The sequence below is a fragment of the Paraburkholderia fungorum genome, assembly GCF_046027605.1.
Lineage (GTDB): Bacteria > Pseudomonadota > Gammaproteobacteria > Burkholderiales > Burkholderiaceae > Paraburkholderia > Paraburkholderia fungorum_F.
Window position 1 is genome coordinate 112,914 of sequence record NZ_JAQQEF010000010.1, and the last position, 56,474, is coordinate 169,387.

A 56,474-nucleotide genomic window follows, 5' to 3' on the forward strand; every position below is an offset into this window, starting at 1 on the left:
GCCGTGTGCCCTGCGTGTCGATCACCAGTCCCAGGCTGCCGAACGCGCGCCCGAGCGACGCGTTCGGGTCGAGAAAGCCCAGATGCAGGCGCGCGGGCGCCTCGATTGTCACGGCCGTGTGAGGCGGGAGGCGGCGAATCTGAAGCGGCATCGCAAGTGTCCTTGTGGGTGCGCTGAACAGGGTCTGGCCGGAGGGCGCCAATGAATCCGGCGCACGCCACAACAGCAGGCCATAACCGCAGTGCGCCGGGCGACTTCAAGCAGAAGCCGTACCAGGCGCGGACCATGGCCGCCGTGGCTGTTCCAGGCCGCCGCGCGACCCGCTGAGTGCCGTGCTCTCTCGCGGGCGCGTGGACGCTGTGTGACGCCGAAGGTGCACTGTGTCACCTGCTGTTGCAGCGGGCGACCGGCGGCAGGCGTCCGCTCGCCGGAACGCGCGCCACGGGCGGCGCTTCAGTTGCCTCTCAACCGCCTTGCGCGGTTTTCGGCGCGTCGTACTTGATATAGCGGAAGCGCTGATCGTCGGACGGCGTGCCCTCGAGCGGCCCCTCTTCCAGGCCGGGCTGCCACTGGATCACCGATTCCATTTTTGTGGCGAGCGCGAAGTCTTTGTCCGTGATGCCTTTGGCGCTATGTGTCTTGAGCTTCACGGTGACGAATGCGTAGGAGACCGTCAAATCCGGATGATGCCAGGCGGCCTCGGCGAGATGCCCCACCGTATTGACCACCATCAGCGTTCCCTTCCAGCCCTCGGTGCGGTACTTGCGCCGCAGCCAGCCGTCCTCGAGATACCAGTGCTGGAGCGGACCGACGAGGCGTTGCTGGACCTCGTCGTCGGAATAGACCTGCTCTGCGTTTGCCATGACCGCTGCTCCTCGGATGCGGGAACCGCCCGCCGAACTACAGGTTGATGCAAGTGACGGGCCAATTGCGCGAGTCGCGACGCGCAAAGGACACGTTTCGTATCACGGAAGTGACACAGTATGTGTCGCCCTCCCTGGCGCAACCGGTCAAGGTCGTCAATCCGTGAGGCCGATCTCGAAGGACGCAATGGCTGCGGCGCGAAGCGCGACCGGAGTCGAGGGGCGCGCGTACGGGATGCAGGCAACCGTCGTTACTTTCCGGCATGGAATATGCGTTGGCCCTTCATGCGCCGCGAAGCCCGACATCGAATCGGGATAGGGCGTTGATCGTTACCTGCACTCGAGAAGGCGCGCACGATGCGATGAGGTAGCGTGGGTCATTCGTGAGTTGAACAGCAGGACAATTCTGGAGGAGACATGAACTTACGCACTGTGGTTCTTGGGCTCGCGATCCTCGCATCGGCAGGTTTTGGCGCTATCGCCGCTCAAGCCGATTCGCAGCTCGACGGCCTGATGAAAAATCCATCCAACTGGGCGGCCCAGGCGGGTGATTATGCGAATCACCGCTACAGCCCGCTCAAGCAGATCAACGAGAACAATGTCGGCAAGCTGCAGGTCGCATGGACCATGTCGACCGGCGTGCTGCGCGGCCATGAAGGCGCGCCGCTCGTGATTGGCGACACGATGTACATCCATTCGCCGTTCCCCAACAAGGTCATCGCCCTCAACCTGAAGGATCAGACATTCATCTGGCAGTATCAACCGAAACAGGACGAGCAGGTCGTCTCCGTCATGTGTTGCGACACCGTCAACCGTGGTCTCGCGTACGGCGACGGCAAGATCTTCCTGCAACAGGCCGATACCAAACTCGTGGCCCTGAACGCGAAAACAGGCGATGTGGTCTGGACCGCGCAGAACGGCAATCCGAAAGCGGGTGAAACCAACACCAACGCGCCGCACGTATTCGGCGACAAGGTGCTGACCGGTATCTCGGGCGGCGAATTCGGCGTGCGCGGGCGTCTCATTGCTTATGACATCAAGACCGGCAAGCCGGCCTGGACGGCTTATAGCACGGGCCCCGACAGCGAGATGCTGATCAACCCGCAGAAGACGATGACCTACGCCGACGGGAAGATGGTGCCGGTAGGCGCGGATTCATCGCTCAAGTCGTGGAAGGGCGATCAGTGGAAACTGGGCGGCGGAACCACGTGGGGCTGGTATGCGTGGGACCCTAAACTCAACCTTGTCTATTACGGCACTGGCAATCCGGGTACATGGAACCCGTCGCAACGTCCGGGCGACAACAAGTGGTCGATGTCGATCTTCGCGCGCGACCTGAATACCGGCGAGGCCAGATGGGTCTACCAGATGACGCCGCACGACGAATGGGATTATGACGGCGTCAACGAAATGATCCTGTCCGACCTGAACATCAACGGCAAGAAGGTGCCCGCGATCGTTCACTTCGACCGGAACGGTTTCGGCTACACGCTCAATCGTGAAAACGGACAGTTGCTCGTCGCGCAAAAGTTCGATCCGGCGGTGAACTGGGCTGACCGCGTCGACATGAAGAGCGGCCTGCCGATTCGCAACGCGGCGTACTCGACTCAGGCAGCAGGCTCCGATCACAACGTGAAGGGCATTTGCCCGGCAGCGCTCGGCACCAAAGACCAGCAACCCGCGGCATTCGATCCGGGGACGAGCCTGTTCCTCGTGCCGACCAACCACGTCTGCATGGACTACGAGCCGTTCGATGTCGACTACGTGTCGGGACAGCCGTATGTCGGCGCCACGCTGTCGATGTATCCGGGCCCGAACGACAACAATTCGATGGGTAACTTCATCGCGTGGGATGCGAGCAAGGGCAAGATAGTCTGGTCGAAGCCGGAGAAATTCTCGGTCTGGTCGGGTGTGCTCGCCACCGCTGGCGGCGTTGCGTTCTACGGCACGCTCGAAGGCTACATCAAGGCGGTCCGGATCAAGGACGGCGAGGAACTGTGGCGCTTCAAGACGCCGTCGGGGATTATCGGCAACGTCTTTACCTACGAGTATCAGGGCAAGCAGTTCATCGGCGTGTACTCGGGCATCGGCGGCTGGGCCGGTATCGGCATGGCGGCCGGGCTGGAAAAGTCAACCGAAGGTCTGGGTGCGGTCGGTGGCTATCGTGAACTGGCGAAGTACACCGCGCTCGGCGGCACGCTCTTCGTGTTCGCGATTCCCGGTGAAAAAGGCTGAATGACCGGGGCGCACTGATACGCACGGCCGGCGCGTCTGTTGCAGCAGGGCGCACCGGCCGACCGTTGCGTGCGGCGGTCGAATCATTCCCGCGCGCGCCCGTTTCGCCGATGCGTTCATGAAGCGCATCAGGGCGCCGCTCATATCGAAGGAGGCACATGCATGAAAGGCCGATCAATCTTGTTGCTCGCGGCATTGCCTGCGGCACTCGTCCTGCTACCTGTCGGATACGCGCAGAACAATCCCTCGGTGGCTCAGGTCGCATACAAGGTGGTCGACGGTAGCAAGGTCGACAGTAATACGCTGCAGGGCTGGAAAACATGGCGCGCGCTCGCTTGCGAACGCTGCCACGGAGCGCAGCAACAAGGCATGGTCGGACCGTCGCTCATCGACGCTTTCAAGACTCTGGACAAGGACGAGTTTCATCGAACGGTGTTCGGCGGCCGGGTGGACAAAGGCATGCCTGATTTCAGCACGAGCCAGATGATGCAGAAGAACTGGGAAAACCTCTATGCCTATCTGAAAGGGCGCTCGGATGGACAGATCAAGCCGGGCGATCTCCAGGCCATCGATGCCAAATAAGGCCGGCGCCGCTACTCTTTCGGAGGCTCACGATGCGTCATAAAAGAAGCATGTCCGTCCACGCCACGCTGATCGCCGCCGCGCTCTGCTGCGCGGCGCTCGCGAGCGCCGCGGTCAAGGCGGACGGTCCGATACTGCCTAATAACGACGGCGCGGACGGCGTGCTCAGAGTGTGCGCCGACCCGAACAACATGCCCCTGTCCAACAACAAGGGCGAGGGCTACGAGAACCGGATCGCCAGCCAGATGGCCAGCGACTTCGGCTACAAACTGGAGTACACCTACTTCCCGCAGCGCATGGGCTTCGTGCGTCACACGCTGCGCGAGAAGGCGGAAGGCAGCGAGCGCTTCAAGTGCGACCTGATCATCGGCGTGCCGAAGGGGTACGACATGACCTCGACGACGCAGCCGTATCTGCGCTCGACCTACGCGATGGTGTTCGCGAAGCGCCCCGAATTCGCCAGCATCAACACGCCGGACGACCTGCTCAAATTGCCGCCGGAGCAGTTGCGCAAACTTCGCTTCGGGATCTTTTCGCAGACCCCCGCGGTGGACTGGCTGCTCAGCCACGATCTGATCGATCAGGCGGTCTCGTACCAGGTGCAAAGCGGCGATCCACAGGAATATCCTGGCCAGATGATCGAGCAGGACCTGCGCGCGGGCAACGTCGACGTGGTGTTTCTGTGGGGGCCGATCGCGGGTTACTTCGCCAAACGTGCCGGCGACACGGTCAAGCTCGTGCCGTTTCCCGCCGGGCCCGGCATCCGCTTCGACTATACGATTTCGATGGGTGTCCGTTATGGCGAGAAGGCGTGGAAAGACAAGGTGGATCAGTGGATCGGCGCGAACCACGACAAGATCGACAGCATCCTGACCAGCTACCAGGTGCCGCTGCTCAAACCTGTCGACGTGCCGGCATCGAAGTCCGGCGATGCGTCGCCATGACGGCCACGGCGCCACGAAGCGGCTGGCTTCGCGCGATTGCGGCATGGATGATGTGGACGATGTGCGTCGTGCCGCTCGTCGCGCGCGCAGCGGGGACGCCGGGAAGCGACGACATCACGCCGGCGGAGCACCTCATCTTCACGACGGATCACCTGCACGGAGTCGCCGCACAGACCGAGCTCGACTACGCGGTGGTCAACTCCGAACAGCCGTCGCGCAGCGCCGACCTCGTCAAGGTGCTGGTGCTCAGCCCGGACAACGCGAAAGGCGACGCCCAGGTGTCCGACCATAGCGGCAACGTGCCGTTGCCGACGGGCGGGCTTCAGTGCAATCCGGTGATCATCTATTTTCTGGAGCGCGACATCTCCGAGATGCAGGGCCTGACGGGCGGCCAGCGCCGTTATTTTCAGCAGCGGCTGCGCCTCGCGCTCGCTGCCGGGCCGCGCATCGAGGCCGTGACGAGCGAGGCCGCCGGCAAGTCCGTCCGAGCGCGGCGCATCGTCGTGCAGCCGTACCTGAACGATCCGAATGGAGAGCGCTTCGCGCAATACACGGCCAAGCGTTACACCTTTTTGCTCGCCGACGACGTGCCGGGCCAGGTCCTGCTGATTCGCACCGACCTGCCTGGCGCGAACAACGACTTCGCGCATCCCGCGCACACGGAGACGCTGAGCTTCCAGGCTGCCCTGCGCACCTTGCCGCCGCCGGCCAAAGCGCCGCCGAAGCCGTCCAACGCGCCGAGAGCAAGCCGTTAGCGCACGCTGGCGGACGGGCGGGGGCATCTGAAGCGGCACCTGAAGCGGCACCTGAAGCGGCACGCTGGTGCATCCCGCGCCGTCTCGCAACTGTCTGACTTCCTTAGGGAGCTGATGCATGCAGACCGCGCGCTTCGCGACGAATCGGGTCAACCTGAATTTCATCCGCTCATTGACCCTGCGGCAGTTGCAGATCTTCGTCGTGGCAAGCCGCTATACGAGTTTCGCGCGCGCGGCGGAGGAACTGCATCTGACCCAGCCGGCCGTCTCGATGCAGATTCATCAACTGGAAGATGCGGTCGGCCTGCGGCTGTTCGAGCGCGTCGCGCGCAAGCTCGCGCTGACCGAAGCGGGCGAGATGCTGTCACATCACGCGAGCCGTATTCTTGGCGAAATCAAGGATGCCGAAGATGCGATGATGTCGCTCAAACAGGCCGATAGCGGCTCCATCAATGTGGGCATCGTCAGTTCCGCAACCTACTTCGCGCCGAAGCTGCTGGCGCTCTATTCGCATCTGTACCCGAAGGTCGACGTGCACTTTTCGGTCGGCAATCGCGATGCGCTGCTGCGGTTACTGCAGGACAACGCGATCGATCTTGCGATCATGGGACGTCCGCCGCCCGAACTCGACACGACCACCGAGCCTTTAGCCAGTCATCCTCAGGTGATGATCGCGCCGCTGAATCATCCGCTGTGCGGCGCGCGGCGCTTCGATCTGCAGGAGTTGCGCGGCGATACGTTCCTGTTGCGCGAGCCCGGGTCGGGTACTCGCATGGCCGCCGAGATGATGTTCCGGCAGCATCTGTTCAAACCCGCCAAGGTCGTCACGCTCGGCAGTAACGAGACCATCAAGCAGGCAGTGATGGCGGGCATGGGCGTGAGCCTCATCTCGTTGCATACGTTGCTGCTGGAACTGCGTACCGGTGAGATCGCATTGCTCGACGTCAACGGCACGCCGATCGAACGCACGTGGCAAATCGTGCATCTTCGCTCAAAGCAGCTTTCTCCGACCGGCGTGGTATTTCGCCAGTTCCTGCTCGATCATGCGGCGACTCATCTGGAGCACGAGTACGCGGCGTTTGCGAGCTTTCCAGCCGGCACGGAGGTGTGAAATGAACCGGCCGTTTGGGTGGCGCGCAGCATTCGTACGGGGTGCTCGCGTGTTCTGCACCGTCGCCGTTGTCGGGTTCGCCGCTGCGCCGGCGCGCGCCGGGCCGGTCGCGATTGCCGTGCTGAACTGCACGCTGATCGACGATAACGCCGCCTACAACGATGCCGATACCAATCGCCTCCAGCAGGCGCGCATCGGCATGGTCAGCGACGTGCTGCGTGCGCAACTGGCTGCCAGCCAGCGCTACCGTATCGCGGACAACAGCCGCGCTACCGACCTGATCGCCCGGCTCGGCGCGATGCAGGATCTGACCACGTGCGAGAACTGCGCGCGGCAGGTTGGACGTGAGCTGGGCGTCGAACAGGTGGGGACATGCTGGATTCAGAAAGTCAGCAATCTGATCCTCAATCTGAACTTGCGTGTGGAAGAGGTAGGCAGCGGTAAGACGGTGTTCCAGCGCTCGGTCGACATTCGCGGCAATACGGACCTGTCGTGGCGTCGCGGCGCGACGGCGCTTGCCGGGCTGCTCGTGGAGCAAACACCGGCGGATCGCGTCGCACCGTGGCGATGAGCCGCGTTGCGGCAGCGAGGAAGCGACGCACGCGCGGGTCGGGTGGCGGCTCATGCGCGTGGTGCGTTGAGCGTCGCGACCGATGGCACAGTGTGTACCCGAACGTCGTGACAGGATGACAACCATCCGGGCGCGGCGTGGCGCGATCCGGTGGTCCGCGTGATCGGCACAAACCGTGCTTGAACAGATGCTGGCGAGCGCAGGACCCGTCGACACTGAAAACCGCACGGGCAGAACGAGAAAAAGCATGCGGGTGTCGCTGGCTCAGGACAAAGCATCCGTAGCACCACAGGCAGCCTGCTATAAGAAGGGGATCGCATCGATGAGTTCTGGCGAACAGCTTCAGGACTGGCGTTTTCATGCACTGCAAATCGAAAACGAAGTCGCCAAGGTCGTCATAGGCCAGCAGCAAATCCTACGGCTCATCAACGTCGCACTGTTCGCCAGGGGCCACGTGCTGCTCGAAGGTGGCGTCGGCGTTGGCAAGACGACCGTATTGCGCGCGTTCGCGCGCGTGGTCGGCGGAGAGTTCGAGCGCGTGGAAGGCACCATCGATCTGATGCCGGGCGATCTCGTCTATCACACCTACGTCGATGCCGACGGCAAGCCCCGTATCGATCCGGGTCCGTTGCTGCGCCACGGCGAGCAGTTGACCACCTTCTTCTTCAACGAAATCAATCGGGCTCGTCCGCAGGTCCAGTCGCTGTTGCTACGCGCGATGGCCGAGCGGTCTGTCTGGGCTTTCGACCGCGAACATCGTTTCCCGCATATGACCGTGTTCGCCGACCGCAACAAGGTCGAGAAAGAGGAAACTTTCGAGCTGGCATCGGCGGCGCGCGACCGCTTCCTGTTCGAACTGAACATGCCTACGCCCGCCGCGCCGGACGTACGGCGCGCGCTGGTGTTCGACACGATGTTTCATGACGTCGATGTGCTGCTCGCGCAACTGACGCCCGCGATCGTGGCCTGGCAACAGTTGAACAGCATCGGTGCGGCGATTCAACAAGGCGTGCAGGCGAGCGAAACGATCGAGCGCTACGTGCTGGATATCTGGCGGGCCACGGAAACGCCCCTGCATTTCGGCATCACGCTCGACGGCGTCGACATGCAGCAGCTGATTCTGGCGGGCGCGAGCCCGCGCGGTATGAGTGCGCTGTTGCGGGCCGCGCGCGTGGTCGCATGGCTCGCGGGCCGCTCGCATCTGATTCCGGAGGACATCCATGAAGTGCTGATGCCGGCGCTCGGACATCGCGTGTTCTTCACCCCGATCTATGAACTGCGCCGCCAGGAACTGGCCGAAGCGTTGATCGCGCAGATCATGGCCAAGGTTGCCGTGCCCTGAGGCGCACCGGACGATGAACGGCATAGCCGAATTCCACTATCGTTTGCCGACCCGTGCCGGCGGCGCCCGGCCGGGTTCGCATCCTGGCTCGAGCTTCGGCTCCGGCCAGCAATTCGCGATGCACGGGCGGCTGTTCGACTACCCCGATCCGCGCCGTCTGGATCTGCGGGCGAGCCTGCGCGCGGCGCGCTCGGAATGGCTCGTGCGAGTTCACCTCCAGCGCGTCGCGGTGCCGGTGGTGATGATCGTCGACGTGTCGGCGTCCATGCATTTCGGCGCGCGTCAAACGAAGCTGCAGGTTGCCGCCGACTTCGTCGAGACGTTGGGCTACAGCGCGTTTCGTGTCGGCGATCGGCTGGGCATGCTGGCATTCGACGCCGACGAACGCGGCGATCTTTTCATGCCCCCGCGAAACGGCCGGGGCACCGGCAATCTGTTGGCGGCCATGCTGCGCGCGTGTCCCGGCGGCGCAGCCGCGAGCGGCGGTATCGAAGGACTGCGGCGCTGCGCGACGCGCCTGGCCGGGCGGCAGGCGCTCGTTTTCGTCGTGTCCGACTTCCACTGGCCGCTCGCGCAAATGCCGCGCGTACTCGACACCCTGGTTCACGCATGCGTCGTGCCGATCGTCGTTTGGGATGAGGCTGAAATCTCGCCGCCTCGGCGCGGCCCGCTGCTGGCGGTCCATGACGCCGAGTCCGGTGAAGATCGCAGGGTATGGCTGCGCGACGGCATCCGCAAGCGCTGGCTCGAAGGCGTCGCACGCCGTCGCGCGGAACTCGACGGGATCTTCGGCTCGCGTGGCATGCCGCCGTTTTATGTCGAAGGCGCGTTCGATCCGGAAGCCATGTCGCGTTACTTTCTGGAGACGACCGTATGAAACTGGGCGGACTCCGGGTCGGCTTCACGCGCGGTTTGCACAGACACGTGCTGCTGGCCGCGTTGCTGGCTGCCACCCACGCGGCCAGCAGCGCCGCTGCCACGGCTGTGCCCGCGATCGTTCAACAGCCGCGCGCATTCGGCTACGTGCTCGGCGATGTCCTCACGCAACGCGTGCTTCTGCAAGCCGGGGGCAACGACGTGAGCAATGTCACGCCACCTTCTGTCGGCCGCGCGGGTGTCTGGCTCGAACGCCGGCCAGCATCGTTCGAAACCGATGCGGATGGGCGCCGCTGGATCGTGATCGGCTATCAGGTCGTCAATGCGCCGCAAGCCCTCACGAAGATCACATTGCCCGCGTTGACATTGACGTCGCCAGGCGGCGTGCAATTGCAGGTGCCCGAATGGCCCGCGAGTGTCGGCCCGCTGACCCCGCCGGGCGGGTTCGCTGCCGGCGACCTGCAGCCGCTGCGGCCCGATCGAGAGGCGCCCTTGCCGGCGAACGCCGGATTGCGCCGTCAGATGACGTGGGCGCTCGGTCTGTTGCTCGCGACGTTGCTCGCGTGGGCGGCCTGGTGGTGGTGGCGTAACCTGCGCGAGTCGGCGCGCTTGCCCTTTGCGCGTGCATGGCGGCGCATGCAACGGCTGCGTGGCGCGCAAGCCGCTTCGTCCAAAGACGCCTGGTTCTGTCTGCATCATGCGTTGAACGAAACGGCGGGGCAGGTGGTGCACTCCGGGTCGCTGTCCGCTCTGTTCGCTCGCGCACCGTATCTGCAACCGCTGCGCGCGCAACTCGAGCACTTCTATCAAGTATCGGCCGAGCGCTTCTTCAAGCCTGCGCCGGGCGCGGCCGACTTTCCGTTGCAGACGCTGTGCCGTGCGCTGTATCGGGCTGAACGGCGCCACCAGCGATGACCATGGCTCTCGATTTCGCCGCGCCGTGGATGCTGGTCTTGCTGCCGCTAGCCGCGCTGCCATTGATGCGCCGGCGCAGCGATAGCCTGGTGTTTTCCAGCGTTGCGTGGTTGCCGGTCGATCGGGTCGGTCGGCTGGCCGGCTGGCTCGCGCGCTGCAGTGGCGTGCTGGCGATGGCGGGTATCGTCGTCGGGCTAGCCGGGCCCGGGCGCTCGCAACTGCAGGTGGTGCGCACCGGAAGCGGCGCGCAGATCCTGATCCTGATGGATCGCAGTGCGAGCATGGACGAGCCGATGGGCAGCGCGGGCGTCGAGGCGCCGCGTGGCGACGCCAAGAACAAGGTGGCGCGCGCGTCGTTGACGAGCTTCGTGAATCAGCGGCCCAACGACCGGCTCGCGTTCATGATGTTCGGCAGCAGTCCCGTGCTCGCGATACCGTTCACCTACAACCATCGCGCGATCGAGGCGGCAATCGCCGCCACCGCCATTGGCCGGGGCATGCCGGACACGCAGCTCGACCGGGGCATGCTGAACGCGATCGACCAGTTCGACGGCCGCCCGTCGTCGGGCCGCCGCGCGATCGTGCTCGTCTCCGATGGCGGAGCGCGGCTCGATGAGGCGGTGCGACGACGCATTCAGGCGGGTCTGCAGCGCAACCAGATCGCGCTGTACTTCATTTACTTGCGCAGCAGTCTCTATAGTCCCGATCTGAATGCCGCGATACCCGCCCGCGAGTCTTCGGCCGAAGCCGAATTGCATCGATTTTTTCTGACGCTGCAGACGCCTTACCGACTTTTCCAGGCGGGTGACGCGAAAGCCATGATGGCGGCCGTCGCCGAGATCAACCGGCAGCAAAACGCGCGGACGTCGTTTGTCGAGCATTTGCCCCGGCAGGATTTGAGTCCGTATTGCTTCGCGAGCGCTTTGTTCTTCTCTGCCGTGTTGATGGCGTTGCGTTTGCTTCAGGTAAGGAGTTGGGCATGACGCGTATGCTCGTCCACGCCGTGTTCGGAACCCTCGCGATCTGCTGCGCCGGCGTGGCCGCGTATGACTGGATGCGTCTTCAGCACGCCGCGCAGATGAATCAGGCGATTGCGGCAGCGAGCGCGGACCCGCGCAAAGACCGCGCCGATGACGACGCGCCGCAGGTCCAGCTCGCACGCGCGGTGGCGTTATCGAAAGCGGGCGCCTACGACGCGGCGGCCCGGCTCTACGATGGCCTGATCCACGAGGACCGTCTTGACGATCTCGGCCGCACGGCGCTGTTCGATCTCGGCAACATGTATCTGCGCGAAGGTGGCGGAGAGGGCGCAGGCGCTGTCAGGTCGCTCGCGATGATCGGCGAGGCCAAAGCGCGCTACCGGATGTTGCTACGCGCGGCGCCCGACGATTGGGACGCGCGTTATAACCTCGAGCGGGCGCTTTGGCTCGCGCCTGAAACACAGTCCGCGTCCGATGAGCCCGACGTGAAAGAGCAGCACAACGTGAAATTGCGTGACCCGCAAAGCCAGGACTTGCCGTGAGCATCGGGACCCGCGAGCGTGGCTTCTCCAGGCTGCGTCACTGGTTGATGCCGGTCGCGCTCGTCGCGCTGATCGCCGCGGTCGTCATGCCGAAGGTGAGACTGCCGCGCGATGCATTCGACTACATTGTCACGTTCGATATTACGCAAAGCATGGACGTCGACGACGTCAGTCTGAACGGCGTGCCGGTGAGCCGCTTGAAGTTCGCGCAGGCGGCGATGCGCGACGCGCTTGGGCACTTGCCTTGCGGCTCGAAAGTTGGCTGGAGCGTGTTTACAGGGCAGCGGACTTTGCTGTTGCTGCCGCCCATCGAGGTGTGCGACAACTACGACGCGCTGCTGGTGTCGCTCGACGGTATCGGCGCCCGCATGCGCTGGACCAACTGGAGCCGGATCGCCGAGGGCGGCGTTTATTCGGCGGTGCGGGTGGCGCAGGATGTGGGCCAGGGCGCGGCCGTGGTGTTTATTACTGATGGGCAGGAGGCGCCGCCTGTCTTGTCATCGCGCGCGCTGATGCGCGATATCAATTCCGCGGGCATCAAGGGTTGGCTGATCGGCGTGGGGGGCGACCAACCCGCGGCCATTCCGAAGACCGACGCCGACGGCAACCGGATCGGATACTGGCAGCCCGAGGACGTGATACAGGTGCCGACAACGCCGGGCTCCGATGCAGCGGTCGAGACACACGAGGAGCTTTCCGAGTTGCGAGGTCAGTATCTGGCGTTCGTGGCTGGGCAGACCGGTCTCGGTTATCGCCGGCTTTGGAACGCGGCGTCGTTGAACGACGCGATGCTGGACGCGCGCTTCGCTCACCGCGAGCCGATCCCGACGGATTTGCGCTGGTGTCCTGCGCTGCTCGCGTTGTTGCTGTTCGTGGGGCGGTTTGCGCCTGATGGGGTTTGGGCGTGGTGGGACTTCTGCTGGAAACATGGGCGACGGTTTGTTCGGGGGCTTGCTCCGGCGGTGGGTAGCCGTCCGCCACGGGCTGAGTAAGTCTACAAGCCGGCCATTCGTTTATCGTGGCGAGCAATAAGGCGACCGTCCCAGCGAGAACGAACCGAAGCGGCAAATGGCAACGCCTACGCCTACGCCAATCGCAGATCCCACAACACATCAAGGACGTGTTGCGTGGAACGCTCAACATACCCCGCACGATGTGCAATGCCGAGCCGGCGCCACAACGCCGGGCGCAGCGGACGCATGACAATGCGCATGTCGGGTAATGGCGTAGTGGCCTCATGGGGCAACAGCGCGGCGCCGTAACCTGCCGCTACCAGACTCTTGATCGCGTCGTTGTAGTTGAGCTGGATGCGCGGCGCAGGATGGTGCCCTCCGGTCGCAAACCACTCTGCAGTCAGACGCGAGAGGCGCGTGGTCGCGTCATTGAGAATGAGAGGTTGGGCGGCGAGCCATTCAGGCGTGATGCGAGCCGGACACCGCCAATGCGCCGGCACAAAAGCCATCACGGGGTCGCGGCGCCAAGGCTTTATCACGAGTCCAGCCACCGGAGGCTGAGGCAGTGCGACCAGCCCAACATCCAGCGTTCCATCCGCCAGTCGGGACAGCGTTTCATGCGAGGTGAGCACTGCAACCTGAATGTCGATAGCGGGATGGTGCTGGCGCAGCACCTCGAGCGCTTGCGGCAACAGGTGCGCGATCGCGCCAGTCGACGCACCGAGCCGCGCGCGCCCTTCGAGCCCCTGCACCTGGCGTTGAATATCGTCTAACGCCTGCTCCGCATCGGCCAGCAGTCGACGCGCGCGCTCCACCAGCACCTCTCCTATCGCCGACGGCCTTACATGTCCGCGCTTACGTGACAGGAGTGGAGCGCCAATGCGGTCTTCGAGTTCAGCGATGTGGAGGCTGACGGTTGGCGGCGCCAGGTTCAATGCACGCGCCGCATCGGCAAATGAGCCCCGGTCGGCAATGGCGACCAGGGTGCGCAAGCGGTCCAGGCTGATTTCTCGCATGTGGCGTCCAGATTCAGAAAAACTGAATATTCACGTTATGAAATTCAACTTTCTCTATTCTAGCGGTCCATGGAACATAGGGGCTCGTTCTACCTGTTACGACCTATAGTCAGCGGAGTATTCCACGTATGAGCTCTCCTGTTGTTTTCATCGACGGCGACCAAGGCACCACCGGGTTGCAAATTCACGAACGGCTGCGCAACCGGACCGACCTGAAACTGGTCACGCTTCCCGCGGCGGAACGCAAGGATTCCAGGCGTCGCGCCGAAGCCATCAACGCCTGCGACATCGCCATCCTCTGTTTGCCGGATGCCGCCGCGCGCGAGGCAGTGGACGCCATTGTTAATCCTGCCGTCAGAGTAATCGACGCAAGCTCCGCTCACCGCACGCAGCCGGACTGGACATACGGCTTTCCGGAAATGACGCGGGGACAGGCTGAGCGCATTGCGAACGCACGCCGGGTCACCAATCCCGGTTGCTATCCGACCGGTGCAATTGGCTTGCTGCGTCCTCTGCTGCAGGCCGGGCTCATACCAGGCAACTACCCTATCAGCATTCATGCGGTGTCCGGCTACTCCGGACGCGGGCGTGCCGGCGTGGAGGAACACGAAGGGCAGCGTGCCGTCAACGCGCCTTCATACCAGGTATATGGTCTGGAACTCGCGCACAAGCACACCCCGGAGATCCAGCAGCACGCCGGGCTCGCGCAGCGTCCCATTTTCGTCCCTGCGTATGGTGCGTTCCGCCAGGGCATTGTGCTGACGGTGCCTCTGGAGTTGCGGCTGCTGGCACCCGACGTGGACGGCGCCGCGCTACACGCGTGCCTCGCACGCCACTATGCCGAGGCGGCCCACGTACGTGTCTTGCCGCTGCACGAATCGTGCGTCTTAACGCACCTGGATCCGCAAGTGCTGAACGGTACGAACGACATGCGCTTAAGCGTATTTCCCAACACGGAACACGGGCACGTCCTGCTGTCCGCGGTTTTCGATAATCTTGGCAAAGGCGCATCCGGCGCTGCGGTTCAGAACCTGAACCTGATGCTCACGCAGCAATAGTGGCCGATGGCTCGAGCTAATGTTCGGCTGCACCCATATGCCCACGATTGCTGCCAATCCGGTCGTGGCCGTCGTTGACGGCGGCCAGAATGGAGCACACCCGCGATGGGGATCTGGCCGACCGATCAATACGTCAGGCCCAGGCTGACCGTCCAGCCTTTGACGTGAGAACCAAAGAGATAGGGCGCTCCCGCTCTTAGGCGTTTCGACTGTGCGTTGTCTCTCGAAAGAGGAAGTTCGCATGCATTTTCGTGCCAGTTGAACAGCGGCCATCAAGGACGGGTTTCAGGCTAGTGGCCGCGCCTGCATACGAGGCGTCATTGAGCAATCTGGCCACGCTAAGGTCCAGGCCCGGCTCGAATGTGAACCCATAGCCCAGCCTGCTTTTCAGGAACAGGCCGCCGTCGCGCTGAAGGCTGACCACTTGCTTGCGATACTGCCTGCCGCGCCGTTCGGCGCGTTGATCGTGAATTCGTCCTTTTCGCGAAGGTAGCCGCCGGAAACTCGCCAGCCAATACTGTTTCGATCCGAAAACGTGAGCAAACTACCTTCGTAAGGGATTCGGGTGACGGTGAACGATTGCGGGACGGCACCGTCCGACACGTCGAGATGTGCGGAGCTGATGTCCGGGGTCGCGGTCAAGTTGAGAATTTGCGAATAGCCTGAACCGAGACGCGCGGCGCCGATAATGTCCCGGCTGGACTGCGCAACAACAGATGCCGCGCTTGTGACGGCGAAAAGCACAAGGAACCGGGCCATATGGACCGGCGCAACGCTGCGGTGGTTTCCAGCCGAAGATCGCATGCGGGGTTCTCTCCGTTTGGCGGGTGGATCCGCGCAAGGATAGCCAGAATGCCCCCGGCCAGGCGCTTCATCTTGCTGCCGCACTACGGACACTTCTCGCCCGACTCGGGCAAATACCTTTGAACGTCGCGCGGTAGACGTCCCCGCAATGCCTTATGCGGCGCCCCTCGGTGCCACCAAACTCTCCTGCCTGCGTGCAAACACGGATCGATTCGCAAACGCGCATCGTCGCCAGCGCCTGCTTAGCGAAAACACCACCTTGCGCCTCATTTATGGTGCGAGTATATTGAATTACACCATCAACTATTTCTATGCGATATTAAATGACTAAAGATATCCTGTTGTCTAGTCATGGCCGCGTTGCGGTCATCACGCTTAACCGCCCCGAAAAGCTGAACGCGTGGACGACCCCCATGCGCAACGCGATCATTGAGGCACTGGATCGCTTCGACGCTGACGACGAAGTGGCGGCGATCATCATGACGGGCGCCGGCAATCGCGCCTTTTCGGCCGGGCAGGATCTGTCCGAGGCGCACGATTTCGATGGCGAGCGCGCGGTTGCCTGGGTCAAGGAATGGCAGCGTTACTACGCTGTGCTGCGCGGCCTGAAGAAGCCGCTGGTCATGGCACTGAATGGCACCGCGGCGGGCTCGGCGTTTCAGGTGGCGCTGCTTGGCGATATCCGGGTCGGTCACCCGGGTGTACGCATGGGCCAGCCGGAAATCAACGCGGGGATCGCGAGCACCACTGGCCCGTGGATCATGAACTCGATGCTCGGCATGTCGCGCACCATCGAACTGACGCTTACAGGCCGCCTGATGGACGCCGATGAATGCAAGAATATCGGTCTGATCCACCACGTCGTGGCGGAAGAAAAGGTCTTCGAAAAAGCGCTCGAAATCGCCACTGAACTCGCCAACAAGCCACCGGTCGCGATGCGTCTCGACAAACAACGTTTCCGTGAAATGACTGAAGCGGGTTTTCAGGACTGCATCGAAGCGGGCATCCGCATCCAGCGCGAAGCCTACGACTCGGGCGAGCCGGCTCGCATGATGGAAGCGTTTTTCCGCAAGCGCGCGAAGTGAGCTGATCGAAGTCCGTTTCATCCCGCCACTCATCGAGCAGGAGACCACAGCAATGACGCAAGACTTCAACGAAAAGCGGCGCCGCATGTTGCAGGGTGCGGGGGCACTCGCGCTCGCGGGCGCCATGCCGGTCCTGGTACGTGCCGACGATAAGCAGATCGTCGTATCGGATCCTGGTGGTCCTTACACGGCGGCCTACCGTCAGGCTTTCTACGATCCGTTCGAGAAGGCGACCGGCATCAAGGTGGTGAGCGTGGCGCGCGAATCGCAGCCGGTCGCGCAATTCGAAGCGATGGTGAAGACCCGGAATTATGTGTGGGACGTGACGACGCTCACACTCTCCGCCGACATCCCGTACCTCGAATCGAAGGGCCTGCTGGAGCCGATCGGGCTGAAGCCCTCGGACTTCCCGGACGTGATGCCGGAAGCGGTCACGAGCGACTGGCTCGGTGTCGACGTGTATTCGACGGTGCTTGCGTACCGCACCGACAAGTTTCAGAACAACGGTCCGAAATCGTGGGCGGACTTCTGGGACGTCAAGCGCTTTCCGGGCCGCCGCTGTCTGCGCCGCAGCCCGCTCGACACGCTCGAGCAGGCATTGCTGGCCGACGGCGTGACGCTCGACAAGCTCTATCCGCTCGACGTGGACCGCGCTTTCAGGAGTCTCGACAAGATCAAGCCGCATATCGCCATCTGGTGGACGTCGGGCGCGCAATCGATGCAGGCGATCCAGAGCGGCGATGTCGACATGATCTCGCTATGGAATGGGCGCGCGCAATCGGCGATCGACGCCGGTGCGCCGGTCAAGATCGTCTGGAATCAGGGCTTGTATTCGATCGAAGGCTGGGGCATTCCGAAGGGCACGCCGCACGCCGACATGGCCAAACAGTTCGTGCGTTTCTGCGCCGATGCCAAGCGCCAGGCCGTGCTTACCCAGACGCTCGCTTACGGTCCGACCAACCGCAAATCGTTCGACGCGATTCCGCCCCAGCGCGCGCCTTTGTTGCCGACCGCGCCGGACAACATCCGCAACATGAAGCTGCCGAGTCCGCAGTGGTGGCAGGACAATCGCCAGAAGGTCACGGAACGCTTCAATTCATGGATCATTTCGTAAAGGTGCCACGATGAGCGCAAAACTCGAAGCGATCGGCCTTTCCAAGCGCTATGGCAACACCGTCGCACTGGAGCCGACCAGTTTGACGGTGCAAGCCGGCGAGTTCCTGACGCTGCTGGGTCCTTCGGGGTCGGGCAAGACCACGCTGCTGCAGATGATCTCAGGCCTCGTCGCACCGAGTGCCGGACGCATCGAGATAGACGGGCGGGATGTCACGCACGTCGAACCGGGCAAGCGCGGCATCGGCATGGTGTTCCAGAGTTATGCGCTGTTTCCGCATATGAGTGTGTGGGACAACGTCGCGTACGGCTTGCGGATGCGCCGCAAGTCGCGCGACGAGGTGCGCGAGGCCGTGGACGGCGCGCTCGCGATGGTACGCATGAGCGAATACGGGACGCGTTTTCCGAAGGAACTCTCTGGCGGGCAGCAGCAGCGCATTGCACTCGCGCGCTGCTTCGCCTATCGCCCGTCGGTGATTCTGCTCGATGAGCCGCTCGGCGCACTCGACAAAAAATTGCGTGAGCACATGCAGGCGGAAATACGCCGCCTTCACAAGGAACTCGGCGCGACCTTCGTCTATGTGACGCACGATCAGGACGAAGCGCTCACTCTGTCGGATCGCATCTGCCTCATGAACGACGCGCGCATCGAACAGATCGGCACGCCCGCGGATCTGTACGATCGACCGGCGACGCGCTTCGCGGCGGGCTTTATTGGCCACTCGAATCTGCTCGAAGGCGCGCTGGCGGACGCACCCGATGCGAGCGGCGAGCCAATCCTGCTCGCGGCCGGCGGCCGCATTCCGCTGCCGCGTACCTCGAAGATCGGATCGGCGGCGCGCCATACGCTGCTGCTGCGGCCCGAGGCGCTGCAATTGGTCGAGCCGAAGCAAGGTTTCGTCGATGCCTGCATCGACGACGTGGTGTTCTTCGGCAGCGACACGCACGTGCAACTGTCGCTGCCCGACGGCAGCGAACTCATGGCGCGCTGCGCGCGCACGCTGAGCCCGCGTGTCGGCGATACGGTGGGCCTGATCTGGGATCCCTACCGCACCACGCTACTGCATGCTTGACGGTTCGCGCCGCAAAGGAATTCCCATGACCCTCGCTACACGCGTGCTAAGCCCGACCGATACGCCCCGGCGACCCAGCACGTGGCTCGCAGCTTCGTTGCGCATCGCGCCGGCGGCACCCACGCTGCTATTCCTGCTGGTTTTCTTCATCGTGCCGGTGGGGGAAATCCTGCAAGGCGGACTCGTCAACAGCGACGGCACGTTCGGCCTCACGCAGTTCGCCCGTATCGCGCACACGCCCGTGTATGCCAAGGTGCTATGGATAACCTTCGCGATCTCGCTGCTCACGGCGGCGTTCTCGGTGCTGCTCGGCTATCCGGTCGCCTATCTGCTGAGCCGCGTGTCGGAGCGCGTGCGCGAGCGCTGGCTGCTATGGATCATGCTGCCGTTCTGGACCAGCTATCTGGTCAAGACGTACGCGTGGATGTTGCTGCTGTCGAAGACCGGCGTTCTTTCCACGATCGCGCTCGCGCTTGGCCTCGTGCATGAGACGACCGGAACGATCCCGTCGCTGACGGGCGTGCTGATCGGCATGGTGCATTCGATGCTGCCGCTCGCCGTCATGACGATGCTGCCGGTGATGCGCGGCATCGACGAGCGTTTTTCGCAAGCGGCCGAGACGCTCGGCGCCGATCGCAGCACGAGCTTTTTCACGATGTTTCTGCCGCTCTCGTCGCCGGGTGTGGCGGCTGCGGGTCTGCTCGTGTTCGTTTCCAGTCTCGGCTTTTTCATCGTGCCTTCGCTGCTCGGTTCACCGCGCGAGACGATGATCGCGCAACTGGTGATTTCAGCGGTGCTCGAACTGTTCGACATGCATTTTGCCGGCGCACTCTCTACTGTGCTGCTGATCTGTTCGATTGCGATTTTCTTCCTGTACGACCGCGTCGTTGGCCTGACCTCGCTGACGGGAGAAGTGCGTGAGCGCGTACGGGCGTCGCGTGCGCAAGGATTCAAGCTCGCGATGCTGATCTGGGCCGGGCGGATCTGCGCGCCGCTGGTAAAGCGGCGCGGCACGGCCCAGCGCACCGGCGGCGTGCGTGTGTTCAGCCCGCTTGGCCTCTTCACGGTAGCGATCCTGATCGTGCTGGTCGTGCCGGTGTTGTCCGTGATTCCCTATGCCTTCACGAGCGGCGACTTCATCGCCTTTCCGCCGAAGCTCTTCAGTCTGCGCTGGTTCGGCACCTTCCTCGGTTCATCGGTCTGGCAGAGCGCGGTGATCCGGTCGTTCGAGGTGGGGTTCGGCACGGCGGTACTGTCGGTCGCGCTGGGTTTCGGCGCGACGCTGGCGATGACGCGCATGTCGCAGCGCGCCGTCAAGCCGCTGTTCGCGCTGATGGTCGCGCCGCTGATCGTGCCGCGCATCGTCGTCGCGGTTGGACTGCTGTATCTGCTGAGCCGCTTCGGGCTGACCGGCACCAACACCGGTCTGATCATCGGCCACACGGTGCTGGCCATTCCGTACGTCGTCGTGACGCTCGCGGCCGGCTTTCAGCGTTTCGACTGGCGCCTCGACGACGCCGCCCGCGTGATGGGCGCGTCGTCATCGCAGCGCATTCGCACGGTGGTGCTGCCGCTGCTGATGGCGAGCGTGAGCGCCGCGTTCCTGTTCGCTTTCCTCGTCTCGTTCGACGATCTGACGATCGCTATCTTCGTGAGCGGCGGCATCAATACCACGCTGCCCAAGCAGATGTGGGACGACATTCAACTGGCGATCACGCCGACATTGGCTGCGGTTTCGACGACGCTCGTCGTGCTGATCGCGCTGGTGATTTCGGTGTCCGCCTGGCTCAAGCGCCGCGTGCGTTGACCTTGCAAGCTCGATAAACGATAAGACATGCATTGCTATTCAGACTACTTTGCGAACCGTCATCCGCAAGACGAACTCGACTGCGTGCCGCTGCTGGCGGCCGGCCTGAGCGCTGATCCGGCGCATATTTTCCTGCATTACGAGGACCGTGCAATTCGCTGTGCGGAAGCGGCCGCACATATCGCCCAACTGCAGGCGTGGTTCGAGCGCTGCGAACTTGTACAGGGCGACCGCGTCGCAGTGATGCTCGGCAATAGCCCGGAGCATATTTATCTGATCTATGCGCTGATGCTGAGCGGGATTGTGTGGGTGCCGGTCAATACGAAGCTGCGTGCAGCGGGCCTCGAATACCTGCTTCAGCATGCCGAGCCGAAACTGCTCGTCATCGACGAGGAATTCGATGCGGTGACGGCGCAGATCGATTGCGGCACGACGCGGCTCACGCGTTTGCCGGCCTTCGATGCCGCCGCGGCGGCGCCCACGCTGCGCACGCCGGTCGTCGGCGTGCATAGCCCGCTGTGCATCATCTACACGTCCGGCACGACGGGCGCGCCCAAAGGTGTGCTGTTCACGCACCGGATGATGCGCATTGCCAGCGAAGCCGCTTTGCGGGTGGCCGACGTGCGTGAAGGCGACCGTCTTTTCATGTGGGAGCCGCTGTGCCATATCGGCGGCGCCCAGATGTTGCTGCTGCCGTTCCTCGTACCGGTCAGTCTCCACGTGGTGCCGCGCTTCTCGGCCTCGCAGTTCTGGTCACAGGTGACGCAAGCGGGCGCGACGCAGTTGCATTATCTGGGCGGCGTGCTCGACATCCTGATGCAGTTGCCGCCCGATGAGCAGCCGCGTGACCATGCGCTGCGCGTTGCATGGGGTGCGGGTGTAGGCGCGGCCGCGTGGCACGCCACCGAGGCGCGCCTGGGTGTACGGCTGCGCGAATGCTACGGCATGACCGAATGCTCGAGCTTCGCGACGCTCAACGCAACCGGCAAACCCGGCTCGATCGGCAAGGTCCTGCCATGGTTCGACCTCGAACTGCTGGACGAGCACGGCCGCCCGGTCGCGGACGGCGAGCCCGGCGAAATCGTGTTGACCAGCAAAGTGGATGGCGCGCTGCTGCCGGCCTATCTGAAGAACGAAGCGGCGACCCGGGCCGCGCTGCGCGACGGCAAGCTGCACACCGGCGACCATGCGCGACGTGACGCGGACGGCGATCTGTTCTTCATCGGACGGGGAACCGACAGCATGCGCGTACGCGGCGAGAACGTGTCGGCATGGGAGATCGAACGTGTTTTTGCGGGGCATCCGGCGATCAAGGCGAGCGCAGCGATCGGCGTCGCGTCGACGATAGGTGAACAGGACATCCTTCTGAACGTGCAGTTCAAGGGCGCGGCGGTGGAATGGGAGGCCTTGCATGCATGGGCCAGCGAGCGCCTCGCAAGCTTTCAGTTGCCGCGCTATTACCGGGCGGTCGGGCAGTTCGAATTGACGGCGAGCGAACGGATCCGAAAGCATCTGTTGTCGCGAGATGTGCGCGATGCGTGGGATCGCTTGCAGCGTTGACCTCGCCGCTCGGGCGAGAGCGGATTGCACTGACGTTTATCTCATTCCAGGAAAATCGATGTGGTATGCAATAATATCTATTCGCCGCAAAGCAATTCCGGGAATGAGAACGTGAAACCCGCCCAGCCGACAAACCGCCGCAAACGCACCGCACCACCCGCCGCTCCCGGCGAGGAAATGGCGATCGATCCAACGCAATCTTCGCTGTACGTACAATCGGTTGAAAAGGCGATGCGGGTACTGATCGCCTTCGACGGTACCAAGCGGCAATTATCGCTTTCGGAAATCTCGGTGCTAACCGGCTTCGACATGAGCGCGACGCAACGCTTCACGTTCACGCTGGCGGCGCTCGGCTATCTGTTCAAAGATCCGGATAGTCGCAAGTACGAATTGTCGCCCAAGCTGCTCGATTTCACTTACCACTATCTGACCTCCAACGAACTGGTGAGCCGGGCCACGCCTTATCTTCAGCAACTCGGATCCGAAACGGAAGAGGCCACCAACCTGACGGTGCTCGACGACATCGACATCGTATTCGTACTGCGCATCGTCAGTCGGAATGTCTTCAACGCGCATGTCATCACCGGCTCGCGTCTGCCGGCTTATTGCACGGCGCCCGGCCTCGCGATCCTGGCCACGCTATCCGATGGTGAGGTCGACGATATCCTGTCGCGTACCAATCTCGTCCAGTACACCGCTTCCACCGTGCATCAGCCGCGCAAGATCAAGGAGCGCCTCGTGCAGATCCGCAAGCAGGGCTATGCACATACCGAGGACGAGTATTTCGTAGCCGACATCTCCACTGCCGCGGCGATTACCAACGCGCACGGCCGTGGCATCGGCGCGGTGAACATCGCGATCACGCGTTCGCGCTGGCAAGCGGACCGCGATGAGAAGCGCTTCGCGGACCTGGTCGTTTCGACCGCTTCGGCTATTTCTGTACGTCGGCGCGTGGACTAGATAGTTGCTTTGGCGCTTCTCCGGGCAGTCAGAACGTCGAGGATCGTCAGAACTCGGTGACAGGGCGCCTTTCACGGAGTGCTTTCCGGTCGACCTTGCCCGATTGCGAACTCGGCAGTTCGTCGAGGAATTCGATCACTTTCGGGTAACCAAATTGCGAATGCGCGTCGCGCACAAATTGACGAATACTGTCGGCCGTCTCCGCGTTGGCATTGAATCCGCCGGCAAGAACGATGTACGCCTTTACGCGTGACCCGCGTTCTGCATCGACGACGCCGATTACGCCGGCGGCTTCGACCGCGGGATGCCGGCAGCACGCCTCCTCAACTTCGAATGGGCTGATGCGGTAGCCGGATGCCTTGATCACGTCGTCCTTGCGCCCGACTTATCGTCGCTACTCGCCGCAATGGGGGCTGACCGGTCACACGCATCCAGATAGCACATGCATTTCCCCGACTTGAGGTAAACATGACACATGTGTCACAAATAAAGTCCTGACATGAGCGTCAGAAAATGGCAAAAAAAAAACAAATCGAAACTTTCGTCGACCGAATGGCCCTATCAGCCGACGAATCCGGGCTGAAAAAAGGCGAACGTACCCGTGGCCAGCTCAAGCTCGCGGCAGCACGTTGCCTCGAGACCAGCACGGTCGCGCAACTCGGGATGGACCAGGTGGCTGCCGAAGCAGGCGTATCGCGGCCGACGATCTACCTCTACTTCCGGTCAGTGGATGATCTCGTGCGTGAAGTGCTCGGCGATTTCCGCAAGCTGATGCTCGATACGCTCGCGCAAGCGCGCAGCACGGGTAGCGTGGAAGAGAATATTTATCTGACCAATGTCGCGTATGTCGAGCACTACGCACATAACGCTGCGCTGATGGAACGTGTGCGTGAGCTGATGAGCAAGGAGCCGGACATGCTGCTCGAACGGCAGCGCGTCAATGCGCTTTGGACGCGGAGAATTCTGTCGCGCGTGTTGAGTGCCGGGGCCGCCGATATCGATGAACAGGCGCTCGAACTGCGCATTCACTGTCTTGGATCGATGGTGGACGATGTGTTGCGCGAAGCATTCGTGGTCCGCAATCCGGCCTTCAACCTGGCGAGAACCGATACTGAAGCATTTGCTCGCGAACTTACCGCAATCTGGCAGCGCGCATTGCTGGCGGGGTAAGCGGGGACGTCTATGACCGTGTTGTTATACAGCGATCGATCGTGCGCGGCCACGCAGAGAACATCACTGATCACAATCAAACATCTACGTACACGTAGGTCCCGCCAGGTTGATCCGGCGGGACGGCGTAATCAAACGTGTCCGTATTTCGCCAGGGCCTTGGCCAGGCTAAGGCCCTGTTGCAATTCCGTGCGGATAAGGCGTTCTTTCTCCGTCAGGCGTTCTGCTTCAACCAGGACGGTATCGACCACTTCGTGTGGAATGATCAGAACACCATCCTCATCGCCGAGCACGAAGTCGCCGGGGCGCACCGTTACCCACTGTGAAGTGGCGCCGCGAACGCTTACCGGCACTTGCCAGCCATTGACCTTCCAACGGGCAATGGATTGCACTGGAGTGCGATAGCGCGCGAACACCGGAAAGGCCTGGTCGGCAATCCAGCGGATATCCCGGATCCCGCCGTCGACTAACGACCCTACGCAGCCTCGCTCTTTCATGCCAATGGCGATAAGCTCGCCGAAGTAGCAGACTCCTTCCCCGTCGCCGCTCCAGACCGTGACTTCACCTGCGGACACCCCTGCGCAGGCTTGCATCTTGTCGGGGTCCCCGCCGAGTTCATATGGGGACATCTGGCCGCGAATGGTGTATGCCCAGCCTGCCAGCTTGCCACCCGAGGCGGGATAGGGGGCAAGGACCGACGAGAGCCCCTGGTGGAACAAGCCGAGGGTATCGAGCACATCCGCGACGTTGGATGTGTCAACTAACAGGAATCGTTGGCGAATGGCCTCGCGATCCTCGGCGCTTCGTGCTACTGAAATGGCGTCCATCATCTGTTCCTTGAAGAATGTTGTTTAAATGCTGAGGATCATGCCGCCGTCGACGCGTACGACGGAGCCCGTAATGAAAGCGGCGCGCTCGCTGGCGAGAAATGCCACCGCGTCGGCGTATTCTTCGGGCTTGCCGTAGCGTCTGGCAGGTATCGACGCCGTGCTCGCGGCTACGACCTCCTCATAGGTCTTGCCTTCGCGGCTTGCACGTGCCTCGTCCAGTGAGCGAATGCGATCGGTAGCGATTCGACCTGGCAGCACGACATTGACGCAGATGCCGTCGGCAGCGACTTCATTGGCCAGAGTCTTCGACCAGCCCACCAGGGCCAGACGTAACGCATTGGATATTCCGAGGTTGGGTATCGGTGCGACTACGCCGGAAGATGTACTGGTGATGATTCGGCCCCAGCCTTTCTGTTTCATCGCCGGTAACAGAAGATCTGTGAGATGCATCAATGACAGAACCATGGAGTCAAACTGGTTTCGCCACTGCTGCGGCGCCACGCCTGCGGCCAGCGTGGGGGGCGGTCCGCCGGAATTGTTGATCAGGATGTCCGGGTTGCCCACTGTGGTCCTGACATTTGCGACCATGGCCGAAATGCTCTCGAGGTCGGCCAGGTTGGCCTGGAAACCGTGGGCTGTTCCTCCTGCCGTACGAATGCGTGACACGGTGTCTTCCAGTGCTTGACCGTTCTGGTCCGATACGGCAACCGTCGCGCCTTCGCGAGCCAGCGCCAGGGCAATGGCCGAGCCCAGTCCACCACCAGCTGACATGACAAGCGCGACGCGGTTCTTGATACCTAGGTCCATGGAGAACTCACTAATGTTGGAAGGAAGTGGAAATGCCTGGCAATCAGGCAATCGGGCAAGCTCGCTTGTGCGGATTCCACTCAGGTGCAGATGGAAATCCGCCAGATTTTCAAATCAGTAGTTCGCAGGCTTGACGGATGCGATCACACCCCAACGCTAAACGCTCGTCTGACGTAGAAAACGAAATCCGGAAGTGACCGCTTGTGCCGAACGCGATCCCGGGCACTACTGCCACGCGCCCGTAGTCAAACAGGTAATCACACAGGTCAACATCGTTTTGCAGGACCTTTCCTTCTGGTGTGGCTCTGCCGACCAGACCTTCGCAAGACGGAAAAAGATAGAACGCGCCTTCCGGACGTCTGCAGCGAATGCCGTCGATCGCGTTTAACTTTTCCAATGCGGTGTCACGCCTTCGTTGAAAAGCGTCATTGCGTTCCTTGATGAAATCCATCGGGCTGTCCAATCCGGCTTGCGCGGCCGCTTGAGAGACAGAGCAGGGATTGCTGGTGCTTTGTGACTGGACGGTTGCCATCGCCTCGATTAGCGGCTTTGGGCCGCCGGCGAATCCGATACGCCATCCTGTCATCGAGTAAGCCTTCGACATGCCGTTGACGGTAAGAACTCGCTCCCGCAACTCTGGCGCGGCTGAGGCAATAGTCGAGAACTGCCAGCCGTCGTAACGAATGTGCTCGTAAATGTCATCCGTCATCACCATAACGTGCGGATGCCGGAGGAGCTCGGCTGCCAGGGCACTCAGTTCTGCGCGCGAATAGCCCGCTCCAGTGGGATTGCCTGGCGAGTTGAGAATCAACCACTTGGTGCGAGGCGTAATCGCTTCGCGAAGCTGCTCTGCGGTGATCTTGAAACCTTGTGCTTCGCCGCACTGGATATCGACCGGCACAGCGCCGATCAACCGGACCATGTCGGGGTACGAGACGTAATAGGGGGCGGGGAGAATGACCTCGTCGCCAGGGTTCAGCGAAGCGAATAGGGCGTTGAAAATAACCTGCTTGCCACCCGTGCCCACACTGATTTCGCTGACATCGTATGAAAGGCTGTTTTCACGCCAGAACTTTCGAACGATAGCCTCCTTCAACTCCGGAGTGCCATCAACATCGGTATAACGCGTGACGCCGGAGTCGATGGCGCGTTTCGCTGCATCGCAGATATGTTCGGGCGTGGGGAAGTCTGACTCTCCCTGAGAGAGGCTGACAACATCGACACCTCTGCGACGCATGTCGGCTGCACGCCTGGTAATGGAAAGTGTCGGTGAAGGTTTCACCGCGTCAAGAAGTTGAGATAATGTGGGAGAGAACATTCGTCTTCCTAAATTAACATGCTGCGGAACCACCATGGTAGAGGCAAGTTTCTCAGAGGAAAATCAATATATATCCTTGCCACTCACCAAATATTTTGATGGGTTAAACGATCGCCGGAAAATTGCGAATGTCATCAAATCACCGCGGCAGCGTGACATCTTCGTCGAAACCGGGTTAGTGATGGAGAATTCTCGAAAGGAACTGTTGTGCACGATCAGTTCGCTCCGCTACGTTGCCGAAGAATTCTTCCTTCGGGGTGTCTTCCAGTATCCTGCCCTGATCCATGAAGATCACGCGGTGGGCAACCTTCTTCGCGAAGCCCATTTCGTGCGTCACGCACATCATCGTCATCCCTTCGCGCGCAAGCTCCACCATCACATCGAGCACCTCGTTGATCATCTCGGGATCGAGCGCCGAGGTCGGCTCGTCAAACAGCATGGCAATCGGGTCCATCGAGAGCGCGCGAGCAATGGCTACGCGCTGCTGCTGGCCGCCCGATAGCTGGCCGGGGTACTTGTCCGCCTGCGTCTTGAGGCCGACGCGGTCGAGCAGCTTCAAGCCCTTACCGGTCGCCTCCTCCTTGCCGCGCCCCAGCACCTTGATCTGTCCGAGTGTCAGATTCTCGGTGATCGTCAGGTGTGGGAACAACTCGAAGTGCTGAAACACCATGCCTACCTTTGAACGAAGCCTGGAGAGATTTGTCTTCGGGCTGCATACGGGCGTTCCGTTCACAACGATGTCGCCTTTCTGTATCGGCTCGAGGCCATTGATGGTCTTGATCAGCGTGGATTTCCCTGATCCGGAAGGACCGCATACCACCACCACCTCACCCTTGGCGACATGGGTGGTGCAATCGGTTAGTACCTGGAAAGCGCCGTAGTGTTTGGATACGTTGTTTATCTCGATCATGTGGAAGCCTTTTTCTGGAGACGCTTTACCATCCGGGAAGCGAAGAAACAGATCACAAAATAGACGACACCGGCGAATAGCAGCATGTCGACCGTGCGTCCGTCGCGCTCACCGATGTCGTAGGCGCGGCCGAAGAAGTCCGCAAGCGCACTGACGTAGACGAGAGACGTATCTTGGAAGAGGATGATCCCCTGCATCAGAAGTAGCGGCACCATATTGCGAAAGGCCTGTGGCAGGATGACCAATAGCATGACCTGTCCATAGTGCATTCCCAGTGCCTGAGCGGCGAATAGCTGACCGCGTGGAACGCCCTGAATACCCGCGCGAATGATCTCGGAGCAGTACGCGGCCTCGAACAGCGAGAACGCGATCAGCGAGGACGTCATTCGTAGATCCGAGGCAGCCGACAGGCCTAAAACCTTCTGTAGAAACTGCGGGACGATCAAGAAGAACCACAACAGCACCATCACGAGCGGAATCGAGCGGCAGACGGTCACGTACCCTTCCGAAAACCAGCTTAACGGCCGAATTGAAGACAGACGCATCATCGCGAGAATCGATCCCCAGACAATGCCGACGATTGCGCCCGTCAAGGTAATCTCGAGAGATACCATCATGCCTTCGCCGAGCACTTTGAGGTTGGCGGGATTGATGAGACTGAAATCGAATGCGTAAGCCATATTGATCTCTTATTGGGTGCTGATGTAGCCGGGAACTCGAGTGCGACGTTCGATCCAGCGCATCAGCATCATGACGGCCACGTTCAGGAGGCAGTACAACAGCGTTATCGTGATGAACGACTCATAAGGACGGGCTGTGTAATCGACTAACTGCCGTCCCTGGCCGGCGAGGTCGAGAAGCCCGATGGTTGAGGCCACCGCGGAGTTCTGAAAGATGTTGACGAATTCCGTTGTGAGTGGAGGCACAATAATGCGGAACGCCATTGGTAGAACCACGTAACGGTAGGTTTGTAGAGAAGTCAGACCCAGAGCGAGGCTTGCATTTCCCTGGCCACGCGAAAGACTGCCGATACCGGAGCGCACCTGCTCGCAAATTCGCGCGGCTGTGAACGTACCCAAACAGATGACACCGGCGAGGAATTGCTGAATGAGAGGATCCATCTGTTTAATTGCTGCTCCCCATGGCAGCAATTCGGGAACGACGAAATACCAGATAAATAGCTGCACCAGCAATGGAACGTTTCTAAAGAGTTCGACATACGCGCTGGCGAACCCGGACGCCCATTTATTTGGCAGCGTACGCATCACGCCGAGAACGGAGCCAATGCAAAGCGCGATGATCCAGGAAGTCGATCCGACTGCGATGGTTACCTTCAGCCCGGATACTATCCAATCAAGGTACGTTTGGGTGGCAGAGGCCTTTTCAAGAAATACGCCCCAATGGAATAGATAAGGCATGGTATCCGTATGAACGCGTCCCGAATGCGCAACTCTTCAGGCTAGCTCGCAGTCTTTCTACGTTCGTCAAATATAAAAGCATGGATCTTGTGCTTCGCCTGGTCACTGGATATGACCGGGCGCCTGCGCGCGTACTAGTCTTTGCCGTACCCGAAGGCGACTGCCTTCCGGTCGTCAATATTCGATACAGGCACACTAGCTACTCGTCGAGCGCTTTGTCGCTCGGGTTGGCGATCAGCGTTTTCATATCGGAAGACATTGGGAAATCAACGTTGAATCCTCGCGGCGGGATCGGCTGCGTGAACCATTTGGTGTAGAGCTTGTTGATCGAACCATCCGACATCATTTTGGCAACGACGTTGTCAACCAGCTTCTTGAATGGGGTGTCGTCTCTTCGAAGCATGCAGCCATAGGCTTCCCGGGTGAACGGCTTGGCCACCACGACCCAGTCCTGGGGCGATCTTGCTTTTGCGCGCTCGGCGTACAGGATTGCATCATCGTCCATGTATCCGGCCGCGCGGCCAGATTCCAACATCAAGAATGCCTCTCCGACGTCTTTGGCACCAATGATGTTCATTCCAAGTTTTTCCTTATCGTTCATGTTGCGCAGCAGGCGCTCACCGGTCGATCCAGCTGCCGCAACGACGTTGTGACCTTTCAGGTCTGACCATTCCTTGATTCCGCTGTCTTTTTTAACAAGGAGGCGAGTGCCGATAATGAAGATGGTGGTTGAGAATCCCACCTGCTTCTCGCGCTCCAGGTTGTTGGTCGTCGTGCCGCACTCGAGATCAATTGTGCCGTTCATCAGCAGCGGGATCCGGTTCTGGGAAGTGACGCTCAGCTCCTTTACCTGCAACGCCGGCATTTTCAGTTGCTGCTTGACCGCATCGACGATCCTGGTGCTGATGTCGTACGAATATCCCGCCTGTTGATTGCCGCCGAGGTTGTAGTTGAACGGGGGCGAGTCATATCTCACACCAAGTGAAATGATTCCCGTGTCTTTGATCTTCTGCAGCGTGGGGCCCAGATCGTCAGCCATGGCATTACAAGCGATTGCCAGCAAAGCGATCCCTGAGAACATCTTAAGGTTCTTAAGCATGGTTAATATTCCTCTACATTGGTCTCGGTTTGAAAATCTTGTTCTGGGTTGCGCGGGGAGATAGGCGCGCACGCCGCTATGCGGTTCCGGGGTCACTCAGGGTTCACACCTGGAAGTCACGAGATGCCTCTTCACTTCTCAAGGTGGATCGTTAGGGGTAGTCTATGGCGAAAAATAAAGCATCGAAAACGATATGTTTTTGCCCTTGTGAACATTTTTTTTGATGAGTCGCGATGCTTCGAGAACTTCAGACCTTCCTGGCCGTGGTGCGATACGGGTCATTCGCCAGCGCTGGCGCTAATATCGGGCTCACACAGTCGGCCGTTAGCGCGCAAATCCACAGGCTCGAGGAGGAACTGGGCCTCGCGTTGTTTGACCGGAGCGGCCGGCACGCGGTACTCAATTCGGCTGGCTACGAGGCTCTTGCCGTAGCCGACGAAATTATGGCGGCGTACTCAAAGCTTGGCCGTAGCGCGGCCAGCTCCCGTGCCGGCCTGATCCGGGTCGGCGCCATTTCCTCGGCGCAGGGCTCTTTCCTCGCGGATGCGCTGGCAATCTTCCGATCTGAGAATCCAGAATGCCGCGTGAGGCTGGTTCCAGGGGTTTCCCTGAATCTGCTGGGACAGGTGGATTCGGGGGAGGTGGACATGGCGGTGATAATCAAACCCCGGTTCACGCTCCCCGCGGATCTACAGTGGAGGGTATTGTTATCGGAGCCCTTCTTCCTGCTGGCGCCCAGGACGCATAAACGTGTCGCGTGGCGAGCATTGCTGGAATCGGAGCCGTTCATCCGCTACGATCGAAACGCTTTCGACGGTAGGCTGGTCGATCAATTTCTGCGTCGATCAAAAATCTCGGTGAAGGAAGCGATCGAGCTTGATGAGCTTCAAGGGATTGTTCAACTCGTTCGGCGCGGCGCCGGGGTGGCGCTCCTTCCATCTACATCTGCTTTGTCGCTTCCGGATGGGGTAGTTGCTTTGAGTCTTGGGGAAGCCACCTTCTTCAGGGAGGTCGGACTGGTCGAGCGTCCCGCCCATAGTCGCCAGCCTGCTGCCAATCTGTTGGCGTTGCGGATACTTGAAGCTGCACAAGCTCAAGCTCGTGGAGACTAGCTGATGTTTGCAGGCACGCTTGCTCAGATCTGCCGGACGGCCATATCGTCGTTGGGACGTGAATTGGCCGCCTGGAAGCCTTCCAGAGCGCGCGCGACATTCGGGGCGGAAGCGATGCTCTCGGTCGCACTTTCAGTTGCGCTCGCCAACGCATTACATCTTTCCGACACATGGTGGGCAGCAATCAGCGGTTTCGCCGTCATGCAAACGAGTTTTGCCGGCTCCGTGCAGCGTGCCGCACACCGCATCATAGGTACGCTGATCGGTGCCGCGCTTGGCACCCTGGTGGGGCCCTGGATCGGCGACCGGCCGTGGCTGTTTGTGCCCGCATTGGGCGTGATCGGAGGGGTGGCGGTATATCAGGCCAACGGGTCCAAAGCGGCGTACGCCTGGGTGTTGGGCGGCGTGACTGCCCTGATGGTGACGTACGAAGCGCATGCGCTCGTGTCAGTCCGATCAACCGCATTATTTGCAGCGCTGCGAGTCGCCGAGGTCATGGTGGGAACGCTCGCTTGCCTGCTGGTGGCGAGCGTGTTTCACTTCGGGCCGAAGTGGTATGCGAAGAACGGGCCGTCGTCAGGGTCTGCAACTGCTCGCGCGGCCGGCGAATCCGTGGCGCCTTCCGCTTCAGTTCTTCCGCCGTCTCCAGAATCGATGCGCCCGACTCGCATGCTGCTGGGCTTGCAGAGTGCACTGGCAATCACCATCCTGGCAGCCCTTACCTATGTTTTGCATCTGCCTGGATTCGCGCAAGCAATGGTCACGGCGATCGCAGTGCTGATCTTGCCGGCAGGCCTGCCAGCAGACAGAACGCGGCAGCCGGTCATGGAAAAGATGGTGCACCGCGTGGCCGGCTGCCTGCTGGCCGGCGCGCTCGGCGTGGCGCTGCTGCCGCTGATGCAGGGGCAAGCGATCTTGTGCATGTTGGCGCTGTCTGCCGGCGTATGGATAGGCTGTCACGTGCAGACGGGGCGGGAAGGCGCAAGCTATGTTGGCCGGCAATTCACGATCGCGTTCATCATGGTGTTTGTGCAGGACCATCATTGGTCGGCGGATCCGGTACCTGCGATGATGCGGCTATCGGGCATTCTCGCCGGAATCGTCGTGCTGGCGGGGGTAATGCTCGCGACCAGTAGGCTGCATCTGGCGCCGTCGTCGAACGATGTTAGCGTTTAGGCACGATGATCAGAAGGCACAGACGACAACACGCTAGATAACGACAACACGCTAGATAACGACAACACGAGGGCTCTCTGCCATCACACTGCTGGACTCATCACTCAAATTTCCAGCGCATTTGCCGCTCGCTCAATAAGACCAGTAGCCGAAGCGTTGCGGGTAACCGTAGACGACGGGCGCAGGCGCATACGCGACGGGAGGCGGAGCGTAGACCGGAACCGTGCTATAGACGGCCGGTTGCGAAATACTGTTGCCCTTCGATGCCATGCATTGCGCGTAGGCGGCGTTGTATCTCGCCTGCATGGAGGCCGAGTTCGCTTGCACACCGTTTGCACCGACGGCACTGCCGAGCAGCAGGCCAGCACCCGCGCCGATTGCCGCGCCGATGCCTGCATTGCCGGCTGCGGCGCCGAACAGGGCGCCAGCGGCCGCGCCTCCCACAGTTCCGATTGCACTGCTGCCGACACCCTCCGGGATTCCGTCATGGGACGGTGCGCCGGCATTGTCCGAGCGGAACGCGTAGTCGCGGCATGCATAGTCTTCCTGCTGGAATACCGCTATCGGTTTGCCACTGGGCGGCAACGCCACGACTGACGGGCCAGTGGGGGGAACGACGGCGCAGCCGGTGAGTGCAATGGCAACGAGGCCAAGGGGCAAGGCTACGCGCGTGATTTTTACGAGGTTCATGATACGTATGTCTCCAATTCGATGGAGCCATCATGAACACGGATAGTTAACGCTGAATTAGTGCCGGGCCGGTTATCGGTGATCTAAGCGCATTAACGGCCGTTTGCGACTGTTCTTCCCGGCACAAGCGACGAAGTGCTGCCGCCACGCAATCCGGTCGCGCTCAGTCTCGCGCTGCCCCATGCGACTCTGGTGCGAGTCGAAAACAGCGCCCACGCGACGACGTATCAGTACCCTCAACAGTTGGCAGAGCGTAGAGAAACATTCATCGCGAAGGGCACTAACGGTTCACGACTCAGGGCGCGGGACTCACTTTCAGGATGACACTGTCATCCGTATCCGTGACGTATAGCGACTGGCCGAACCATGCGAGTTGAGCGATGTCGGGAAGCGTCCCTGGCAGCGGCCCGAGACTCAGACCGTATTGGTCGGGCGTGCCCGCCAGCGTGCTCACCACGCCGGCCGGCGAGATTTCGCGGATGGTGCCGTTGTTGAAGTCGTTGGCGTAGATATTGCCCGCTGGATCCATCACCAGCTCGGACAAACCATCGAAGGTCGCGGCATTGCCCGGGCCGTCGGAAGAACCGGCAATCGTAATCGAGCCCGCCATCGTGGTGAGCTGCCCGGTCGAGCCATTGATCGCGACCTTGTACAGCACGCCCGCATTGCCCTGGTTGTTCTCGTCCGCGATATACACGTTGTTTGCGCTGTCCACCGTCACGCCGGACGGATTGATCAGGCCGACCGGCGCACCCGTCGACGAGGTGAGCGTAATCGGAATGACGGCACCGGCGGCGGTGACCTCGGTCAGCACGCTGGCGCCCGTGCTCGCTTGCGTCGTGAAGAGATAGAGATTCGAGGCGCTGTCGGTGGCGAGGACTGTGCTGCCGTCTGTTTGCAGTGCCTGACCCGTGGCTGGAACGACGAGGGTCGTCACCTGGCCCGCCGGCGTGATCTTTCGCACCGTGACCGCGTTGCTGCCCTGGTCGGTCACATACAGGTTACCGGCGGGCGAGATGGCGATATTCGATGGGCCTGAGAACGAGGCACCCGCGCCCGTGCCATCGGCGGAACCGGGCGCGTTCGCCGTCCCGGCAAACGTCGACACGGTGCCCGCACTGATCTTGCGGATGGTGAAGTTCTCGGAATCGGCGACGTAGAGGTTGCCGCCCAGATCGGCGGCGACGCCCGTGGGCACATTGAACTGCGCCGAAGCAGCAGGGCCGTCCACTGCGCCGGCCGCGGCAGGGTTGCCGGCAAAAATGCTGATGCTCGAAGTTGGCGGCGGCGGTGGCGGGGGATTCGCTCCTCCGCCTCCACCTCCGCCTCCGCCACAGGCGGTCAGTACAACAGCGGTGAAGCCGGTGATCAGCAACGTGGTCGCATAGCGTACGCGTTGTCGAAAAGAGTTCGCGCGGGAAATGGACATGGGATGGCTATTCGGGTTCATGGTCGGAGCATCGCTTATTAAAATTTTTGAAATTGATGCCGCTCGCGGTGAGCGGGCAACTATTCCGTCGTGCGCAGTGGCGTCGGCGAGGAACCGCATCATGGAGGCGAAGAATGAGATGAAAATTATGAGCGCCGCCGGGAAGCCCCATCAGTGCGAATTCGCGCGCTCCTCAAGCAGACTCACCGGTTAACCCTCGGCTAATTCTTGCTCCTTATGATGCGCAGCAGTACTGGCCGATATGTGAATCGCCGGTCTCGGCCCTCCAGCCGTAACCCTCATCACGAATCCAATCATTGTTTTATGGAGTGTTTTATGAAATCCGCCAAAGTCCTGCTGGTCCTGGTCTGTATCGCCGCGGCTCAAGCCGCCAGCGCGCAGGAAAAGAAAGTGAGCCCGGTGAAAATGACCTGCGCCGACTACGTCGCGGTCGACGAGATGTATCGGCCGGCCCTGATTTACTGGGTTGCCGGTGTCGACAAGCTTGGGATCAAGGAAACGGACACGATCGTGGTCGATACGGCTCATCCGGTGAGCGAAACCGTGGCGCAAGCCTGCACGGAAGATCCGCAAGCTTCCTTTGTTTCGAAAGTCCGGTCGATGATCAAGTCGAAGAAGATTTCGCTCTTCTCTCACACGTAAGCCGCTGTGCGGTGCGTGGGTCGCTGGAACACCCGCGGACACGCCCGCGTCAGGTTTGGTACGGAAAGGCAAAGCGATCTCCGTGAGAGTGATAACGCCTTCGTATTTCATTTACCTTCAGGAGCCGACAATGCAAAGTCTTACCTGCGAGCTGAGCACGAAAGACGGGACCCACGAGACGAGCTGGATCTATCGCAGCGCCTCCCCCACCGAGCTGACCTACATCGAAACGAACACGGTCGTGGTAAGCCGGAGCAGCATCGCCGGAAAGATCACGAGAGAGCAATTTGACACGGCCATTTTCTATCTGGAAGCCCGCTTCAGCATCCTTCGTTCGATTGTTCTGGATGGGCAGTTTGTAGCGCGAATGGATGATTCGCCCACAGTCGCGACATGGTTGTCTTCCGACTCGTGTTCCGTTGATGCCGTATACGCGTCATTGCTCAATTCCGGGTTAGATACACGGACTGGTATCTATAGCGTTCACGTCGTCGCCGGCGACGACGCGCTCGACGTTTTCATGCGTAGCTCCCACGCGATCACGGATGCAACATCGCTGGTCGAGCTGCATTCATGCCTCGCCTACATTTGCGATTGCGTCGCGCGTGGCAACGCGCACCAGGCGCCCGTTGCGCTCAACATCTCCGATATGCAGGCAGTCAAGTTTCATTGGCCGACAGAGCGGCTGAAAGTGACCGGTTTCGAGTACGCATTAGGTTGGCACAAGAAGTTTCCGAACGTTTCAGTGTCGGTCTACGAGGGTAAGCTCATCGCCAATACCGTGTACGTAGAGGAGTTTTTCGAACCCGAAACCATCCCGGCAATCTGCGAAAGCGTTGCGAGAAAACTGCAATCCGCCTGCTAGAGATCAACTATGAACAATCATTGCGAAGCGATAGATCGACTGTACGTCGATGTTTTACTCGAGCAATTGAACACTCGCTCCAACAGGACCGTATTGCGCTATCGCCACACTGACATTACCGGCGACAACCTGCGCAGGGCGATCTTTCGCTACGCCCGCGCGCTGGAATCGCTGGGTATTGGCAGGGGTAGCGTCGTTGCATTGCTCGCTGCCAACTGTCCCGATGCACTCGCCATCCGCTACGCCGCGAACACGCTTGGTTCCACGACGATCTTCTTGCCGGCGTTGGGAAGCGCGGAGCGTCAGAAGGTGCTGATCGACCGGATCAGCCCCACGCTGCTGGTCGTATTCGCGGAAACCGCACACCTCGTTGCCAATGGATGTTCTGCGCGCGTCGTTTCAGTCGGAACTGGAGCGGACGCTTCGCGCATCGACAAGTTTGCGCAAGTGTGTTCCGACCAGCCGTTGCAGCCCCGTGCAATGCCTGACGATGTCGCGGTGCTGGTCTCGTCCGGCGGCACGACTGGCGTGCCGAAATGCAGCCGGCGGTCGTTCGCGGGCTATACGGCCATGGTCAAGCCCGGGAAGGCGGATGACAGGCGCCAGCTCATCAACGGCCCACTCGCGTACATTTCCCAGGTACTGGTCGACTCGACATTGACCAGCGGAGGCACGGTCGTGCTCGAAGACCATTACGATGCCGCCGGCACGCTGGCAGCGATCGAGTCCGAGCGAATCACGGACGTTCTTCTCATCGAGCCACAGCTATTCGAAACAATGGATCATCCAGACGCACGCTGGCGCGATCTATCTTCGTTGCGGTCGATCGCCCATGTCGGCGGTTCGGCACCGCCGACTCTGCGGCAACGTGCGATCGAGCGGTTCGGCCCTGTGCTCACGCATCTGTACGGCGCGAGCGAGGCGGGCATCGTGAGTGTCGTTGCGCCGCCCAGATACGCGGAAAACGCCACTCAGGCAACCAGCGCAGGGCGCATTGTGGATGGAGTGGAAGTCCGCGTTCGTCGGGCCGACGGATTGCTCGCCGGGAAAGGCGAGGTGGGAAGCATTGAGGTGCGTTCGCCCTTTGTGGCGCAGGGATACTACAACCAGCCGGATGAAGCGTCGCGAAAATTCCGCAATGGCTGCTGCATGACAGGCGACGTCGGTTTCGTCGACGAGAAAGGTTATCTGCATGTTTTAGGTCGCGCACCGGATGTCGTCATCGATCGAGACATGGCTATCGGTCCCACCACGATCGAGGAAATCTTGTGCCGCTTGCCGGACGTTCGCTATGCAACCGCATTTGCGTCGAACCACGCCTCTGCGGGACGGACCTGGATTGCGGTTGTCGAACCGTGGAAGGGAAGGCGAGTCAACCTCGCGCAATGCGAAGGTGCGCTGGAAGCGGCACTCGGTACGAGCGTCTCAAACCAGGTGCGCATTGTTCCGATGGATCGTGTGCCACAAACTGAGCAAGGCAAAGTGAACCGCGCGCGGATCGAGGCTGCGCTTCTCGCGGGCGGGGATGTTCCCGGGCCGGCGTCGAATCCCTCGGCGCGTTACGCCGATGTAATTTCCAGCTAAGTTTCGGCGGGCAATCTACGCACGGTATTCGATACTTCGACACTCACGCCTAACCCAAGAGAGACGATCATGAAGCTCAGCTGGACAACCTTACTTCTCACACTCACCGCGAGCGCACTGATTTCCGGATGCGCGTCGCCGGTTCAACGGGCCAACGCGAAAGACGATCTGCTTGCAGCAGCGGGCTTTCATATCGTTCCGGTGACGACCGACCAGCAGCGTTTGCAGCTGAATACGTTGCCACCGAATCGCGTGGTGCAGAAGGCGAAAGACGGGAAGCCGGTCTTTCTCTACGCCGACCCTTATGCATGTGGCTGCCTGTATATCGGCGATGAAACCGCGTGGGATAACTACAAGCGCGAACAGCTCCAGCAAAATTTCCTCGACCAGGAGCGCATGAACGCCGAGATGAATGAAAATGCGGCGTGGAACTGGGGCATGTGGGGTCCGGGCTGGTGGGCCTACTAATCGAGGATGCGGCCCAGCCATTTTCAGTCACCGATCGCTTTAGCGTCTTGCCCCTGGTTCGCTTGCCCGCGCATCAGCAGAAGCAGCGCGATAAGCACAAGAACGATCGTCAAACCGACGAAGAGCAGCGTCGCGCGTTGAACATCGGCGAGCTGCACGGCAATGCCAAGACCGATCACAGGCAGTGAGATCGCCACGTAAAGCACGACGAAAAAGCTGGACGTGACTTCCGCTCGCCGGTGCGCAGGCGCCGCGGCCGCGATCTCGCCCAACCCGGCGCGAAAGCTGATACCTTGCCCGATCCCAGCGAGGGCGGTGCCGAGCAGAAGCGCGCCGAGCGAGCGCTCCGGCACGCACAAGCCGACACACAGCAGTCCCACCACGAGTCCAATGCAGCCGGTCGCTTGCCGCCACCGCGCAGCAATGATCGTCTGTACGATCTGCCCGAGGGCGGAGCACGCGAACAGCAGGAACACAATCGAACCGGTCACGATGCCGCTGTGAAAGCCGAGCACGACACGAATCAGTTGAGGGGCGACCGCCGCAAAGAAGCCCACCACGACGAAACCGGCAAACCCTGCCAGTGCGGCAGGAATGAACGCATGGCGTACTTCGGCAGGCAGGGAAATTTTCTGGATGCCGAGCTTCACCCGCGCCGGAATCGCAGCGGTCTCCGGCACGCTCAGGACGACTAGTGCGGCGACGCCGACCAGCGCGAGATGCACCGCATACGGCAACTGCATCGGCCACGGAAATAGTTCGACGAGAATGCCGCTTAGCAAAGGACCGAAACCCAGCCCGAGCATATTGGACGCGGTAGCCGCGAGCATGGCTTTGCCGCGCCACGCGGGCGGCGCGAGTTCGATCACGGCGACGGTGGCGGTTCCTGTGAAAATGCCGGCCGAGATTCCCGACAGCAGGCGGCCTAGCATCAGAAGCGCCAGTCCGTCGCTGAGCAGGAACGTCAGCGCTGACGCAGCCGACGCGCAGAGTCCCGCCAGCAGCATGCGACGGCGGCCAAGCTGATCGGACCAGTTGCCGACCAGCAGCAATGCACTCAGCACCCCGATTGCATACGAGGCATAGATGACCGTGATGACCGTCGGTGTAAGACCGTACTGCAGTTGGTAGTACCGATAGACTGCCGTGGGTAGCGTGGTACCCATCATGTTGATCGCGAACGCCAGCGCGACAGCCAGAAATGCGATCGGGGATTGCGGTGCGGCACAAGCTGCTTTCATCAAACGTCCCAACGGTTGCTAGAAGAAGACTGCGCGCAGTTATCGGCAATTTCCCGCAGTTCTGCTGGCCGCCAGACCGTGGCGATCAGCTTCGCTCGCGCTTTTACGGCAGCGATGCCAGGCGATGGGCACATCACGCGGATGTAAGCAATCGATCCGCTTTTTCGCCGTGGTCGAACTCGCGGCGCGCCAACTCCATTTCGCTCATGTGGAGTTCGACCCAATCCCATATCCCGCAGATCTTGTCGAGCAGGCTACGCCCCAGCGGCGTCAGCTGATAGTCGACCCGCGGCGGGATCACCGGGTGCACGTAGCGCGTAACGAGGCCGTCACGCTCGAGCTGCCGCAGTGTCTTGGTGAGCATTTTCTGGCTCACGCCCTCCACTATTTCGCGCAGCCGTGAAAAACGCATCTCGCCATGCGTGCCGAGCGCATCGATGACGAGGATCGTCCACTTGTCCGCGATCTGTCCGATGATGTTCCGCGCCAGGTCGTCGGTTTTTTTTTGCGGGTTGTCGTGCGCGTAAGCGCCGTCGTAGCAATTAGTTTCCATGGGGAAAGTATGAAACCGTCAGGTGCCTTCTTGTGATCGCCGGATGCCACTGAAATAATCGGCTCGCCTGCCCGTCAGATGGGCACGTCGCCGTTAGTCAGATCGCATTCGACCCGGATGCGGTGCTTTACACAGTACTTCGATTAAAGAGCTTCACATGACTATTGAAACAATCGCAATTGACGGTTTAACGACCCCCGTCTCACGTATCGGCCTGGGCACCTGGGCAATCGGCGGATGGATGTGGGGGGGCACCGACGAGAAAGACTCGATCGCGGTGATCCGCCGCGCGCTTGATAGCGGTGTCAATCTGATCGACACAGCGCCGGTGTACGGCTTCGGCGCTTCGGAGGAGATCGTCGGCAAGGCGCTGGCCGATGGGTATCGGCACAAAGCAGTCATCGCGACCAAGGTCGCATTGGAATGGCGCGACGGCGCGGTATTCCGCAACTCGTCGCCGGAGCGCATTCGCCAGGAAGTAGAGGATCCGCTCCGGCGCTTGCGGACAGATTACATCGACCTGTATCAAGTCCATTGGCCCGATCCGCTGGTGCCGATCGAAGAGACCGCCGCGGTGCTCGACGATCTGCGCAAGGAAGGCAAGGTGCGGGCGCTGGGCGTCAGCAACTTCTCGCCGGCGCAAATGGATGCGTTCCGGCGCGTGGCGCCGCTGTCGGCCACGCAGCCGCCGTACAACCTGTTCGAACGCGATATCGACCGTGACGTGCTGCCGTACGCAAAACAGCATGGGCTTGTCGCGCTTGCCTATGGGGCGTTATGCCGCGGGCTGCTGGCGGGGCGCATCGGCGTCGAGACGCGCTTCGAGGGCGACGACCTGCGTCAGCGCGACCCGAAGTTTTGCGCGCCGCGTCGCGAGCAGTATGTCGCGGCTGTGACAGCGCTCGACGTGTTCGCGCGCGATAACTTCGACAAGTCGGTGCTCGCGCTGGCGGTGCGCTGGGTGCTCGACCGCGGCCCGACGATCGCGCTATGGGGCGCACGTCGGCCGTCACAACTGGACGGGATTGAAGATGTGTTCGGCTGGCGCCTCGACGAGAAGGCGTTCAGGCAGATCGACGCAATTGTCGCGCAGTTCGTCAAGGATCCCGTGGGGCCGGAATTCATGGCGCCCCCGGAACGCGTGCGTGAGAAAGCCTCGCAGAATTAAAACTCCCAAACATAGCGGGAAGAAATCCGGCAGACCAATGCCGGTCCGTCCTGGCCCGATGCCAGGACGGTTGCGGAGGAATTCGGGTACTTTGCCCGCACGCGTCGTCGTGTTCTCCTGGGGGCAGCAGCAAACGCCGGCTTCGAACAAGGCTTAAACAACAAGAAGCAACCCGAGGCGTTCGATTTGCTCCATGGCGGCCGTTCGCAGCAACGTCTGTCAGGCTTCGACGAATATGCCAGGTCCCTGCAGCTCGCACAACGCCATTCCTGCTTCGAAGTTCCGCTGGGAAAAGCTTCTCGGGTTTTTCTGAGCGGACCCGGTACGTCTCAGCATAAGCACATCAGCATCACGTCAGGCGCGCCGTCGCCAGCCCGTCATCTCATCCTTGAAAAACTATAAGTCATTGAAAGATAGAAATATTTTTTTGTCTTTCCAATGTGCGGGAACGGCGTCGCGGGGCGATTATTGACGCGATATCTTGATTGCCAGTCGTGTAGCGCCATGACTGTTGCTGAGCGGGTGAGCCGTGCCGCTTGCCGAGTCTTTCCGCAACCCCCCACCTGAATTGCACCCCTTTATTTTTTCAGCTGCCTCCGGATTTTTGACTATAAGGAAGTTGACGATGTCGAAATCAGATCTTTTCCATCCCTTCAAGCGGGCCAGCGTGACGATCGCGCTGGCCAGTCTGGGACTCGTGACGAGCATCGCGGCATTTGCCGCAGACCGCTTCGTGCCAGCGCCGCCTGAAGCAGGGACGAGCATCCCCCAGCAGCAGGTGAAGTTCGGGATGCGTCCATTTGCCGACAATACGTTCTACGTCATTGCGATGCAGAAGGGCTGGTTCAAGGATGTCGGCATCGGGATCGACCCCGCACCCGAAGGGCTGAAGGTCAACGACACCAATGCAACTGCGCTGCTGCTCAACGGGCAGGTGGATGTGATCAGCGAAAACTGCCCCAACATGCTGCCGACCTACAAATCGGCACGGACGCTCAAATGCGTCGGTTTCACGGACAACTTCCTCGGCAACGCGATCCTGGCCAACCCGCGCTTGCACCTCAAATCGTTTAAGGACTATATCGCGCAGGGCATGAGCTTTGATGCCGCGCTCCACGCCGCACTGGCTCCGCTCGAGGGCAAGACGCTAGTGGGCCCGCCGCAAGTGACCGACCGGCCGTTCGAAATCCTCGCCTCCAGCATGGCCAAGGTGAACTGGAACCTGCAGGTGCTCGATGATTCGAAATCGGTGGTACTCGCCCGTGCCGGTCGCGAAGACTTCGTCAACCCCGACGGAGCGCCGATCGTCTACTCGCTCGAACAGGCAGGCTGGACCGATGTTCTTGACGTGGGCGACATGAACAAGTACGCACCTGCCGGAGCTGGCTCGCCGGTCGAGCATCTGGTGACGGTTGTCGGAGTTGGCGCCAACGGAAACTTTGTCAATAGCCACCCAAACGCAATGCTGCGTTTCATGTCGGTGGTGTGGCGTACGCTCGACGCGGTCAAGAAGGATCCGTCGCTGTTCGCGCTGCAGGCGCCGTATCTGAACAGCGTGGCGGGCACCTCGTTGAATGCGAAGGACGTACAGAACGCGGTGGACCGGCTCGATCCGTTCTCGACGTATGACTATAACGCCACGTATTTCACTGACCAGAAAAACGTGTACTTCTACAAGAACGCGTGGTCAGCCATCATCGACGACATTGCCACCAGCGGGATCATCGGCAAGGGCTCGGTCACGCCGGAAGACATCGTCTGGGCCGCGCCAATCTGGCAGCAGATGAAGGATTATCAAACCAGAACCGATGCCCTTTTGAAGACGCTCGATGGCCAGAGTCTGACGGCCGACAAGGCCAATCTTCTCAAGCAGGCACACCAGTACTACACATGGTTCGACTTCCTGGATGCCTATCGTTTCGCAAGCGCCGCAAGCAGCAAGGCGTAAGGAGTATTGCGATGTTTCGTAGTACGGCATCAGAAGTGACAAGGGCAGGCAACCGGACGCGACTCCCGCGTCCGCGAGTCTCGAGTCCCGCGTTCTGGCGACGCTTCGACCCGCTGGCGCTTCTCGGGATCGTCCTCGTGGTCGTTGGCTGGCATATCGCCAGTTGCTTCGTGGCGGGGTCCCTTTTGCCCTCGCCGCTGAACGTCGCCAGACGCATCGTCGCAGACTTCTGGGTGGCGCGCGAGCTGACCTACTATGGGCTGGGTAACACCGGGCTTTTCGGCAGTCTGGTGTTTACCGGTGTCAATGTGCTCGTCGCCGTCTTCGCGGGCTCGCTGGTCGGCATCACGATAGGCTTGCTGGCGGCCCGCTCGAAATGGCTGGGGCCGCTGGTGCAGCCGGTGATGATGACCGTGGGCACCGTGCCGACGCTGGTCATCGCGCCATTCTTCCTGATCTGGTTCGGCGTGGGGCGGGGTAGCTCGATTCTGCTGGTCCTCGTGTATTGCGCCGTGATCCTCTATGTGTTTGCCCAGCGCGCCGCCGATAACCTGGACCGGGTATTCGAGGATTATGCGCGCACGCTCGGCGCGAGCCCACGGCGTGTGATTCGCGATGTGCTGATCCCCGGTACGGTGCCGCAGATTCTCGGTGGCATCCGCATCGCGCTGGCGGGCGCATGGGGTATTGAAGCGATCGTCGAACTGCTTGGCGCGCAACAAGGGATCGGCAAGATCGTTTCAGTACTCGCCCAGTCGATCGACATAGAAGGCATTTTTGCCGCGTTGGTGATGTTGGCGATTGTGGCGATCGCATGTGATGTATTGACCGCCTGGGTAATCGAGCGTCTGGCCCCGTGGAGCCCCGCTGCAGTTCGGCATAAGGAGTAGTGAAATGTCTTCGCTTATTGATGGCTCGACGATTACGGCCAGCAACGTGTCACAGCGCTTCAGGCGCGCCGACGGCCAACTGGTGAATGCGCTCGCTTCGGTCAGCTTCACCATCCCGGAGGGCCAGTTTGTATGCCTGGTGGGCCCGTCCGGCTGCGGCAAAAGCACGTTGCTGCAAGTCATGTCGGGCTTGCTCGCCGCCACCGACGGCACATTGGAGGTAGGCAATAAACGCGTGACCCAGCCGGCACCCGAGCGCGGCGTGGTGTTTCAGAAAGACAGCGTGTTTCCGTGGCTGCGCGTGATCGACAATGTGGAGTACGGCTTGAAATGCGCTGGTGTTGCCAAGGGGAAGCGCCGCGAGATCGCCGAACATTACCTCGAACGAGTGGGCTTGAGCCACGTCAGCCGCGCGTGGCCACGCGAACTGTCGGGCGGCATGCTCAAGCGGGTGGCGATTGCGACGGTCTTCGCCAACGGGGCGAATGTGCTCATGCTCGACGAACCATTCGGCGCCCTCGACTACGTGACGCGTCGGCAGTTGCAGGAGGTGCTGCTTACGTTGTGGGGTGAGACGACCGGAAGCGGCCATCGCCGCACGGTTATTTTCGTCACTCACGATGTCGATGAGGCATTGCTGCTGGCCGACCGCATACTGGTGTTGCGTGGCGGCCGGCTGGTGGACGATCTCGCGGTGGCCGCGCCGCGTCCGCGCAATACCGACAGCCTGTTGCGTGCCGATCTCGTGCAAGCCAAGCATACCTTGCTGAATCACCTCGGCCTCGAGCGGAGCCACGCATGAACCGTCAACTTTCGCGTGGCGGCCAACTGGTTGTCTCCGTACTCGTGCTGCTTGCCATGGCGGGCGGATGGCAGTTGCTGTCACTGATCTATACAGCCGAGGCCGCACCGGGTGAACCGTTGGTGCCCGGCTGGCAGGTGCTATTCACGCACACGTTCCAGTCGCTGTCCGATTACTGGCCCGGCGGCCTTGGGGTGCCATCGGTGGCCGAAGGCGCACCGCGCAGCTACACAGCCGCCGCGCTCGCAGTCCTGCTGCATTCCTGGGACACCATGCTGCGCCTCTATACCGGGTTCGTGTGCGGTGCGTTGGGTGGAGCGGCCCTTGGACTCGCGGTGTCGTGGTCGAACTGGTCGCGACGGCTGGTGAACTTGCCCCTGCAGTTCTTGCGCACCTTGCCGCTGCTCGCCATGGTGCCGCTGTTCGAATTGTGGTTCGGTACTAACTTCGCCGGCAAAATTCTCTTCGTCGCCTATGGAGTCGGTGTGATCTTCTTTGCCGGGGTCGTCAATGCGGTGAGCAATGTACCGCAGTTGTATATCGACTATGCACGCACGCTCGGCGCCTCCCGCTTCCGCCTGTACCGGACGGTGATCATTCCCGCGATCCTGCCCGAACTGCGTTCTTCTATCCTGCTCAGCCTGGGCACTGCCTGGGCGGCGGTGCTGGGGGCCGAGTATCTCGGCGCCCAGTCCGGCATTGGTTACGTCATCGAGTATGCGAGCCAATTCGGTTACGTGGATCGCATGTTCCTGATCGCGCTTGTGATCGTTGTCTACGCATCGATCAGCTATGCGCTGTTCAACTGGCTGGCGTCGAGGTTGCTCGTATGGACCCCGGGAGCGCAGCCACGCCGACGTGCCGCTTAACGCCATCGTTTTCAACCCCCAGCTACTTCAAGGTACGACATGATTGAACGCATCGATTCCGGCAAACGCTTGAGCAAGGTCGTGATCGCCAACGGATTTGCTTTCCTCTCGGGCTTTACCGCCAATGTAGTCACGCCGGGCGACGTCCAGGCACAGACCGCCGACGTGCTGGCGCAAATCGACGAATTGCTGGCCAAAGCCGGCACGTCAAAATCGAAAGTGGTTCGCATCAACATCTGGCTCGACGACATGCGCGATTTCGACGCCATGAACGAGATCTACGAAAGTTGGATCGATCCGCAATGTCCGCCGGCGCGTGCGACTGTGGAATCACGGCTGGCGATAGAAGGGACGCTCGTGGAGATCATGGCCACAGCGGTTGTCGACTGACATTCGCAGTGATCGCAACTGCGGGTTGCGGCAAGCCTGCGTATGCGTCACAGGAGTCAAAGGGGCCACGTTGCCCCTTTTTGCTTTTCTATGGCTGTCATCCGTCTTTCAAACGCGCCGCGCGACGTGCTTGATATTCCATCTGTCAACAGCGCTAACGCGCGGTTTTAAAACGGTTTTTTATGTCTATTCCGACGCCCGGGATTTCCTTCGCGCCGCAAAAATGAACGGCTATTTTTGAGCTCTGGCACATGCCGGAGAACGGTCGGCGCTGAACGCCCCGCCGTTGCCGGTTCGAGAGAGTTCCGCCCGATCAGCTTGCCATTGGCAGGCCCGGTGCGGCAGCAATCACTACTGGAGAGCGTCATGCAAGCAACAGTCATCCGTGGCGGCACGGTTATCAATCATGATCGCGCGTTCAAGTCCGACGTGCTGTGCGTCGACGGGGTCATCACGGCCGTCGGGCCCGACCTCGATGCGCCAGCCGGCGCGGAGATCGTCGACGCGGGCGGGCAGTACGTGATGCCGGGCGGTATCGACCCGCACACCCACATGCAGATGCCGTTCATGGGCTTCGTCACCATGGACGACTTCTACACGGGCACCGCAGCGGGCCTTGCGGGAGGCACCACCACCATCATCGATTTCGTCATACCCAGTCAGCAGCAACCGCTGATGGAGGCCTACCGTACCTGGCGCGATTGGGCGACCAAGGCCGCGTGTGATTACACATTTCACGTGGCGGTGACCTGGTGGGATCAGAGCGTGCATGACGATATGGGCACGCTCGTGCGCGACGAGGGCGTCAACAGTTTCAAGCACTTCATGGCCTACAAGGACAGCATCATGGCCGACGATGGTGTGCTCGCCAACAGCTTCCAGCGCTGCCTTGAACTCGGTGCCATGCCTACCGTGCATGCGGAATTCGGCGAGATGGTGTTCGTGCTGCAGCAAAAGCTGCTGGCCAGCGGTATCACCGGCCCTGAGGGGCATCCTTTGTCACGCCCGCCCGTGCTCGAAGGGGAGGCCGCGGAGCGCGCCATCGCCATTGCGAAAGTATTCGATGTGCCGGTGTATATCGTGCACGTCTCGAGCAGCGACGGTGTGGATGCGATCGCGCGGGCGCGCGCTCGCGGGCAGAAAGTCTTTGGTGAAGCGTTGGCGGGTCATTTATGCGTGGACGATTCGGCCTATCGTAGTTCCGACTTCACATTTGCCGCAGGCCATGTGATGAGCCCTCCGTTTCGTGCGCCGGAGCACCAGACGGCGCTTTGGAAAGCATTGCAAAGCGGCACGCTGCAAACCACCGCCACCGACCATTGCTCCTTTTGCACAGCGCAAAAGGCTGCCGGTCTTGGCGATTTCACGAAAATACCAAACGGCTGCGGCGGCGTCGAAGAGCGCATGCTGGCGGTGTGGGACGAAGGTGTGAACCAGCGCGGCCTAAGCCCGAGCGAGTTCGTTAAGATCACCTCGACCAATGCCGCACAGATGTTCAATCTTTACCCGCGCAAGGGACTGATTGCCGTGGGCGCCGACGCGGATCTGGTGGTATGGGATCCGCATGCCACCAAAACGATCTCTGCGAAAACGCAGTTCGGCAAGAGCGACTTCAACGTGTTCGAGGGACGCACGGTAACGGGCATTCCCACCCACACGATATCCGGCGGAGAAGTGGTCTTCAAGCAGGGCGACTTACGCGCCAGGGCCGGGGCAGGGCGCTACCTGAAACGACCGGCGTTCACTGCAGGCTTTGACGTTCTCGGTCGCTTCTCCCGAGCCGCCGGTGCCGCGACCAGTTCGGGCAATGCCAAATGACGGGCCGTGTGATGGTCAGCTTTGAGAATGTCCGACTCTTCCCGGAATCACTATGAAACTCGCTTCGCTAAAATCCGGCGGCCGGGACGGCACGCTCCTCGTTGTGTCGCGCGATCTGCAACGCGCGGTGGTGGCCGGGCCGCCCGCACCGACGCTGCAGTTTGCGCTGGATCGATGGAATGACGTGGTCCCTTACCTTGATTTGCTGTACCGGCAGCTCAATGACGGGCAGTTGGACGATGCCACTGCCTTCGATGCCCGCGCTTGCGGTGCGCCCCTGCCGCGCGCCTATCAATGGCTGGATGGCTCGGGCTTTCCGAATCACATGCGGGTTATCAATGGTGCTGCCAACGCGTCGGCGCCAGTTGCACTGCCGGCATTTCCGTTGATGTATCAAGGTGCGTCAGATGACTTCATCGGCGCGCATGACCCAGTGCGCCTGCCTGCCGAAGGCGACGATATCGACTTCGAGGGCGAGGCCGCCGTGGTGCTCGACGATGTGCCAATGGGGGTCCTCGCGCAGGACGCGCTTAAGCATATCAAGCTGGTCATGCTGCTCAACGACATCAGCTTGCGTGCGTATGCGCCTCGCGAAACTGCGGGCGGGTTCGGTTTCATCAATGCGAAGGGCGAGACCAGTTTCGCGCCGGTTGCGGTCACGCCCGACGAACTCGGTAACGCATGGCGCGAGGGCCGCATCGAATTGCCCATGCGAGTATCGCGCAATGGCGAGTGGTTCGGCCATCCCGGCGGTGAAGCCATGCACTTCACTTTTCCGAAGCTGATCGAGCATGCGGCGCGCCGGCGCAACCTGAGAGCGGGCACGATCGTTGGCTCTGGCACGTTCTCCAACTCGCAGCGAGAGGTGGGTTCGGCCACGATCATCGAGCGGCGCGCACTCGAAACCGCGGATGCCGGCACACCGCAGACGCCTTACTTGCAGTTTGGCGAGACGATTCGCATCGAGATGCTGGACAGTGCAGGGCATTCGATTTTCGGTGCGATCGACCAAAAGGTCTTGAAAAGCGAAGACCTTTGATAAGAAGAGCGCGGCGCGCGGATGAAAATGAAGAGCCGGGGCTATGCCCCGGTTTTTTTATATTTTGGCCTACTAGCGAATTCATCGATCAGGAAGAGCTCGAAGGATCCTAGGCGACACACCCGGCAAAAAACCTGCCGCCGAGGCCCGGAATTTCGCTGAATTGTTCTTCTATGCCACTGTTTTTAAACGACTTATAGATGCAGTTCCACGGCGCAGAATTGCGCTATTGCTCAGGTTTTAGCGGGATAACTTAGGACGACTTCAAAGTCGTCACAAACTTCTATCCTGGAGCCTTAATCATGAAGCATCTGTTGCCGAAAGCGTCGTTTCAAATGATCGCATTGCTGGCATTGAGCACCGGTATTGTCCACGCGCAAAGCAGCGTGACCTTGTACGGCGCGGTGGACGATGGACTGTCCTACGCCAACAATCAGGGCGGCAAAAGCAGTCTGCAGGCCGTCAGCGGCATGCCCACCGGTAGCCGCTGGGGGCTCAACGGTGTGGAAGATCTCGGCGGAGGTCTGAAGACGATCTTCACGCTGGAAAATGGCTTCGACCTGAACTCGGGCGAGCTGGGTCAAGGCGGTCGATTGTTTGGACGACAAGCATTCATGGGCCTGTCCGGCACATTCGGCACGCTGACTTTCGGGCGCCAATATGACCTGGTCGTCGACTATGTGCAGCCGCTGGCCGCCAACGGGACTTGGGGCGGCGCGTATTTCTCGCACGCGGAAGACGTCGACAACATTAACAATAGCTTCGTGGTCGACCGTAGCATCAAGTTTGCCAGCACCGACTATGGCGGCTTCCACTTCTCCGGCCTGTACAGCCTGGGCGGGGTGCCGGGACAGTATGGCGAGGATCAGGTCTGGAGCGTGGCTGCGGGCTATGACAGCGGTCCGCTGCATGTCGGGGGTGCGTATCTCGACATTCACAATCCCGAGACCGCGGTGCAGGGCAACCAGAACACCCCTACTTTCACCAACGTGATCTACGGCAACTATGTTGCCGCGGCGTCGAGCCAGAAGATTGCGGCACTGGGTGCCGCTTACACGATCGGCAAGCTCAAGTTACTTGGCAATGTGTCGGGTGTGGTGTTCAAGGACGGCAGCGGCGGCCAGGACGTCAGCTTCGGTACGGCCGAAGCCGGCGCAGGCTGGCAGATCACGCCCGCGGCGCTAGTCGCTGCCGATTATGGCTATGTGACGGGCAAGGTGGACGCCACCGGTCAGCATCCCCGCTACCATCAGTTCAATCTCTTTTCGAGCTATTCGCTTTCGAAGCGGACCACGGTGTATGCGCTGGCGGTGTATCAGCTTGCAGTGGGCGATGCGCAACAGGCGCAGATCACGGGCTTTAGCGCCTCCAGCACGAATCGGCAGGTCGCCCTGCGTGCTGGTCTGCAGCACGTGTTTTAGCGGGCAGTGGCGGGCAGCCCCGGCGCTGACAACACGTCGGCTGGCTGCCTGCCACCGAAGGCGATCGTGATTTCTCGCGCCGCGAGTATCGTGGCGTGGCCAAGTTCTTCCATGCGCTGCATCGTCACACGCAGTGTCGAACCCACTACGCTAAGGGCGGCTACCGGCATCGACAATTCATCGAAAATGGGCGCAGCCACGCAGCGTACCCCCAGAGAAGTCTCTTCATTATCCATCGCATAGCCCACACGGCGTACTTCCTGCAATTCGCTATGCAATGCGGTCGGGCGGGCAATCGATTGACTGGTGAGCCGTTGTAAACCACCGCGCTGCACGAACGATGCAATTTCCGCGTCTGACATCGCAGCGAGAACGGCTTTGCCCATAGCCGTGCATGCTAACGGAGTCCGATTTCCAGGTCTGGACGACGCGTGCATCATTTCGCGACTTTGCATTTGCAGTAGTAACAGCATGTCGTGTTCGTCGACACAGCCTAGCTGGACGGTTTCGCCGCTGGCGTCGCGCAGGCGGCGCATGGCTGGCGTAGCCAGTTCGGTCAATTGGCGGCGCCCTCCGAACACAGCGCCGACCGAGAAACACTGCGCACCGACAAACCATAACGCCCTGTCGCGTTGAAAGCAGACAAAGCGCCTCTGCTCCAGGGTGGTCAACAATCGGTGTACGGTCGATGCCGGCAGGCCCGTTCGTTCCGACAGATCAATTAATCTGTAACCCTGATCATCTTCGGCGAGGATTTCAAGCAGCGAAAGCGCGCGCAGCAAAACCTGGACGGAGCTTTTATCTTCTCGAACGATGCTATGTACATTGGCGTCACTTTTACGTCGAGTCTGTGATCCGCGTTGCATTTCTTGAGACCTCCTGTCCGCTGAAGGGAGCGCGTGCTCTCTCGCGATAATGTCCATACCTTCGGGTGTCTTCGAATTGCGTGCAAATTATGTGCCAATAGTTATCCGGGTACGAATGGCGGGCGAGCGCCAGCTATGTGGCCCGATCGCTCTTGAGACGGCACGGCGACGATGCACAATTTCGGCGCACTTCACCATTTGTAGTCGATGAGTGCACCGTCACAAGTCGCAATATCCTGCGCGCTGGGCGGCCGTGTATCCGGCTCAACACCTACACGACCCGAAGCTTACGGCCCGACCGGTTCTCGTGATGCGGAGCGTCGCTGATGTGTGGAATATACGCAGCGAAGCTCGCGGCGAGCGAGCTGCCGCGGGTCGCGCGGATGGTTTCGCCGAAACGGCCGACGCGTTGCGGCTGCTGGACTACGTGCCAGGCGACCAGGTGAAGACAGCAGTGCCGGCGAGGCTTACGAACGCCCGCGACTTGGTGAACGATTGTCGGGATCGTAACGTGACGCTGCATGTCGCGCGCAATGATGAGCGCCTCGGTGGCCGCGCGATTGACGGCCGCACTTCGCGGCACGAATGCCACCGCATCAGCCAGATCATCCGCAGCGTATCGAGGCGCATTTCGGCCGGGGTAAAACGGTCGGTCGGACCCGGCAGACGGTTTATCGTGGGATCCGGCGCGTCAACCATGCCGACCGTTCAGCGTACTAGGCACTAGCCTTGTTGAGCATCGCAATCGCCTCGGAAGGCAGGCGCACCTGTGCGGCTGCCATCAGGTCGTCCAGTTGAGTGAGCGAGGTGGCGCTGGCAATCGGTGCGGCAACGGTCGGCTGCGCGATCAACCAGGCCAGTGCGATCTGTGCGGGTGTCTTGCCCAGACCCTGTCCCACTTCGTCGAGTGCCGCGAGAATGCGCATGCCTCGCGGGTTCAGGTAGGGCTTGACCGAATCGCCACGCGCACTGTTAGCCAGGTCCCCAGACGTGCGGTATTTGCCCGTCAGGAAGCCGTTTGCCAACGAAAAGTACGAGAGCACGCCGATGTTGTACTTCTCGCACACACCCCGGGCAGCACTTTCGAATTCGGCCCGGTCGTAAAGGTTGTAATGCGGCTGGAGTGTCTGATATGCAGGGAGTCCTTTGCTGCTGCTGACCTTGAGACTTTCTTCGAGTCGCGCCGCCGTATAGTTCGAAGCACCGATGGCTCGCACCTTGCCTTGCTTGATCAGACGATCGTAGGTGTCGAGGGTCTCCTCGAGCGGAGTCCCGGCATCGTCCTCATGCGACTGGTATAGATCGATGTAGTCCGTGTTCAGCCGCCGCAATGACGCCTCGACGGCCTCGGTGATGTATTGCTTCGACAAGCCCTTCTGGCCCGGTCCCATCTCCATGCCCACCTTGGTAGCAAGCACGACCTTGTCCCGCTTGCCGCTGCGGGCCAGCCATTTTCCCAGGATCGTCTCGGACTCGCCGCCCTTCAGCCCTGGAATCCAGTTCGCATAGACGTCGGCTGTATCGATGAGGTTGAAACCCGACGACGAAAAGGCATCCAGAATGCTGAACGAGGTGGCTTCGTCGGCAGTCCACCCAAAAACATTTCCGCCCAGAGCAAATGGCGCGACACTGATACCTGTATGTCCTAACTTACGCTGATCCAATTTCGCTTTCCTCGTAGTTGCTTAGCATGGTGTGGGCGTGCGCTGTACGCACCCGCGATGGCCGGCAAGTACCGGTCGTAAGGCCGGTTAGTAACGGAGCTTCGCGGCTGGCAACAAAGGTATCGCGTCAATAACGCCGCTCCGGCGGCTTTTCATACAGTGGATTTTCGGACGCAACTTCTTTTATTTCATATGCTTGCGTGAACTTTTGAATGAAATTGCCGTGTGCGCTATTGCGCCATGCGCCGCCGGCCGCCGGTCCGACTGCCAGTTGCAACGTGGCCGGGTCGAACTGTTGCAGCGCGATGGAGGGCACACGGGCCGGATCGACCACGTCGTCGTCATGCAGCGAGGGGTGTGTGAGTTCGTCACCGTTGGTGCAGCGGACGGCGAGCGGGCCAGAGCTTATGACATGACACCGCGTTTGCGTACCGGCGGCGTGGTGATCAACGGCGGCCTGTATTCATTGATGGACGCGCCGTTCGGCGGATATAAGCGATCCGGCTTGATGAGCGCGAATTCGGCGCAAACTGGCTGGATGAATAGACGCAGGAGAAGTCGGTGCTGTTCCGGATTGGGGTTTGAGCCGGGCGGCGCGCAAGCGCAGCCCGCGCACAAAAGTATCCATCTTCAATGACGCGGCAAGCGTTTCCCGGTCAATGGGTTCGAGCCTGCTCCGCTGCCGGCACGCGAGCTTGAGATGCATGGCCGATGCCGCCTTCCTGCAGCCAGTAGCCAAGGCCCATGAAGATCGCACCGCCTGCCAGATTGCCCGCGGTCACGAAGAATTCGTTATGGATAGCCCCTGCGAGCGTGATCGAGGCGGGATGATCAGCCATCAATGCAAGCGCAAACGCGAACATGTTTGCGACGCTGTGCTCGAAGCCGCTTGCAACGAATGCGAAAATCGGCCAGAAGATCAGCCCGAGCTTTGCGCCGTCGTTCGTCGTACGTGCGGCCATCCAGATCGCGAGGCAAACCAGCCAGTTGCACAGAAGGCCCTTGGCGAACAGAGGGAGATCCGGGGCAGACATCTTTGCTTCCACGGCCTTGAAGAATGCATCTGAACCGTCAGTCAATAGAACGCCGCCGCCTGCTGCGTGCAGAATCGCCGCCAGGATAATGGCGCCGATGAGATTGCCGATCCAGCATATCACCCACACTGCGAACATGCTGCCGATCCCCGTCTCGCCTTTCAATACGGCCAACGGCATGTACATTGCCGTTCCCGTGAATAGATCGGACCCGGCAAACACGACCATTGTGAGGGCACACGCAAATACGGCACCCATCACGAGGTGCACGTAGGCCGGCCCGACGTGCGCGCCAACCGAAAACATGAGAATGTCGCCGAAGCCAATATAGGCTCCCGCCATTGCCGCACCAATCAGAAACGCCAGCGGCGATCGCCGTACAGTCGACGCCTTGTGAGCACCCACCTTCGCGAACTTGTCGATACTTTCTGCGTACATCACTACTCCAGATAAAGACGCACCTTCGCTGCTCGGGGAGGTGCTGAGGCAAACTGACGCATATACCAGTTTTCGAAGCCGTGATATTCGCCAGGAAACTTGCAAAAGTCGACAATTCGCTCTGTCTGCTGCAACTGTGCTCCTTGAGAGCGCTCTACTTTGTACCCTTTCCCGCGTGTTTTCTTGTGCACCTAACGTGGCGGAAAGTTAGTTTGTGGGTTACAGAAAGGCGGTCGTAATTGAGCGCGCAACCGGATTCGCTACCCGAGCGGGCAGCTCATCGCCTTAACATGCATGCTCTGGCAGGGGTACGACTCAGGCAGCTGCGGGCTGCGCGCCGCACTCAGATTTGAATCGCCACTGGTCGCGGCGCAGCCGGCGAGCATCATGACCAGACCCGATATGACCGCAACGTGGCCCCACACAATAAGTCGCATATGTACTCCACACAAAAAGAACGGGTTGCGGTTCGGGAATTTTCCGGTGAACGGCGTTTCCGGTGAACGGCGCTATGTGACGATTCTGCTCGAATGACTCTTACCGGCAAGCGTCGAAAGCATTACGGGTTTGTTATCTGGAAGTCCGCGTCAGTGATAGAACAATCGCCTGCCTGTTTGTGTACATAAATTCACGTGCAGTGCTTTCCAGATTGGCTCATGTTCAGACCATACATGGGCGAGACGCACCGATAGATAGCGTGGCTCGCACCACGGCGGAACATCGCGTGCGGCTGGTTTATCGCGCTTCAATGAAGAATTTCGACGCCGATTCACAATGGACAACCCGCTCCGGCGTGCCGCCAAAGCGAATACATAGACCAATTGTTTTGCATACAATCCAATAATCAATTGTTGGCACACATGTTGCTCTATCGAAGCATCACCCCATTCGGGCGCCTATCTTCGAGGAGAAACACCCATGTTTCGTCAAGCATTGATCGCCGCCGCGTTCGTCGGGCTGGCCGTCACGTCGCCCGTTCACGCGCAGTCGAACGGCGCGAAACCGGAAGTGAAACTCGGTTTCGCGAAATGCGCGCAGTGTCTGTCTATGGCACTGGTGCCGCAGTTCACCAAGGACGCGAAGATCGAAACCATCAACTTCACCTCGGGCAACGACGTGCTGACGGCACTCGTGTCGCACAGCGTCGACATCGGGCAGGTCACGTATCTGCATTTCGTTACCGCGCTGGATCGCGGGCTCGATGTGGTCGCGGTATCCGGCCAGGTGAACGGCGGCTCGGAAATCCTGATGCGCAGTGGACTGAACCTGAAGCAGGACGATTGGGCTGGTCTGAAGAAACTGGTGGCCGACGCGAAGGCAAAGGGCTCGCCGCTGAAGGTCGCGGCCTCGCGCGGCAACGCGCAGGACCTGCACATGCGCGGCGAATTGCAGATGCACGGCATCGATCCGAACAAGGACGTGCAGTTCATCAATATCCCCAACCCGGCCGACCATGTCGGCGCGTTGCAGCGCGGCGAGATCGATCTGGTGTGCTCGGTCGAACCGTTCGCCTCGCAGATTCGCCTGTCCGGCGCGGGCAAACTGTTCGACTTTCCGTATGACCAGGCGGCCGGCAAGCTCAGCAACCTGATCGTCACACGCTCCGACGTGATCAAGGATCACCCGGAAGCGGTCAAGGCAACCGTCGC

General features: G+C 60.8%; 58 protein-coding genes and 1 pseudogene (2 of these 59 cut by a window edge). 39 read left to right on the forward strand and 20 right to left on the reverse strand.

Features of this window, described 5'->3' with window-relative positions; all coding sequences use genetic code 11:
- Positions 1-151, reverse strand: partial view of a beta-ribofuranosylaminobenzene 5'-phosphate synthase family protein gene (locus tag PQR53_RS18365; RefSeq protein ID WP_408456534.1) — the beginning only. The gene continues 875 nt to the left of window position 1, outside the view; 151 of the gene's 1,026 nt are visible here — the first part of the coding sequence; the start codon lies at positions 149-151; its stop codon lies beyond the left edge, outside the window.
- Positions 152-201: 50 nt separating this feature from the next.
- Here PQR53_RS18365 and PQR53_RS18370 point away from each other — a divergent pair, with 50 nt between their 5' ends.
- Positions 202-327 carry a hypothetical protein gene (locus PQR53_RS18370; RefSeq protein WP_408456537.1) on the forward strand — a complete coding sequence of 42 codons (126 nt, stop codon included), beginning with the start codon at positions 202-204 and terminating at the stop codon, positions 325-327.
- Positions 328-464: 137 nt separating this feature from the next.
- Here PQR53_RS18370 and PQR53_RS18375 read toward each other — a convergent pair whose 3' ends face one another.
- Positions 465-863: a 4a-hydroxytetrahydrobiopterin dehydratase gene (locus tag PQR53_RS18375; RefSeq protein ID WP_408456539.1), complete on the reverse strand. Its 399-nt coding sequence runs from the start codon at positions 861-863 to the stop codon at positions 465-467.
- Between the two features lie 417 nt (positions 864-1,280).
- On the opposite strand from PQR53_RS18375, the gene PQR53_RS18380 reads away from it, so the two are divergent.
- From PQR53_RS18380 to PQR53_RS18435, 12 genes are all read left to right on the forward strand, one after another.
- Positions 1,281-3,098: a methanol/ethanol family PQQ-dependent dehydrogenase gene (locus PQR53_RS18380; protein ID WP_408456541.1), complete on the forward strand. Its 1,818-nt coding sequence runs from the start codon at positions 1,281-1,283 to the stop codon at positions 3,096-3,098.
- Between the two features lie 162 nt (positions 3,099-3,260).
- Complete coding sequence (locus PQR53_RS18385; protein WP_408456544.1) at positions 3,261-3,680, forward strand: c-type cytochrome; 420 nt, start codon at positions 3,261-3,263, stop codon at positions 3,678-3,680.
- Between the two features lie 32 nt (positions 3,681-3,712).
- Positions 3,713-4,624 carry a substrate-binding domain-containing protein gene (locus tag PQR53_RS18390; RefSeq protein ID WP_408456546.1) on the forward strand — a complete coding sequence of 304 codons (912 nt, stop codon included), beginning with the start codon at positions 3,713-3,715 and terminating at the stop codon, positions 4,622-4,624.
- 47 nt (positions 4,625-4,671) lie between these two features.
- Positions 4,672-5,379 carry a hypothetical protein gene (locus PQR53_RS18395; protein WP_408456934.1) on the forward strand — a complete coding sequence of 236 codons (708 nt, stop codon included), beginning with the start codon at positions 4,672-4,674 and terminating at the stop codon, positions 5,377-5,379.
- A 118-nt stretch (positions 5,380-5,497) separates the two neighbouring features.
- Positions 5,498-6,490: a LysR family transcriptional regulator gene (locus PQR53_RS18400; protein WP_408456549.1), complete on the forward strand. Its 993-nt coding sequence runs from the start codon at positions 5,498-5,500 to the stop codon at positions 6,488-6,490.
- A gap of 1 nt (position 6,491) precedes the next feature.
- Complete coding sequence (locus PQR53_RS18405) at positions 6,492-7,061, forward strand: DUF3280 domain-containing protein (RefSeq protein ID WP_408456551.1); 570 nt, start codon at positions 6,492-6,494, stop codon at positions 7,059-7,061.
- Between the two features lie 322 nt (positions 7,062-7,383).
- Complete coding sequence (locus PQR53_RS18410; RefSeq protein ID WP_408456553.1) at positions 7,384-8,403, forward strand: AAA family ATPase; 1,020 nt, start codon at positions 7,384-7,386, stop codon at positions 8,401-8,403.
- Positions 8,404-8,416: 13 nt separating this feature from the next.
- A complete protein-coding gene (locus tag PQR53_RS18415) occupies positions 8,417-9,280 on the forward strand; it encodes a DUF58 domain-containing protein (RefSeq protein ID WP_408456555.1) in 864 nt (287 codons plus the stop codon).
- A complete protein-coding gene (locus PQR53_RS18420) occupies positions 9,277-10,194 on the forward strand; it encodes a calcium incorporation protein MxaA (protein WP_408456558.1) in 918 nt (305 codons plus the stop codon). Before PQR53_RS18415 ends, PQR53_RS18420 begins: the two co-directional genes overlap by 4 nt.
- Positions 10,191-11,177, forward strand: coding sequence for a vWA domain-containing protein (locus tag PQR53_RS18425; protein ID WP_408456560.1), 987 nt, complete (start codon positions 10,191-10,193; stop codon positions 11,175-11,177). The genes PQR53_RS18420 and PQR53_RS18425 overlap by 4 nt, the downstream gene beginning before the upstream one ends.
- On the forward strand, positions 11,174-11,716 hold the full coding sequence (locus tag PQR53_RS18430; RefSeq protein WP_408456563.1) for a tetratricopeptide repeat protein: 543 nt from the start codon (positions 11,174-11,176) through the stop codon (positions 11,714-11,716). Before PQR53_RS18425 ends, PQR53_RS18430 begins: the two co-directional genes overlap by 4 nt.
- Complete coding sequence (locus PQR53_RS18435) at positions 11,713-12,708, forward strand: vWA domain-containing protein (RefSeq protein ID WP_408456566.1); 996 nt, start codon at positions 11,713-11,715, stop codon at positions 12,706-12,708. Before PQR53_RS18430 ends, PQR53_RS18435 begins: the two co-directional genes overlap by 4 nt.
- 92 nt (positions 12,709-12,800) lie before the next feature.
- Here PQR53_RS18435 and PQR53_RS18440 read toward each other — a convergent pair whose 3' ends face one another.
- Positions 12,801-13,685, reverse strand: coding sequence for a LysR family transcriptional regulator (locus tag PQR53_RS18440; protein WP_408456568.1), 885 nt, complete (start codon positions 13,683-13,685; stop codon positions 12,801-12,803).
- A 128-nt stretch (positions 13,686-13,813) separates the two neighbouring features.
- Here PQR53_RS18440 and argC point away from each other — a divergent pair, with 128 nt between their 5' ends.
- Positions 13,814-14,743 carry an N-acetyl-gamma-glutamyl-phosphate reductase gene (argC, locus tag PQR53_RS18445; RefSeq protein WP_408456569.1) on the forward strand — a complete coding sequence of 310 codons (930 nt, stop codon included), beginning with the start codon at positions 13,814-13,816 and terminating at the stop codon, positions 14,741-14,743.
- A 387-nt stretch (positions 14,744-15,130) separates the two neighbouring features.
- Here the strand turns inward: argC and PQR53_RS18450 are convergent, their stop codons facing one another.
- Positions 15,131-15,547, reverse strand: a complete 417-nt coding sequence (locus tag PQR53_RS18450; protein ID WP_408456572.1) for a hypothetical protein — start codon at positions 15,545-15,547, stop codon at positions 15,131-15,133.
- Between the two features lie 323 nt (positions 15,548-15,870).
- On the opposite strand from PQR53_RS18450, the gene PQR53_RS18455 reads away from it, so the two are divergent.
- The 6 genes from PQR53_RS18455 (at position 15,871) to PQR53_RS18480 (ending at position 23,145) form a co-directional block, all read left to right on the forward strand.
- Complete coding sequence (locus PQR53_RS18455; protein WP_408456575.1) at positions 15,871-16,632, forward strand: enoyl-CoA hydratase/isomerase family protein; 762 nt, start codon at positions 15,871-15,873, stop codon at positions 16,630-16,632.
- Positions 16,633-16,684: 52 nt separating this feature from the next.
- Entirely contained in the window at positions 16,685-17,746 is a 1,062-nt protein-coding gene (locus PQR53_RS18460) for an ABC transporter substrate-binding protein (RefSeq protein ID WP_408456577.1), read from the forward strand.
- Positions 17,747-17,756: 10 nt separating this feature from the next.
- On the forward strand, positions 17,757-18,818 hold the full coding sequence (locus PQR53_RS18465; protein WP_408456579.1) for an ABC transporter ATP-binding protein: 1,062 nt from the start codon (positions 17,757-17,759) through the stop codon (positions 18,816-18,818).
- Between the two features lie 25 nt (positions 18,819-18,843).
- Positions 18,844-20,625, forward strand: a complete 1,782-nt coding sequence (locus tag PQR53_RS18470; protein WP_408456581.1) for an ABC transporter permease subunit — start codon at positions 18,844-18,846, stop codon at positions 20,623-20,625.
- 27 nt (positions 20,626-20,652) lie between these two features.
- Positions 20,653-22,185, forward strand: coding sequence for an AMP-binding protein (locus PQR53_RS18475; protein WP_408456583.1), 1,533 nt, complete (start codon positions 20,653-20,655; stop codon positions 22,183-22,185).
- A gap of 177 nt (positions 22,186-22,362) precedes the next feature.
- The gene (locus PQR53_RS18480) at positions 22,363-23,145 is read left to right on the forward strand and encodes an IclR family transcriptional regulator (RefSeq protein ID WP_408456585.1); all 783 of its coding nucleotides are present in this window, start codon (positions 22,363-22,365) and stop codon (positions 23,143-23,145) included.
- Positions 23,146-23,191: 46 nt separating this feature from the next.
- On the opposite strand, the gene PQR53_RS18485 is transcribed toward PQR53_RS18480, so the two are convergent.
- Entirely contained in the window at positions 23,192-23,512 is a 321-nt protein-coding gene (locus PQR53_RS18485; protein ID WP_408456588.1) for an AMP-binding enzyme, read from the reverse strand.
- Between the two features lie 146 nt (positions 23,513-23,658).
- Between PQR53_RS18485 and PQR53_RS18490 the strand changes: the two genes are divergently transcribed.
- On the forward strand, positions 23,659-24,315 hold the full coding sequence (locus tag PQR53_RS18490; RefSeq protein ID WP_408456591.1) for a TetR/AcrR family transcriptional regulator: 657 nt from the start codon (positions 23,659-23,661) through the stop codon (positions 24,313-24,315).
- Between the two features lie 131 nt (positions 24,316-24,446).
- On the opposite strand, the gene PQR53_RS18495 is transcribed toward PQR53_RS18490, so the two are convergent.
- From PQR53_RS18495 to PQR53_RS18525, 7 genes are all read right to left on the reverse strand, one after another.
- Positions 24,447-25,145: an RraA family protein gene (locus tag PQR53_RS18495; protein ID WP_408456593.1), complete on the reverse strand. Its 699-nt coding sequence runs from the start codon at positions 25,143-25,145 to the stop codon at positions 24,447-24,449.
- A gap of 21 nt (positions 25,146-25,166) precedes the next feature.
- Positions 25,167-25,952: an SDR family oxidoreductase gene (locus PQR53_RS18500; RefSeq protein WP_408456596.1), complete on the reverse strand. Its 786-nt coding sequence runs from the start codon at positions 25,950-25,952 to the stop codon at positions 25,167-25,169.
- Positions 25,953-26,061: 109 nt separating this feature from the next.
- Positions 26,062-27,270: a pyridoxal phosphate-dependent aminotransferase gene (locus PQR53_RS18505; protein ID WP_408456599.1), complete on the reverse strand. Its 1,209-nt coding sequence runs from the start codon at positions 27,268-27,270 to the stop codon at positions 26,062-26,064.
- Positions 27,271-27,445: 175 nt separating this feature from the next.
- Positions 27,446-28,180, reverse strand: a complete 735-nt coding sequence (locus PQR53_RS18510; protein WP_408456602.1) for an amino acid ABC transporter ATP-binding protein — start codon at positions 28,178-28,180, stop codon at positions 27,446-27,448.
- Positions 28,177-28,860 (reverse strand): ABC transporter permease subunit, encoded by a 684-nt coding sequence (locus tag PQR53_RS18515; protein ID WP_408456604.1) that lies wholly within the window; start codon positions 28,858-28,860, stop codon positions 28,177-28,179. The genes PQR53_RS18510 and PQR53_RS18515 overlap by 4 nt, the downstream gene beginning before the upstream one ends.
- Before the next feature lie 9 nt (positions 28,861-28,869).
- A complete protein-coding gene (locus PQR53_RS18520; protein ID WP_408456607.1) occupies positions 28,870-29,598 on the reverse strand; it encodes an amino acid ABC transporter permease in 729 nt (242 codons plus the stop codon).
- A gap of 199 nt (positions 29,599-29,797) precedes the next feature.
- Positions 29,798-30,679, reverse strand: coding sequence for a transporter substrate-binding domain-containing protein (locus PQR53_RS18525; RefSeq protein ID WP_408456937.1), 882 nt, complete (start codon positions 30,677-30,679; stop codon positions 29,798-29,800).
- 251 nt (positions 30,680-30,930) lie between these two features.
- On the opposite strand from PQR53_RS18525, the gene PQR53_RS18530 reads away from it, so the two are divergent.
- Both PQR53_RS18530 and PQR53_RS18535 read left to right on the forward strand, forming a co-directional pair.
- Positions 30,931-31,809, forward strand: a complete 879-nt coding sequence (locus PQR53_RS18530) for a LysR family transcriptional regulator (RefSeq protein WP_408456610.1) — start codon at positions 30,931-30,933, stop codon at positions 31,807-31,809.
- Between the two features lie 3 nt (positions 31,810-31,812).
- On the forward strand, positions 31,813-32,985 hold the full coding sequence (locus PQR53_RS18535) for an FUSC family protein (RefSeq protein ID WP_408456612.1): 1,173 nt from the start codon (positions 31,813-31,815) through the stop codon (positions 32,983-32,985).
- A gap of 132 nt (positions 32,986-33,117) precedes the next feature.
- Here the strand turns inward: PQR53_RS18535 and PQR53_RS18540 are convergent, their stop codons facing one another.
- Together PQR53_RS18540 and PQR53_RS18545 are read right to left on the reverse strand one after the other, a co-directional pair.
- The gene (locus tag PQR53_RS18540) at positions 33,118-33,675 is read right to left on the reverse strand and encodes a glycine zipper family protein (RefSeq protein WP_408456615.1); all 558 of its coding nucleotides are present in this window, start codon (positions 33,673-33,675) and stop codon (positions 33,118-33,120) included.
- A gap of 295 nt (positions 33,676-33,970) precedes the next feature.
- On the reverse strand, positions 33,971-35,104 hold the full coding sequence (locus PQR53_RS18545) for an NHL repeat-containing protein (protein ID WP_408456618.1): 1,134 nt from the start codon (positions 35,102-35,104) through the stop codon (positions 33,971-33,973).
- Positions 35,105-35,440: 336 nt separating this feature from the next.
- On the opposite strand from PQR53_RS18545, the gene PQR53_RS18550 reads away from it, so the two are divergent.
- The 4 genes from PQR53_RS18550 (at position 35,441) to PQR53_RS18565 (ending at position 38,684) form a co-directional block, all read left to right on the forward strand.
- Positions 35,441-35,767 carry an HdeA/HdeB family chaperone gene (locus PQR53_RS18550; RefSeq protein ID WP_408456621.1) on the forward strand — a complete coding sequence of 109 codons (327 nt, stop codon included), beginning with the start codon at positions 35,441-35,443 and terminating at the stop codon, positions 35,765-35,767.
- A gap of 130 nt (positions 35,768-35,897) precedes the next feature.
- Positions 35,898-36,632 (forward strand): hypothetical protein, encoded by a 735-nt coding sequence (locus PQR53_RS18555; RefSeq protein ID WP_408456624.1) that lies wholly within the window; start codon positions 35,898-35,900, stop codon positions 36,630-36,632.
- Positions 36,633-36,641: 9 nt separating this feature from the next.
- The gene (locus PQR53_RS18560; protein ID WP_408456626.1) at positions 36,642-38,216 is read left to right on the forward strand and encodes an AMP-binding protein; all 1,575 of its coding nucleotides are present in this window, start codon (positions 36,642-36,644) and stop codon (positions 38,214-38,216) included.
- Between the two features lie 69 nt (positions 38,217-38,285).
- Entirely contained in the window at positions 38,286-38,684 is a 399-nt protein-coding gene (locus PQR53_RS18565; RefSeq protein ID WP_408456629.1) for a hypothetical protein, read from the forward strand.
- Between the two features lie 23 nt (positions 38,685-38,707).
- Here the strand turns inward: PQR53_RS18565 and PQR53_RS18570 are convergent, their stop codons facing one another.
- Together PQR53_RS18570 and PQR53_RS18575 are read right to left on the reverse strand one after the other, a co-directional pair.
- Positions 38,708-39,925 (reverse strand): MFS transporter, encoded by a 1,218-nt coding sequence (locus PQR53_RS18570; protein WP_408456631.1) that lies wholly within the window; start codon positions 39,923-39,925, stop codon positions 38,708-38,710.
- A gap of 133 nt (positions 39,926-40,058) precedes the next feature.
- Positions 40,059-40,478 (reverse strand): winged helix-turn-helix transcriptional regulator, encoded by a 420-nt coding sequence (locus tag PQR53_RS18575; RefSeq protein WP_408456634.1) that lies wholly within the window; start codon positions 40,476-40,478, stop codon positions 40,059-40,061.
- Positions 40,479-40,635: 157 nt separating this feature from the next.
- On the opposite strand from PQR53_RS18575, the gene PQR53_RS18580 reads away from it, so the two are divergent.
- The 9 genes from PQR53_RS18580 (at position 40,636) to PQR53_RS18620 (ending at position 50,823) form a co-directional block, all read left to right on the forward strand.
- Positions 40,636-41,646 (forward strand): aldo/keto reductase, encoded by a 1,011-nt coding sequence (locus PQR53_RS18580; RefSeq protein WP_408456637.1) that lies wholly within the window; start codon positions 40,636-40,638, stop codon positions 41,644-41,646.
- A 529-nt stretch (positions 41,647-42,175) separates the two neighbouring features.
- A complete protein-coding gene (locus PQR53_RS18585; protein ID WP_408456640.1) occupies positions 42,176-43,594 on the forward strand; it encodes a substrate-binding domain-containing protein in 1,419 nt (472 codons plus the stop codon).
- An 11-nt stretch (positions 43,595-43,605) separates the two neighbouring features.
- The gene (locus PQR53_RS18590; RefSeq protein WP_408456643.1) at positions 43,606-44,484 is read left to right on the forward strand and encodes an ABC transporter permease; all 879 of its coding nucleotides are present in this window, start codon (positions 43,606-43,608) and stop codon (positions 44,482-44,484) included.
- Between the two features lie 4 nt (positions 44,485-44,488).
- Positions 44,489-45,286, forward strand: coding sequence for an ABC transporter ATP-binding protein (locus PQR53_RS18595; RefSeq protein ID WP_408456645.1), 798 nt, complete (start codon positions 44,489-44,491; stop codon positions 45,284-45,286).
- Positions 45,283-46,155 carry an ABC transporter permease gene (locus tag PQR53_RS18600; protein ID WP_408456648.1) on the forward strand — a complete coding sequence of 291 codons (873 nt, stop codon included), beginning with the start codon at positions 45,283-45,285 and terminating at the stop codon, positions 46,153-46,155. The genes PQR53_RS18595 and PQR53_RS18600 overlap by 4 nt, the downstream gene beginning before the upstream one ends.
- A gap of 39 nt (positions 46,156-46,194) precedes the next feature.
- Positions 46,195-46,545, forward strand: coding sequence for a RidA family protein (locus PQR53_RS18605; RefSeq protein ID WP_408456651.1), 351 nt, complete (start codon positions 46,195-46,197; stop codon positions 46,543-46,545).
- 366 nt (positions 46,546-46,911) lie between these two features.
- The gene (gene hydA, locus PQR53_RS18610; RefSeq protein ID WP_408456940.1) at positions 46,912-48,363 is read left to right on the forward strand and encodes a dihydropyrimidinase; all 1,452 of its coding nucleotides are present in this window, start codon (positions 46,912-46,914) and stop codon (positions 48,361-48,363) included.
- A gap of 52 nt (positions 48,364-48,415) precedes the next feature.
- Positions 48,416-49,402, forward strand: coding sequence for a fumarylacetoacetate hydrolase family protein (locus PQR53_RS18615; RefSeq protein ID WP_408456653.1), 987 nt, complete (start codon positions 48,416-48,418; stop codon positions 49,400-49,402).
- A 302-nt stretch (positions 49,403-49,704) separates the two neighbouring features.
- Complete coding sequence (locus PQR53_RS18620; protein ID WP_408456656.1) at positions 49,705-50,823, forward strand: porin; 1,119 nt, start codon at positions 49,705-49,707, stop codon at positions 50,821-50,823.
- Here PQR53_RS18620 and PQR53_RS18625 read toward each other — a convergent pair.
- Entirely contained in the window at positions 50,820-51,689 is an 870-nt protein-coding gene (locus PQR53_RS18625) for an IclR family transcriptional regulator (protein WP_408456659.1), read from the reverse strand. The genes PQR53_RS18620 and PQR53_RS18625 overlap by 4 nt on opposite strands.
- A gap of 364 nt (positions 51,690-52,053) precedes the next feature.
- Here PQR53_RS18625 and PQR53_RS18630 point away from each other — a divergent pair.
- A pseudogene (locus PQR53_RS18630) lies at positions 52,054-52,385 on the forward strand (IS5/IS1182 family transposase); the annotation flags it as partial.
- A 20-nt stretch (positions 52,386-52,405) separates the two neighbouring features.
- Here PQR53_RS18630 and PQR53_RS18635 read toward each other — a convergent pair.
- Positions 52,406-53,353, reverse strand: coding sequence for an aldo/keto reductase (locus tag PQR53_RS18635; RefSeq protein WP_408456662.1), 948 nt, complete (start codon positions 53,351-53,353; stop codon positions 52,406-52,408).
- Between the two features lie 127 nt (positions 53,354-53,480).
- On the reverse strand, positions 53,481-53,687 hold the full coding sequence (locus PQR53_RS18640; RefSeq protein WP_408456665.1) for a hypothetical protein: 207 nt from the start codon (positions 53,685-53,687) through the stop codon (positions 53,481-53,483).
- 21 nt (positions 53,688-53,708) lie between these two features.
- On the opposite strand from PQR53_RS18640, the gene PQR53_RS18645 reads away from it, so the two are divergent.
- Positions 53,709-53,990 (forward strand): hypothetical protein, encoded by a 282-nt coding sequence (locus PQR53_RS18645; protein ID WP_408456668.1) that lies wholly within the window; start codon positions 53,709-53,711, stop codon positions 53,988-53,990.
- Between the two features lie 19 nt (positions 53,991-54,009).
- Here the strand turns inward: PQR53_RS18645 and PQR53_RS18650 are convergent, their stop codons facing one another.
- A complete protein-coding gene (locus PQR53_RS18650) occupies positions 54,010-54,825 on the reverse strand; it encodes a formate/nitrite transporter family protein (protein ID WP_408456671.1) in 816 nt (271 codons plus the stop codon).
- A gap of 918 nt (positions 54,826-55,743) precedes the next feature.
- Here PQR53_RS18650 and PQR53_RS18655 point away from each other — a divergent pair.
- Positions 55,744-56,474: the 5' portion of an ABC transporter substrate-binding protein gene (locus PQR53_RS18655; RefSeq protein WP_408456674.1), read on the forward strand. Its footprint extends 280 nt past the window's final position; the window shows 731 of its 1,011 coding nt (coding positions 1-731); the start codon lies at positions 55,744-55,746; its stop codon lies beyond the right edge, outside the window.

Coding starts and splice junctions, on each gene's coding strand:
- PQR53_RS18370 (WP_408456537.1), top strand. CDS start 202: ATGAATCCGGCGCACGCCACAACAGCAGGCCATAACCGCAGTGCGCCG.
- PQR53_RS18375 (WP_408456539.1), bottom strand. CDS start 863: ATGGCAAACGCAGAGCAGGTCTATTCCGACGACGAGGTCCAGCAACGC.
- PQR53_RS18380 (WP_408456541.1), top strand. CDS start 1,281: ATGAACTTACGCACTGTGGTTCTTGGGCTCGCGATCCTCGCATCGGCA.
- PQR53_RS18385 (WP_408456544.1), top strand. CDS start 3,261: ATGAAAGGCCGATCAATCTTGTTGCTCGCGGCATTGCCTGCGGCACTC.
- PQR53_RS18390 (WP_408456546.1), top strand. CDS start 3,713: ATGCGTCATAAAAGAAGCATGTCCGTCCACGCCACGCTGATCGCCGCC.
- PQR53_RS18395 (WP_408456934.1), top strand. CDS start 4,672: ATGATGTGGACGATGTGCGTCGTGCCGCTCGTCGCGCGCGCAGCGGGG.
- PQR53_RS18400 (WP_408456549.1), top strand. CDS start 5,498: ATGCAGACCGCGCGCTTCGCGACGAATCGGGTCAACCTGAATTTCATC.
- PQR53_RS18405 (WP_408456551.1), top strand. CDS start 6,492: ATGAACCGGCCGTTTGGGTGGCGCGCAGCATTCGTACGGGGTGCTCGC.
- PQR53_RS18410 (WP_408456553.1), top strand. CDS start 7,384: ATGAGTTCTGGCGAACAGCTTCAGGACTGGCGTTTTCATGCACTGCAA.
- PQR53_RS18415 (WP_408456555.1), top strand. CDS start 8,417: ATGAACGGCATAGCCGAATTCCACTATCGTTTGCCGACCCGTGCCGGC.
- PQR53_RS18420 (WP_408456558.1), top strand. CDS start 9,277: ATGAAACTGGGCGGACTCCGGGTCGGCTTCACGCGCGGTTTGCACAGA.
- PQR53_RS18425 (WP_408456560.1), top strand. CDS start 10,191: ATGACCATGGCTCTCGATTTCGCCGCGCCGTGGATGCTGGTCTTGCTG.
- PQR53_RS18430 (WP_408456563.1), top strand. CDS start 11,174: ATGACGCGTATGCTCGTCCACGCCGTGTTCGGAACCCTCGCGATCTGC.
- PQR53_RS18440 (WP_408456568.1), bottom strand. CDS start 13,685: ATGCGAGAAATCAGCCTGGACCGCTTGCGCACCCTGGTCGCCATTGCC.
- argC (WP_408456569.1), top strand. CDS start 13,814: ATGAGCTCTCCTGTTGTTTTCATCGACGGCGACCAAGGCACCACCGGG.
- PQR53_RS18450 (WP_408456572.1), bottom strand. CDS start 15,547: ATGCGATCTTCGGCTGGAAACCACCGCAGCGTTGCGCCGGTCCATATG.
- PQR53_RS18455 (WP_408456575.1), top strand. CDS start 15,871: ATGACTAAAGATATCCTGTTGTCTAGTCATGGCCGCGTTGCGGTCATC.
- PQR53_RS18460 (WP_408456577.1), top strand. CDS start 16,685: ATGACGCAAGACTTCAACGAAAAGCGGCGCCGCATGTTGCAGGGTGCG.
- PQR53_RS18465 (WP_408456579.1), top strand. CDS start 17,757: ATGAGCGCAAAACTCGAAGCGATCGGCCTTTCCAAGCGCTATGGCAAC.
- PQR53_RS18470 (WP_408456581.1), top strand. CDS start 18,844: ATGACCCTCGCTACACGCGTGCTAAGCCCGACCGATACGCCCCGGCGA.
- PQR53_RS18475 (WP_408456583.1), top strand. CDS start 20,653: ATGCATTGCTATTCAGACTACTTTGCGAACCGTCATCCGCAAGACGAA.
- PQR53_RS18480 (WP_408456585.1), top strand. CDS start 22,363: ATGGCGATCGATCCAACGCAATCTTCGCTGTACGTACAATCGGTTGAA.
- PQR53_RS18490 (WP_408456591.1), top strand. CDS start 23,659: ATGGCAAAAAAAAAACAAATCGAAACTTTCGTCGACCGAATGGCCCTA.
- PQR53_RS18495 (WP_408456593.1), bottom strand. CDS start 25,145: ATGATGGACGCCATTTCAGTAGCACGAAGCGCCGAGGATCGCGAGGCC.
- PQR53_RS18500 (WP_408456596.1), bottom strand. CDS start 25,952: ATGGACCTAGGTATCAAGAACCGCGTCGCGCTTGTCATGTCAGCTGGT.
- PQR53_RS18505 (WP_408456599.1), bottom strand. CDS start 27,270: ATGTTCTCTCCCACATTATCTCAACTTCTTGACGCGGTGAAACCTTCA.
- PQR53_RS18510 (WP_408456602.1), bottom strand. CDS start 28,180: ATGATCGAGATAAACAACGTATCCAAACACTACGGCGCTTTCCAGGTA.
- PQR53_RS18515 (WP_408456604.1), bottom strand. CDS start 28,860: ATGGCTTACGCATTCGATTTCAGTCTCATCAATCCCGCCAACCTCAAA.
- PQR53_RS18520 (WP_408456607.1), bottom strand. CDS start 29,598: ATGCCTTATCTATTCCATTGGGGCGTATTTCTTGAAAAGGCCTCTGCC.
- PQR53_RS18525 (WP_408456937.1), bottom strand. CDS start 30,679: ATGTTCTCAGGGATCGCTTTGCTGGCAATCGCTTGTAATGCCATGGCT.
- PQR53_RS18530 (WP_408456610.1), top strand. CDS start 30,931: ATGCTTCGAGAACTTCAGACCTTCCTGGCCGTGGTGCGATACGGGTCA.
- PQR53_RS18535 (WP_408456612.1), top strand. CDS start 31,813: ATGTTTGCAGGCACGCTTGCTCAGATCTGCCGGACGGCCATATCGTCG.
- PQR53_RS18540 (WP_408456615.1), bottom strand. CDS start 33,675: ATGAACCTCGTAAAAATCACGCGCGTAGCCTTGCCCCTTGGCCTCGTT.
- PQR53_RS18545 (WP_408456618.1), bottom strand. CDS start 35,104: ATGTCCATTTCCCGCGCGAACTCTTTTCGACAACGCGTACGCTATGCG.
- PQR53_RS18550 (WP_408456621.1), top strand. CDS start 35,441: ATGAAATCCGCCAAAGTCCTGCTGGTCCTGGTCTGTATCGCCGCGGCT.
- PQR53_RS18555 (WP_408456624.1), top strand. CDS start 35,898: ATGCAAAGTCTTACCTGCGAGCTGAGCACGAAAGACGGGACCCACGAG.
- PQR53_RS18560 (WP_408456626.1), top strand. CDS start 36,642: ATGAACAATCATTGCGAAGCGATAGATCGACTGTACGTCGATGTTTTA.
- PQR53_RS18565 (WP_408456629.1), top strand. CDS start 38,286: ATGAAGCTCAGCTGGACAACCTTACTTCTCACACTCACCGCGAGCGCA.
- PQR53_RS18570 (WP_408456631.1), bottom strand. CDS start 39,925: ATGAAAGCAGCTTGTGCCGCACCGCAATCCCCGATCGCATTTCTGGCT.
- PQR53_RS18575 (WP_408456634.1), bottom strand. CDS start 40,478: ATGGAAACTAATTGCTACGACGGCGCTTACGCGCACGACAACCCGCAA.
- PQR53_RS18580 (WP_408456637.1), top strand. CDS start 40,636: ATGACTATTGAAACAATCGCAATTGACGGTTTAACGACCCCCGTCTCA.
- PQR53_RS18590 (WP_408456643.1), top strand. CDS start 43,606: ATGTTTCGTAGTACGGCATCAGAAGTGACAAGGGCAGGCAACCGGACG.
- PQR53_RS18595 (WP_408456645.1), top strand. CDS start 44,489: ATGTCTTCGCTTATTGATGGCTCGACGATTACGGCCAGCAACGTGTCA.
- PQR53_RS18600 (WP_408456648.1), top strand. CDS start 45,283: ATGAACCGTCAACTTTCGCGTGGCGGCCAACTGGTTGTCTCCGTACTC.
- PQR53_RS18605 (WP_408456651.1), top strand. CDS start 46,195: ATGATTGAACGCATCGATTCCGGCAAACGCTTGAGCAAGGTCGTGATC.
- hydA (WP_408456940.1), top strand. CDS start 46,912: ATGCAAGCAACAGTCATCCGTGGCGGCACGGTTATCAATCATGATCGC.
- PQR53_RS18615 (WP_408456653.1), top strand. CDS start 48,416: ATGAAACTCGCTTCGCTAAAATCCGGCGGCCGGGACGGCACGCTCCTC.
- PQR53_RS18620 (WP_408456656.1), top strand. CDS start 49,705: ATGAAGCATCTGTTGCCGAAAGCGTCGTTTCAAATGATCGCATTGCTG.
- PQR53_RS18625 (WP_408456659.1), bottom strand. CDS start 51,689: ATGCAACGCGGATCACAGACTCGACGTAAAAGTGACGCCAATGTACAT.
- PQR53_RS18650 (WP_408456671.1), bottom strand. CDS start 54,825: ATGTACGCAGAAAGTATCGACAAGTTCGCGAAGGTGGGTGCTCACAAG.